Genomic DNA, 48,719 nt, shown 5'->3' with positions numbered 1-48,719 from the left:
ACCCGGGAGTCGTCTTCAGAATCCGTCTTGCCTTACAATGCAATAGCTAGCGAAAACCCATATGCGATTCCCCTGCCGCTTGCGGGGAGAGGTCGCGCCGAAGGCGCGGGTGAGGGGGACTCACCGCGAGTCGAACTATCACCGTCCTCGCAGAGACTCCCCCTCATCCCGACCTTCTCCCCGCAAGCGGGGAGAAGGGGAAGAGGTCAAGCCGCCGCCTTCCGCCGCGCGAGTTCGTGCTTGTACAGCTCGAACTCCTCGGCAATCGCCTTTGCGACCGACGGCCGCGCCTTCAGCCGCTCATAGTACGCCTTCACGTTCGGCCATTTGGCGAGGTCGATCGGCGGCGTCGCCATGGTCCAGTTGATGACCGTGACGAGATAGGCGTCGGCCACCGTGAAGTGGTCGAGCAGGAATTCGCGGCCTTTCAGGTAATTGTCGAGATAGTCGAGCCGCGACAGGTTCTTCTCCAGCGCGTAGGCCTTGGTTTCCTGCGGCGCCTTGCGGTCGAGCACGGGGACGAACAATCCCTTGTGCAGCTCGGTGCCGATGAAGCAGAGCCATTGGTGCAGGCGCGTGCGGTCGATGCCGGCCGAGGTGCCGAGACCGGATTGCGGAAAGCTATCAGCGACGTATTGCAGGATCGCGGCATTCTCCGTCAGCACCACGCCCTCGTCGGTGCGCAGCGTCGGGACCAGGCCGATCGGGTTGACGGCGCGGAAGTCGGAGCCGTCCTTCAGCACGGTCTTGCTCGGGGAATCGACCTCGAGATAGTTCGCATCCGCGCCCGCTTCGTAGAGCGCAACGCGGGTCGCCATCGAACAGGCGAGGGGCGAGAAGTAAAGATCCACTTGGGGCCTCCTTGGGCATTTCCTTGAGGGGAAGTGTCGTTCAACCTGGCCAAGTTGATTTTTGTACTGTCTTGCATAATATGGGGCCGGTCAAGGAATATTTTGCGAAATGGTACAAAAAAGCAAAGGTCCGCCAATCACCGACCCGGCCCCGCCAAAACGCCGTGGCCGGCCGCGCGCCTATGAGCCGGATGTTGCGCTCGGCAAGGCGCTCGACTTGTTCCGCACCCAGGGCTTTGCCGCGACGTCGCTGGACGATCTCTCCGAGGCGACCGGCATGAACCGGCCGAGCCTCTATGGCGCCTTCGGCGACAAGCGCGAGATCTACATCAAGAGCTACCAGCGCTACCGCGACGAGGCGCGCGCTTCGATGGGTGACATCTTTCGCCAGGAGCTGCCGCTGCGGCAGCGGCTTGAGCGCATCTTTGCCTCGGCGCTGAACATCTATCTCTCCGGCGAGACGGGGCCGCGCGGCTGCTTCACCGTGGTGACGGCGGCCTCCGAAGCCGTCGGCGATCCCGACATCCGCGCCATGGTGCTGGACGGCCTTTCCGAACTCGACAAGGCGTTTGCCCTCTGCTTCCGCCGCGCCAAGGAGAAGGGCGAGTTGCCCGAGAGCGCCGATCCTGCCGTGCTGGCGCAGCTCGCGTCAGCGACCGTGCACAGTATCGCGATACGATCGCGCGCCCGCGTGCCGCGCAAGGAGCTCGAGGCAATCGTGAACGGCGCGATTGATGTGATGATTGGGGCAGGCGCCAAAGCTTAGTCTGTCCTGGCGGGCAAGCGCAGTCACAATTTCCGCTGTCGGCCTTCGCCGGGACGACAGTGAGAGTGTCGTGCGCCTACGCCGCGCGGACGTTGGCGAGGAAACGATCCACCTCATCGCGCAGCCGCTGCGATTGCCTGCTGAGCTCGACGGCCGAGCCGAGCACTTCCTCCGCCGCCGCGCCCGTGGCCACGATGCCCTCGCTGACGCCGGCGATGTTTTGCGAGACCTCGCCGGTGCGGGCGGCGGCCTGCTGCACGTTCTGGGCAATCTCCTGCGTGGCCGTGCCCTGCTGGCCGACGGCGGCGGCGATCGCGGCGGAAATCTCGTCCACTTGCTGGATCGTCGTGCAGATCGACTGGATGCCCTCGACGGTACCGGTCGTTTCGCCCTGGACGGCTGTCACCTGCGCGCCGATCTCCTCGGTCGCCTTGGCGGTCTGCGTGGCGAGCGCCTTGACCTCGGAGGCGACGACGGCAAAGCCGCGGCCGGCTTCGCCGGCGCGCGCCGCCTCGATCGTCGCGTTCAGCGCGAGCAGATTGGTCTGGCTGGCGATGCCGTTGATGAAGGAGACGACGTCGCTGATCTTCTGCGCCGCGTCGGCAAGGCTCTGCACGCGCGCGTTGGACTGTCGTCCGTCGTTCGCGGCGCGGCCGACCACCTCCGTGGCATGCGCCAGGCGCCGGCTGATCTCGGTCATGGACGACGACAGCTCTTCCGCCGCGGTCGCCACCGTCTGGACATTCTCGGAGGCGAGCGCGGATGCGGACGACACCGCGCGGGTCTGCCGGTTGGATTGCTCGACGATATCTGACATCGATCGCGCGGTCTGCTCCATCTCGACCGCGGCCGCGGATACCGAGTTGACGACGTCGCGGATGCTGGACTCGAAATTGTCGGCGAGCGCGGCAAGGGCCCGACGCTTCTCCGCCTCCGACTGCGCCTTGGCGTCGGCCTGCTCGGCCTGAAGGCGATTGACGCTGATCGCGTTGTCGCGGAACACGGCGACCGCCTTGACCATCTCCCCCACTTCGTCCTTGGAGCTGCCGACGGGCATGGTCACGTCGAGCCTGCCGTCGGCGAGCTCGCGCATCACCGAAGTGATGGAGATGATCGGACGGGAGATGCTGCGGGCGATGAAATAGCCGACGATCGCGGCTAGCACGAGCCCGAGTCCGGCAATGCCGATCGCGAGCCACCGCGCGCGGTCGACGGAGGCCTCGTAGTCGGCATTGTCCATCACCAGCTCGACCGCGCCGAGCGGTTTTCCGGAAAAGTCCTTGATCGGCCCGAGCAGCGCCGCCACGGGCGTGCCGTCGAGCTTGTCCTGCCGCACCGTGAAGCTGCCGGTGGACGCGCGGCCGTAGTCGGCCGCATCGAAGAAGCTGCGGCCCTTCAACGTGCCGCCGAACAGCTTGAAGGCGGTGCCGTCGGAGAGATGGAAGGCGACGTCGACATGGCGATTGAGCTTGAAGTCGTCGAGGAAGGGCTGGCCGAAGGTCAGGCCGAATTCCACGGTGCCGAGATGCTTGCCGGCCTGGGCGATCGGTACCACGCCGCGAATGCCGAGCCCGGCCACGCCGCCCTCCAGGCCGACGACGACCTTGCGCTGCTCGTTGGCGAGGACGACGGTCTTGCGAAAGCCGGAGAGATCGTCGCCGAACTTGGCCGGTTGATGGACGCGCAGATAGGACGTCGCAGGCGGGACATGGAACTGGAACTGATCGACGCCATAGTCCGACTTGATGGCGGCGAACACCGGCCCGAACAGCCGCACCAGCGCCTCGCGATCCTGTTTGGCCATCGCCTCCTGCGTGGCGGGCATGGCGGCCACGACGGCGCTCATCGCGGCCGCGCGGTGGGATTCCTCTGAAATGCGAGACTGGAGCGCATCGTAGTGGCTGCGCAGCTCGCGCTGGTCGGCGCGGTCGATGATGCCGGAAATGATCCACATCGCCCCGAGCACGGCGAACAGGGCCGTGGCCGCCGCCGTGACCGCCAGGGCGACGGTGATGCGCATTCTGAGGCCGAGCGTTGCCCGCATGTCTGTCTCGTTCTGATCGGTTTGGTTGAGAACGATTATCAACTTCTCGCTAAGAGACAGTGAACAGGGGGCGTCCGAATGGGGCCGGGCCAATCTGGCATTCGCGAGAGCGGGTGCGTATAATTCGCATGCACTCGAAGGGTCCACGGATGACGTTCAGCTTCGCACGCTGGTTTGCTCTCGGATTGATGTTGCCGGCGCTCTGCCTGGGCGGGCGGACGGCCCATGCGCAGACAGCGCCGGTACCTTATCTGAGCTCGAGCGGGCTGATGGGGTGGGGTGACAGTCAGCCCTTCGATGCCAGCGATCCGCAGGCCGGGCTTCCGAAGGGCTGGTTCATGTCCAGCTCTCGTGGCAGTGCGGCGTGGAGCATGAACGGCTTCGATCAGGCCCGGGCATTCGGTAATTTCGGTACGCTGTCGTCCGAAGGCGTCAAGTTCGGCTACAATTTTGCCAATTCACCGGTCACGCTCTACACCGGCTTCGATACATTGAAATACAATTATGGCCCCGCTGGCCCGCCGTTGACGCCATTCGACTCCACCTCATCGACGCTACCGGGCGGCTATCGCGCCAGCGCGGGGATCGAGTTCCGTCCAACGTCGAATCTCAGCCTGTCGTTCGGCGCGAGCTTCACCCAGCAGCAATCGCCCGGACTGGTCGACAGCGACATCCATTCGACGTTACCGCCGGGCGCCTCGCCGCTGGCATTTGGCGCCCGCCGCTAACTCATCAGTCGTCCCGGATCTACGCGCGCTTGTCCGGAACGACAGTGGGCCTAATACCCCCGCGCGCGATCCACCACATTTTCGAGCGACCCGCCAGCCTCGAAGCGCGCGATCTGAGCGGCGACGTATTTCGATATCTCATCCGCATCTGTGTCCGCCGCATTGTGCGGCGTCAGCACCACCTTGGGGTGGCTCCAGAACCGGCTGTCCGCCGGCAGAGGCTCCTGCACGAAGACGTCGAGCGAGGCAGCGCCCAGCGTGCCGTCGTCGAGGCAGGCGAGGATATCGGCCTCGTTCTGCAGGCCGCCGCGGCCGGCATTGATCAGCACGGGCGCGCCGAGCGGACCCTTGCGGTTGAGTTTTGTGAAGACGTCGCGGTTGAGGATGCCGCGGGTCTCCGGCGTCAGCGGCAACAAGCAGACCAGGATGTCGCTTTGGCCGAGGAACGCATCGAGCCCGGCGTCACCGTGAAAACATTCGACGGCCTCGATCATGCGCGCGCTGCGACTCCAGCCCACGACGCGGAAGCCGAGCCGTTTCAGCACGCCCGCGGCGTCGATGCCGAGCGTGCCGAGGCCCATGATCCCGACCGTGACCGCGCTCGCCGGCCATTGATATGTCGGCTCCCAGATCTTCTCGCGCTGGGATTGCCGCAAGTAAAGCTCCTGCCGATGATGCATCAGCACGTGCAGCACGACATATTCGGTCATCCGCCCCGTCAGGTCGGGCACGGCGACGCGGACCAGCGGTACGGCCGGCAGCGTGCGATCGGCCATTAGCGCATCGACGCCGGCGCCGAGATTGAAGATCGCGCGCAGGTTCGGGAAGGCCGCCAGCGTGCCCGGAACCGGCTTCCACACCGCAGCATAGTGGACGCTTGCCGGATCGAGGCCGGCATTGGGCAGCAGCGTCACGAGGCGGTCGCCGCAGACTGCGTCGAACCGCGCTTTCCAGCGCTCGGGCGACCAGTTCTGCGCGTTGCTGTTGATCAGGAGGGCCAGCGCGCCTTTCGTCATTCCTTGTATCCCACTCTTCCGCAGCTCGTTGTCAGGGCGTCTCATTGACACGACTGGCGGGATATTTCCCGCAAAAAATTTCCGCAGCAATGTCGGGGCAGGGCATAGTGGGTCGTCTTCATGATGAGAACAGGATTTGTTGGCCATGCTCTATGCCATCCTTTGCTATCACGACGAGGATTTTGTCGGTTCCTGGAGCAAGGAACAGGACGAAGCCGTGATGAAGAAGCTCGCCGTGGTGCAGGACAAGCTCACCAGCCAGGGCCGACTCGGTCCCGTTGCGCGGCTGCTGCCGACCACGGCGGCAGCCACCTTGCGCAAGGAGGATCCGCCGCTGGTGATCGACGGTCCCTATGCGGAGACCAAGGAGCAACTGCTCGGCTTCTACATCGTGGACTGCAAGAATCTCGACGACGCCCTCGACGTCGCGCGCGAGCTCGGCTCGGCCAATCCCGGCGGTGCCTATGAGGTGCGCCCGGTCGGCGTGTTCAGGCCCGGAGGGAATCTGACGTGAGTGAGACCGACGCCGCCTGGATCGAGACCGCGCTCACCTCCGCGCGTCCCCAGGCGGTCGGCGCGCTCTTGCGCTATTTCCGCGATCTCGACACCGCGGAAGAAGCGTTCCAGAACGCGTCCTTGCGCGCGCTGAAAACCTGGCCGCAGAACGGGCCGCCGCGCGATCCCGCGGCCTGGCTGATCATGGTCGGCCGCAACGTCGCGATCGACGAGGTACGCCGCAGCCGCAAGCAGCAGCCGCTGCCCGAGGACGACCAGGCGATCTCCGACCTCGACGATGCCGAAGGCGCGCTCGCCGAGCGGCTCGACGGCTCGCACTACCGCGACGACATTTTGCGGCTGATGTTCATCTGCTGCCATCCGGAATTGCCGGCGACGCAGCAGATCGCGCTGGCGTTGCGCATCGTCTCGGGCCTCACGGTGAAGCAGATCGCGCGCGCCTTCCTGGTCTCGGAAGCGGCGATGGAGCAGCGCATCACGCGCGCGAAGGCGCGCATTGCGGACGCCGACGTGCCGTTCGAGGCGCCGGGCGCGATCGAGCGGTCCGAGCGGCTCGCCGGCGTCGCTGCGATGATCTACCTGATCTTCAACGAGGGTTATTCGGCGAGCGGCGACACCGCCGCGATCCGCAAGCCCCTGTGCGAGGAGGCGATCCGGTTGGCGCGGCTGCTCTTGCGGCTGTTCCAGAGCGAGCCGGAGATCATGGGCCTGACGGCGCTGCTGCTGTTGCAGCATGCGCGCAGCGAGGCGCGCTTTGCACCCGATGGATCGCTGATCCTGCTCGAAGACCAGGACCGCTCGCGCTGGAGCCGCAACATGATCGCCGAGGGGCTCGCGCTGATCGACAAGGCGATGCGCCACCGCCGCACCGGGCCCTACCAGATCCAGGCCGCGATCGCCGCCCTTCACGCGCGCGCGGCGACGCCGGAGGAAACCGACTGGGCGCAGATCGACCTGCTCTATGGCGCGCTAGAGTTGGCGCAGCCCTCGCCGGTGGTGACGCTCAATCGCGCAGTCGCGGCCTCGAAGGTACGCGGACCCGAGGCGGCGCTCGCGATGATCGAGCCGCTGGCGCCAAAGCTCGCCAACTACTTTCATTTCTACGGCGTTCGCGGCGCGTTCCTGATGCAGCTCGGCCGCAACGACGAAGCCCGGGTCGCCTTCGACCGCGCCATCGCGCTCGCCAACACCTCGGCCGAAGCGGCGCACATCCGCATGCACATCGACCGGCTGATCAGGGACAGCCAGCCCAAGGAAAAGGGCAAGGGCGAAAACAAGGGCAACAAGGGCGCCAAGGCGAGGTGACCGACGTCATTCCGGGGCGATGCGTAGCATCGAACTATGGTGCGCAATTGCGCACCTGAGAATCTCGAGATTCCGGGTTCGATGCTTCGCATCGCCCCGGAATGATTCCAGAAAAAAATTGTTCGCCTATGTCGATTCCGCACACCCTTCTTCGTCCTTAGGCCAGTTCCAAGGAGCCCATCATGTTGAAAGCCATCACCATCATTGCCATCGTGCTCGCGGTCGGCATCGTCGTCGTCCTCGCGCTCGCCGCGACCAAGCCCGATAGTTTTCGCGTCGAACGCTCGCTCGCCGTCAAGGCGCCCGCGGATGTGATCTATCCCATGATCGCCAATTTCCACTTCTGGACCGGCTGGTCGCCTTATGAGGGGCGCGATCCCGCCATGAAGCGCAGCTTTGGCGGCGCCGAGCAGGGCAAGGGCGCGACCTATGCCTGGGACGGGAACAACAATGTCGGCGCCGGCCGCATGGAGATCCTCGAGGCGAGCACACCGTCAAAGATCCGCATCAAGCTCGATTTCGAGCGGCCGTTCGAGGGTCACAACACCGCCGAGTTCACAATGGTGCCGCAGGGCGATGCAACACTGGTCACGTGGGCGATGTACGGTCCGGCCCCGTTCATGTCCAAGCTGATGCAGGTGTTCATGAACTTCGACAACATGATCGGCAAGGATTTCGAGGCCGGCCTCGTCAGCCTGAAAAAGCTCACCGAGAAGTAGCCGCGTCACGTCAAGGAGAGAAACATGCTCAATCCCTATGTGTTCTATCAGGACAAGTGTGAAGCAGCCTTCACCTATTATGCCCGCGTTCTCGGCGGCAAGATCGACCGGATGCTGCGCTCGTCGGAAGCGCCGCCGGACATGCCGGCAGCACCGGGCCGCGAGAACACGATCATGCATGCGCGGATGTCGTTTCCCGACGGCAGCGTCCTGATGGCCTCCGACGCGCCGCCCGAGCACGTTGAGAAGGTGCAGGGCTTTTCGATCTCGCTGACCATCACCGATCCTGCAGAAGCCGCGCGCAAGTTCAACGCGCTCGCCGACGGCGGCACCGTCACCATGCCCTTCAGCAAGACCTTCTGGGCCAAGGGCTTTGGCATGTGCGTCGATCAGTTCGGCATCCCCTGGATGGTGAACTGCCCGGCCGAAGGGATGTGAGAGTCTTACCTCCCCCCCAGGGGAGGGTAAGCAAGGGCGGTCTCACCTGCACCGCGGATACATCGCCGCGAGGTCCCGTCCTTTCAACAGCAGCAGCCGCGACGTCAAACCGCCGTGGCGGCTGATCCAGTCGCGCACCGGGCCGGGATAGGCGGCAAGCACGGCTTCGGACGCCTCCGGCTCGGCGTAGAAGCGGCCGCGCCGGTCGACCGAGCGCGCGGCGTGGAAGCCGAGCACCGCGCGCTTGGTGACGCAGATGCGCTCACCCGGCACGATGCTCAGGACCAGCGTGCAGGCGGAGAAGCAGGGCCCGTCGATCACCACCCGCTCGCCGGTCTCGCGCACCTTGTCGAACAGTTCGAGGAACGGCCGGACCTGGCCGCCCGGGCTTTGGATGATGCGGATTTCGGCATGGGCCGGGATGGACGCAAGCAGCGCGGCGACGAAGATTCCGGCTTTGACGGCGCGTTGCATGGTCCACTCCACACGTTCGATTTCCTAGGGTGGGCAAACCGAAGCGTGCCCACCGTTGGCGCCGCGAATCTCCGAGAGATGGTGGGCACGGCGCTTTGCGCCTTTGCCCACCCTACGAAACTCAGGCGCCTATCCGTTCCGGCGCTGCCCGCGCAGCGTGGGCAGACCGATGCCCGCCGCATCGAAGCCGCCATCGACGGCCAAAATTTGTCCGGTGATGTAGCTCGCGCGTTCCGAGCAGAAGAAAAGGATCGCTTCGGCGAGTTCCTCTTCCAGCCCGTAGCGGTTGAGCGGGATGGCGTCATGATAGTCGGCGCGGATTTCCGGCGTATGCACCTGCTTGGCCATCGCGGTATCGACCGGGCCCGGCGCGACCGCATTGACGCGGATGTTGAGCGCGGCGAGCTCGACCGCGAGCTGCTTTGTCAGGTGCGCGAGCCCCGCCTTGCTGGTGCCGTAGGCGGAGCGCAGCGTGGAGGCGCGCACCGCCGAGATCGAGGTGATGTTGACGATCGCGCCGCCGCCATGCTCGCGCATCAGGGGCACGGCCGCCTTGGTGCAGAGGAAGGGGCCGGTGAGATTGACCTCGAGCACGCGGCAGAAGTCCGCATCCGACGTCTCCATCAGCGGGGCGAACACCGCGATGCCTGCATTGTTCACCAGCGCGTCGAGCCGGCCGAAGCGCTGCTCGATCTGTTTTATCGCGGCCGCCACGGCAACCGCGTCCGAGACGTCGCAGGTCAGCGCCAGCGTCTCACCCGGCCGCGCGATCTCGGCTGTTGCGCGGCCGAGCAATTCGCCCTCGATGTCGAGCAGCGCCACGCACCAGCCCTCGGCCAGGAACTTTTTGGCGGTCGCAAGCCCGATGCCGCGTGCGGCTCCGGTGACGAGGGCGACTTTTTGCTGGGCTGACGGCATTTGCTATTCTGTCCTTGTATCCGCGCGGCCGCGAGGCGCGGCTCTCAGCGCGTTTTACTTCGCTTTTGTTCCGTCAAGAAAGGTTTTCCTCATGCCGCCCATCGATCCCGGCGCGGTCGCAATTGAAGAGTGGCGGCCGGGCGTCAAGACCCGCATGGTGACGTCGGCGCGCAATGGCGCGGCCGCGCTCTGCATCTTCGAGCAGTGGGTCGCCCCCGGTGCCGGTGCGCCGACCCACAGCCATCCGGTCGAGGAGGTGCTGACCGTGCGCGAGGGCACGGCACAGATATGGCTCGACGCGCAGCACATGACGGTGACGGCGGGCCAATCGCTGATCGTGCCCGCGCATCGCAAGCACGGCTTCCGCAATGTGGGGGCGGGTACGCTTTACGTCCACGCCGTGCTGGCTTCGCCGATCTTCGAGGCGACGCCCGACGGCGCGGCCGCGCCGACGCGGCGGTGGGAGGCCTGAACGGCACGCGCCGGCGCGCCAATTATGTCGTCCGGGATTGTCGGAGTGGCCGGGGCCCTTTCGTCTTCCAGCGGACACGTCGCGTTCCGTTGCCGGGACCAGGAACAAGACCAAGAGGACCAGGAGTTTCCATGTCGCTCACACTGCATTTCCATCCGTTGTCGTCCTTCTGCTGGAAGGCCCTGATCGGGCTCTACGAGAATGACGTCGCGTTCACGCCGAACCTGGTCAATCTCGGCGATCCCGCCGAACGCGCGGCGTTTCTCAAGCTGTGGCCGATCGGCAAGTTTCCGGTGCTGGTCGATGCTGCGCGCGGCGAGACGATGCCGGAATCCAGCATCATCATCGAATATATCGACCGCCATTATCCCGGCCGTACGCACCTCATCCCTGAAAATCCCGACATTGCTTTGCAGGCGCGGCTCTCCGACCGCTTGTTCGATCTCTATGTCCATCTCCCGATGCAGGAAATCGTCGGCGACCGTTTGCGCCCGCAGCACAGCAAGGACCCGTTCGGGGTCGCGGCGGCGCGGGCGCGGATCCGCTCGTCCTACGCGATGATCGAGCAGCAGATGGCGCGCGGGCCCTACGCCGTGGGCGAGGTTTTCACGCTCGCCGATTGCGCGGCATTCCCCGCGCTGTTCTATGCCGACAGGGTCGAGCCGTTCGGCTCCGAACACCGCAATATCGCGGCCTATGTCGAGCGGCTGAAGGCACGTTCCTCGATCGCGCGCGTTCTCAGGGAGGCCGAACCCTATTTCGACATGTTCCCGAAGGAGGCGTGACGCATGCCGGCCAGCAGGGTTGGTTTCCGGCCTCTACCTCGCAAATAATTTTCACCGGCGTGTCGGGAGCGCATCGGCTGGTTCGTCTTATGGATGAGCGCCGGTGATCTCGGCCTGAAAAACAAGAGCAAACGGAGCACGACAATGCGTTTCATGGTGATCGTAAAAGCGAACCAGGATACCGAAGCCGGCAAGATGCCGACGACGGACATGCTGGCCGCGATGGGCAAGTTCAACGAGGAGATGGCCAAGGCCGGTGTGATCGAGGCCGGGGAGGGACTGCATCCGACGGTGAAGGGTGCACGGGTCAAATATGCGAGCGGCGCGGCCGGCGTCATGCGCGGCCCGTTCAACCTGACGTCCGACCTCATTTCCGGCTTCTGGCTGATCAAGACCGCCTCGCTCGACGAGGCAATTTCCTGGATGAAGCGCGCCCCGTTCGCGCCGGGCTCCGAGGTCGAGATCCGCCAGGTGTTTTCGGCCGAGGATTTTGGCGAGGCCTTGACGCCCGAGCTGCTCGAGCAGGACGCGCGTACCCGCGCCCACGCGGCGAAGAAGTGACGGTGTAGCCGTCATTCCGGGGCGCGCGAAGCGCGAGCCCGGAATCCATCAGGCCGCTGAGACCGCTGATCAATGGATTCCGGGTCTGCGCCTTACGGCGCATCCCGGAATGACAAAGCAACGAGGACACCCATGCGCTTCATGATGCTGATGATCCCCCTCGGCTACGAGACCGCGCCGTCGGACGTGCAGCTCGATCCCGAGCGCGTCGCCGCGATGATGCGCTACAATGAGGAGCTCAAGGACGCCGGCGTGCTGATCACGCTGGACGGGTTGCATCCGCCGTCGATGGGCGCGCGCGTCTCTTTTGCGACTGGCGAACCGCTCGTCACCGACGGTCCGTTTGCCGAGGCCAAGGAAGTGCTCGGCGGCTACTGGATGATCGAGGTCGCCTCGCGTGCCGAGGCGATTGCCTGGGCCAAGAAGTGTCCGGCCTCGGCCAATGAAGTGATCGAGATCCGCCAGGTGCAGGAGATGACCGATTTTTCGCCGGAGGTGCAGCAGGCCGCCGCCGGCTTCGATGATCTGAAGAAGTAGGACGGCCGCGAATGAATTCGCGGCTGTCGTCAATCGATCAACAAGGAGAGAACCGATGAGCACCGACACCTATCTCGCCGTTTTCCTCGGCAGCAAGAACAGCCCGAAATGGGCCGCCTGGAATGCGATGTCCGACGCCGAGCGCAAGGCGAAAGAGCTGGAGGGCATGGCGGCCTGGAAGGGCTGGGTCGAGAAGCACCAAAGCGCGATCCAGGCGATGGGCGGCCCGCTTGGCAAGACCAAGAAGGTCGACGGGAAGGGCGTCGTCGACATCGCCAATGAGATGGGCGCATTCACTGTCGTTCGCGCCGCCTCTCATGAAGCCGCGGCCAAGATGTTCGAGAACCACCCGCACTTCGCGATCTTCCCCGGCGAGCGCGTCGAGATCATGCCGGTTCTGCCGATCCCCGGCGGCTAGTCTCTCACCTCCCCGTCATTCCGGGGCGCGCGGAGCGCGAGCCCGGAATCCATCGGGCCGCCGAGACGCTGGATGAATGGATTCGGGGCCTGCGCTTGCGGCGCATCCCGGAATGACACGGTCTTTCGTCCAGCTCTCCGCTAGTGACCTTCGCGTCCGGCTCATGTAAAAGCCTTTCACATGAGCTGGCGCAAGGAGCAACGCCGCGCCGAGCGCGGCTATCATCACGGCAACCTGAAGGAAGCGCTGTTGCAGGCGGCGCTTGGGCTGATCGCCGAGAAGGGCGCGGCCGGCTTCACCTTTGCCGATGCCGCCCGCATGGCCGGCGTCAGCCCGGCAGCGCCGTACCGGCATTTTCGCGACCGCGACGAGCTCTTGTCCTCGATCGCCCAGCGCGGTTTTGAGCAGTTCGAGCAGCGGCTGACCGCGGCCTGGGACGACGGCCGCCCCGATACCGTCACGGCGTTCGAGCGTGTCGGCAAGGCCTATCTCGCCTTTGCCCGCGAGGAGCCGGCATTCTATTCGGCAATGTTCGAATCCGGCCTTCCGGCCGACGCCAATCCCGCTTTGCTCGCTGCCAGCGAGCGCGCTTTCAGCATTATTCGCGCCGCCGCCGAACGGCTCGCAGCACTGGCGCCGCCCGGTATGCCGCGTCCGCCGGCGATGATGATGGCGCTGCACATCTGGTCGATGGCGCACGGCGTGGCCTCGCTGTTCTCCCGCGGCGATGCGGCGCGGCGCAAGTTGCCGATGACGCCGGACGAACTGCTCGAAGCCGAAGTGCTGATCTACCTGCGCGGCCTCGGCTTCCCGACCGACCGCCGGCCGCCGCCCAAAGGCGCCGAGCCGCCACCGGTCCCACCGGAGGCCTCCTCCGGTTCTTCCGTCCCGCCCGGCGGCACTCCCGGTGGTCCTTGGGGCAAGCCGAAATAAAATTGCGCAAATAATTTACCGGACCTGTCGGGCGGCTGGCTTGACAAAAACAAGAGATGGGCTAGCTATGTAAATGTTATTTACATTCACAACGGCTGAGATGCCGTGATGGAGACGGAAATGGCCTACACCGCAGATGTCAATCGATGGCGCGGCCCTTCGGACGAAACCTATCATCGCCCCCACATGCTCGACACGCCCTGGCATCCCGGCTGGATCGCCGTGACGGTGCTCGGCTTCATCATCTGGTGGCCGATCGGACTTGCCCTTCTCTTTTTCACACTCGGGAGCAGAAGAATGTCGTGCTGGAGTCACCGTGACAGCGATCGCTGGCAGAACAAGATGGAGCGGATGCAGTACAAGATGGACCGCATGCGCGACCGCATGGAGCGCCGCGGTTTTGGCTTTGGCTTTGGCCCGCCGACCTCCGGCAACCGCGCCTTCGACGAATACCGCACCGAGACGCTGCAGCGCCTCGAGGAAGAGCAGCGCGAGTTCAAGGAATTCTTGACCCGGCTCCGCCACGCCAAGGACAAGGAAGAGTTCGACCAGTTCATGGCGCAGCACAAGCAGCGCCCGACCCCGCCGAACGACCAGCCGCAGCAAGGCTGAGCCGAACCCTCAAAGCCTTCAGGCGCAATGCCCCCAAAGTCCTGATGGCCCCGAGCCGCCCGTCTGCGAGATCCGCAGGCGGGCGGTTTGGTTTTGGAAGGGCAGAACCTGAACGCCGCTTCCCGACACCAAGCTTCGTGCGCGCTGCTCTGACGCCGCGTCGCGCAATCGTGAACGAAGCCCATGATGGACGCCTGGACCCGATTCCTGCTCGGCGCGACCTTTGTTGCGGTGGTCGGCTATGTCGGCCTCGTCTATGGCGGCTGTGCGCTCGATCCGGACTGCCATTTTCGCAGCTGCGGCGGGGGACGGTCGTTGTGTGGCGTTGTCACAGAGCCGGCCCGGCCTCGCTAACTCGCCAGAACCCGAACGCCGCCAGGGCCGACAAAGCAGGGAAGGCGAGGCATTCCGCCGCGCCCCCTGCAGTGCCATGACCAACGCCCGACGCAAACAAATCAGAAACCGCCTCGCGCTGCTGGAGCGCGCGTCGATGCTGTTTGGCCGCTATGGCTTTGTGGTGCCGACGGTCATCGCCTATCTGCGTGGCTGGCCGACGCATGTCGAACTCTATCCGAACATGCAGATCGGCGAGTCCTGGAAAGTCTTTCTCAGCGGCTTCCTGTACTGGCTCGCCTATCTCGCACTCGAGCGTGCCGTCGCATTCGCGCAACGGAGTTTTGAGGCATGATCGTGCTGCAAGACTTTGCGCTGTACATGCTGCCGGTGCTCGTCGCGCTCGGCGGCTGGCTCTACGCGCTCGGCTTGACCGGGCGGGGGCCTTTGGCCTGAACTGGCGAGCCGGCGGCAGGCATCCTATATTCGTCCTCCCTGCTATGCTACGGTGACTGGAGGGCGCAATGGCGAGAGCTGCGATCGTATCGAGCGATGACCTCTGGCAGGAGATCCGCAGCGAGGCGCAACGCGCGGTCGCCGCCGATCCCGTATTCGGCGCGGCCCTGTCGAACTTCATTCTGATTCATGAGAACCTTGCGGCTGCGCTGTCCGACCTGATCGGACGCCGGCTCGGCGGCGATGCCGTCGCGCGGGCGCAATTTACAAAACTGTGCAGCAACGCCTTTCGCGACGAGCCGGAGCTGGTCGAGGCGGCGAGCCGTGACCTGCAAGCCATCGCGATCCGCGATCCGGCCCTCACCGGACTGTTGTCGCCGCTCCTGCACTTCAAGGGCTATGTTGCGCTCGAGGCCTGGCGCGTCTCGAACTGGCTCTGGCGTCACGATCACACTGATCTGGCGCTGCTCCTTCAAAATGAATCGTCCAACGTCTTGCAAGTCAGCATTCATCCCGCGGCCAGGATCGGATCATCGGTTTTCCTGGATCACGCGACGGGAATCGTGATCGGCGCAAATGTCGTGGTTGGCGACGACGTCACAATTCTCCAGAATGTCAGCATTGGCCGGCAGGGTGGGCTTCCGAACCGCAGTCCAAGGATCGGCCGCGGCGTTTTCATCGGCGCCGGAGCCACGATTCTCGGGGATATCCGGGTCGGTGATTTCGCGAAGATCGGCGCCAACTCGGTCGTGACGAGCGATGTCCCTGCCGGCTGCACCGCGGTCGGCCATCCCGCGCGATTGACCAATTGTCCCGAGCCGGCCCCCGCGGCCTGATCGCTGCGGCTGGCGCCGGCGTCACTTCGCGCGGGCCGATAGTTCGGTCGCGCGCGCGGCCATCTCCTCGGCTGCGCCTTCCGCAGCACCAGGACCGGCGTGGACGTGAACCTGCTTGGCGACGATCGGCTCGCCGCATTCCGAGCACACCATCACCGGATCGAACATTTTTCCGCAGCTCTTGTGCTCATGCAGCAGCGGGCGGCCGCGCTCGTCGACCATGTGGGTATCGCCCCAGTGCACGATCGCCATCACCACGGGATAGAGGTCGAGCCCCTTCTGCGTGAGGATGTATTCGTAGCGCGTCGGATTCTGCTGATAGGGCGCGCGCCGCAGCACGCCGAAGCGCACGAGCTTCTTCAGCCGGTCGGCCAGCACGTGCCGGGTGACGCCGAGCCGCGACTGAAACTCCTCGAAGCGGCGCACGCGCAGGAAGCAGTCGCGCAGGATCAGGAGGCTCCAGCGGTCGCCGATCACGGCAACCGTGCGCGCCACCGAGCAGCGTTCCTGTTCAAGCGAGTCCCAGCGCATCGTCAAGTCCTCGAAAGCGTCTGATTTTCCAACGTATTCCCTGTTCTTATATAAAATTCCAAAACGGAATTAAAGCCACGACATGCTTGCAAATTGTACTGAAATCACCGTATTTCACGATAAAGTTGACAGTTCTATTTTAGAACTATATGCCTTGCGGCAAGATCGCTGCCGGAATGCGGCCGCAAGGCGAGGGAGACGGTCATGTCGAATGTGCAAGCCGTGAAGGTGCAATTCCTCTTCGACTTCGGCAGTCCCAACGCCTATCTCTCCGACCGCGTCATCCCCGACATCGAGCGCCGTACCGGCGTGAAATTCGATTACGTGCCGGTGCTGCTCGGCGGCATCTTCAAGCTGACCGGCAACGCCTCGCCGGCGGAGACGCTGAAGGACATCAAGAACAAGCGCGACTACATGACTATCGAGACCGCGCGCTTCCTGCGCCGGCACGGCATCACCGGCTTCCGGTCAAATCCGTTCTTTCCGGTCAACACGCTGCAATTGATGCGCGGCGCGGTCGCGGCGCAGGCGCTCGGCCTGTTCGAGCCGTATTTCCGCGCCGTCTATCATCACATGTGGGAAGAGCCGAAGAAGATGGACGATCCGCAGGTGATGCGGTCTGCACTCACGGCCTCCGGCCTCGACTTCGACCTGATCGCAGCAAAATCGCAGGAGCCGGCGGTGAAGAGCCGCCTGATGGAGCTGACGCAGGACGCGGTGAATCGCGGCGCGTTCGGCTCGCCGACCTTCTTCGTCAATGACGAGATGTTTTTTGGCAAGGACCAGCTCCGGGACGTCGAGGACGAGATTGTTGTGCAACTCGGCGCGGCAAAGCCGCGCGTTGCGGCAGTGGGTGGGAGCGCACCATGAAGACGGCCATCGTGATCGGCGTCGGACCTGACCGCGGGCTCGGGGCGCAGCTTTGCAAGCGCTTTGCGGCCGACGGGTTGAAGGTGATCGTCGCGGGCCGCACGCTGTCGGCGCTCGAGGCGGTTGCCAATGACATTGAGAAGGCCGGCGGCAAGGCCGTGCCCGCGGTTGCGGACGCGACGCGCGAGGCTGATATCGTAGATCTCTTCAATGCCGCCGGCGACGATCTCGATCTCGCGATCTACAACGCCGGCAACAACACGCCCGGCAAGATCATCGACATGGAGGCCGACTATTTCGAGAAGGCGTGGCGCGTCGCCTGCTTCGGCGGCTTCCTGTTCGGCCGCGAGGCGGTCCGCCGCATGGTGCCGAAGAAGCGCGGCACGCTGCTGTTCACCGGCGCCAGTGCCTCGCTGCGCGGCCGCTCGAATTTCGGCGCCTTCAACTCCGCCAAGGCGGGCCTGCGCACGCTGGCGCAGGCGATGGCCAAGGAATACGCCGCCGACGGCATCCATGTCGGCCATGTCGTGGTCGACGGTGCGATTGCCGGCGACAAGATCATGACGCGCTTCCCCGATGCCGCGAACCGGCAGGAGACCCTGATCAGCATCGAGGGCATCGTCGACGGTTTTGCGTTCCTCTACCGCCAGCCCGAGCGCGCCTGGTCGTTCGAGCTCGACGTGCGGACGTCGAAGGAGAAGTGGTGACCCACGCTGTCATTGCCCGCGAAGGCGGGCAATCCAGTATTCCAGAGACAGCAGTGAGATGCGGAGAAGCCGCGGCGTACTGGATACCCCGCTTGCCGCCTACGCTAAAGCTTCGGCGCCCCAAGACCGCAAGCCCCGGCGAAGCCTTGGCGTCGCCGGGTCGCGGGGTATGACAGCAGTGGAGGCGATTGACTCAATACCCGCCAGCAAGCCCCGAGTTGCGGCGGGGATCGTTCGCACCATAGTAGCGATTGTTGCCGACCGGCTTGCCGGTGAGCGACGGCGCGCCGACGATGATGAGCGCCAAATGGTTGGCAGGTTGCGGCGGGCCGAACTTGTGGCCCATGCCTTCCAGAATCTTGCGCGTATCCGGCGACAGGGCATAGTTCTCGACGTTGGTCAGGTCCGGCAGCCATTGCTGGTGGATGCGCGGCATGTCGACGGCTTCCTGCGCGTTCATGTCGTAGTCGATGGCGTTGATCATGGTCTGGAGCACGGCGGTGATGATGCGGCTGCCGCCGGGCGTGCCCACGACCATGACGGGCTTGCCGTCCCTGGTGACGATGGTCGGGCTCATCGAGGACAGCGGACGCTTGCCGGGGGCAATCGCGTTGGCCTCGCCCTGCACCAGGCCATACAGGTTCGGTACCCCGACCTTGGCGGTGAAGTCGTCCATTTCGTCGTTGAGAAGGACGCCGGTCTTGGCGGCGGTCACCTTGGCGCCGAACCAGTCGTTCAGCGTGTACGTCACCGACACCGCGTTGCCGTCCTTGTCCGCAATCGAATAGTGCGTGGTGTTGCTGCCCTCATGCGGCTCGACGCCCGGCTTGATGTCCTTGGACACGGCGGCCTTGTTCGGGTCGATCACGGCGCGGATCTTGGCCGCGTAGTTCTTGTCGAGCAGTCGGTCGAGCGGGTTCTTCACGAAGTCGGGATCGCCGAGGTAGCTGTTGCGGTCCACGTAAGCGTGGCGCATGGCTTCGATCTGAACGTGCGTCGCCTGCGCGGAGTGATAGCCCAACTCCCTGAGCGGATAGCCCTCCAGGATATTCAGGATCTCGCAGATGATGACGCCGCCCGAACTCGGCGGCGGCGCGGAGACCACGTGGTAGCCGCGGTAATCGCATTCGGCAGGTGCGAGCTCACGCGTCTTGTAGCCGTCGAGGTCCTCCTGTGTGATCAGGCCTTTACCGGCCTGGCTCGATGCCACGATGGTGCCGCCGACCCAGCCCTTGTAGAAGCCGTCGGTGCCCTTGCTGCTGATCTCGCGCAGGGTCTTGGCGAGCTCGGATTGCACAAGTTTCTCGCCCACGTTGAAGGGCTGGCCGTTGTTGAGGAAGATCGCGGCGGACGCCGGATCGGCCTTGAAATCGTCGGTCGCCGTGCGCAGCAGATCGATGTCGCCCTGGTCGAGCGCAAATCCCTGCTCGGCGAGCTGGATCGCCGGAGCGAGCAAGTCGGCGCGCTTCATGGTGCCGTATTTTTCGCGCGCATATTCCATGCCGGAGACCGATCCCGGCACACCCACGGCGAGATGCCCCTTGGTCGAGATACCCTTGATGACGTTGCCGTCCTTGTCGAGATACATGTTGGCGGTGGCGCCCTTGGGAGCCGTCTCGCGGAAATCGAGGAACGTCTTGCGACCGTCGGCGAGCTGGATCGTCATGAAACCGCCGCCGCCCAGATTGCCGGCCGCCGGATAGACGACCGCCAGCGCATAACCGACGGCCACTGCGGCATCGACGGCATTGCCGCCGCGCTTGAGCACGTCAACGCCGACCTGTGTTGCCAGATGCTGCGCGGAAACCACCATGCCGTTTTCTGCGGCGATCGGTGCAACGGACGCCGCGCGCGCCGGGGCGAACGTGGTGATGCTGATTGACACGATCGCGGCGGTTATCCACCGCACGCCTGTTCCTGGATTCTGCAAGGGGAGCTCCCTGGGAGGGCCGGTGATTCCGGCGCATGTTGTTAGCGACGAGCGCACCCTATCAGGGCATGCTCGCTCGCCATAGGATCATCGCGACATCCAGCCCGGCACGAAACTCAAATCGGATCTGGAACCGCTGACCGTCGTGCAAAGCCCGCAGCCCGAACGCGCTGGGTCGTTCGAGCCCGACGTGCGGACCTCGAAGCAAGGCGCAGCGCCTGACGGATCAGGCGGCAGCCTTGTTCTTGATGGCGCCAATGATCGCCGTGAGGATGGCCCCGCCGGCGCCGCCGGCGACAACCTGCGAGACGATGCCGCCGACGCTTAGATTGCCCGATTGTGCCGCGGCGAGGACGGAGGGAAGCAGCAACGTCGCGATCTGACCGAGCACGCCGCCGCCGACCAAACCGGATATGATGTTTCCAGCCATTCCGAGGTCGAATGTCGGCGACGATTTGCCTGCCCCAATTCCACCAAGCGCGCCCGCAACGAGGTTGATCAGAATCTGTTCCATGAGGTTCTCCCGTACGAAGTCGTCGGGCAGTTCGCCAGCCACTACCATCAGTTGTTTGACGAGCGGCCCACCAGAGACTGTCAGGCGGTTTGCAGGCAAAGACAATAGGTGCTGTACCGCCGACCGCGCGGGGGAAACTCCGGCGCGTGGCACAAACTGCACAACGATGTCTTCAACGCGCCCTATGATCTCAAAGCAACGCGCTGAGGAACGCCGCCGTTTCATCGGAGATGCCGACGATCTTGTTCGTCGCCTGACGATAGAATTTGAAATTGAGCTCGGTCTCGGGTCGGCCGTCCTTCCAGTCGGCAAATGCCTTGAGCTCGTGCCGCCCCAGCGATCGCTTCGCGAGCGCGGTGCGTCGGACGATGATGCTCACGCGCGGTGTCTGCCTGATGATGCCGCGCTTCCTGGCGACCACCTCGGCGGACGTGACGATCCCGCGTGCGATGAGACCTTTCCGCCCTCGTTCTCACTCGCGAATACGAAGATCGTATCGCCCGCGGCGATATGCTTGCCGCCATACATCGTTTTTTGTGCCGGGAATGCGAATGTTCTCGCCCGCTCATCGCGAACCTCGGCCTTGATGGCGAACGCCATGCGTCTGCCTCCATGCGATTGAGGAGTTGCAGTGTCGCCATGAAGCGAACTGCGCTCCCTCCACACTCGTTTCCACACCGTGGCCGGGCATAGGCCGTCCGAAGGACGGCGTCGCTTCCGCTCGCCTATGTCCCGGCCATCCACGACCTTTCCCGCTGCACGAAGAACGTGGATGCCCGGGCCTTCGCCGCGCCGAAGGGGGCTTCGGCCCCGCAGGCGGGACAAGCCCGGGCATGACGGGGAGGGCTGGGGGTACCCCCTCTCTAACACTGGCCAGCAAGGGGCGAGGGAACCCGGCGCAAGCCCGGGCAGGCGGCTCCGCCCCACCAAAACTCCGCCAACCCCCTGCACCGCCTCCCTTTCCGGCAGCCAAATTCAGCCCCAGTAACCCCGCATTAACTATCGCTGGCGTCTGGTAGATGCGTAAAAGTCGCGCCCAGAGCCCTTAGTTTTGACATCTTGGCGGGGAAAGCAGACGGCCGGCTTCGGACGGGCCGCTGCAAACCGAAAAGACAAGGCTTTGAGCGGGCTTGCGAGCCGCGCCGTGGGTGCGTGGCCTTGGGAAACCGGCAGCCCATTTTGCTCCCGGGAAGACGTGGATCGATCGCCTTGAGAGGATACTGCCTATGAATCCGGCCGACGTCGCTCAGTCAGCCCTTCCGATCGCGGCTTCCGCCGACGTGTCGCTGATTGCGCTGTTCTGGCAGGCTCACTGGATCGTGAAGGCGGTCATGCTGGGACTCCTGGCCTGCTCGGTCTGGGTCTGGGCGATCGCGATCGACAAGATCTTCCTCTATGCCCGCACCCGCCGTTCGATGGATCGCTTCGAGCAGGCGTTCTGGTCCGGCGAGTCGATCGAAGAACTCTATCGCACGCTCTCGGCCAAGCCGACGCATTCGATGGCCGCCTGCTTCGTGGCGGCGATGCGCGAGTGGAAGCGGTCTTTCGAAAGCCACGCCCGCTCGGTCGCGGGCCTGCAGATGCGCATCGAAAAGGTCATGAACGTCTCGATCTCCCGCGAGATCGAGCGGCTGGAGCGCCGCCTGCTGGTGCTCGCCACCGTCGGCTCGGCGGGGCCCTTTGTCGGCCTGTTCGGCACCGTCTGGGGCATCATGTCGAGCTTCCAGTCGATCGCGGCCTCGAAAAATACCTCTCTGGCGGTGGTCGCGCCCGGTATTGCCGAAGCGCTGTTTGCCACCGCAATCGGCCTTATCGCCGCCATTCCTGCCACTATTTTCTACAATAAGTTCACGTCCGAGGTGAACCGGCAGGCCCAGCGGCTCGAGGGCTTTGCGGATGAATTTTCGGCCATCCTGTCCCGCCAGATCGACGAGCGGGCGTAACGGACGGTATAGTATGGGCTTGAGCGTGGGCTTCAGATCATGGCGATGAACGTAGCCAGTTCGTCCGGTGGCGGCGGCCGCCGCAGCCGGCGCAAGCCGGTCATGGCCGAAATCAACGTCACGCCGATGGTCGACGTGATGCTGGTGCTGCTGATCATCTTCATGGTGTCGGCGCCGCTGCTCACGGTCGGCGTGCCGCTCGATTTGCCGCAGAGCCAGGCCAAGAGCCTGGAGACCAACGACCAGAAGCCGCTGCAGCTCTCGGTCGATTCCAAGGGCAAGGTCTTCATCAACGACACCGAGGTCGCGATCAACGAGCTGATCCCGAAGCTGAAGGCGATCACGGACGCCCGCGGCGGCCTCGAAGAGCGCATCTACATGCGCGCCGACAAGAAGGCCGATTACGGGACGGTGGCGCAGGTGATGGGCCGGCTGTCCGGCGCCGGCTTCAAGAAGCTGGCGCTCGTCACCGAAGTGGAGCAGGGGACCTAGACTGGTGAAGGTGAACGTCGACAAGACACTCGTTGCGTCGATTGCCCTCCATGTCCTCGTGCTTGGGTGGGGGATGGTCACCTTTTCGTCGCGCTCGATGGAAGCCCCGCCGATGGAATCGCTTCCCGTCGACATCATCTCCGCCGACCAATTGTCCAAGATCACGCAGGGCATCAAGACCGGCGAGAAGGACAAGCCCAAGCCGATGGTCGAGAAGGTCGCCGAGGCCAAACCCGTCGAAGACAATATCGGCAAGGTGACCGAGAAGAAGGAAATCGTCACTTCATCCGCGCCAGAGCCGCCGCCGAAGCCGGTGGAGAAGCCGGTCGAGAAGAAGCCCGATCCGCCGAAGCCGGTCGTCGAGAACAAGCCGAAGGAAGAGCAGAAGCAGGCTGAAAAGAAGCCTGATCCGGCCAAGGAAGATCCGATCGCCGAAGCGATCAAGAAGCAGGAAGCCAAGAAGCCGACGCCGAAGCAGGAGGCGAAGCCCGTTCAGCAGGCCCAGCCGCAGCCGCCGAAGCCGAAGCAGGAACGCACCTTCGACCAGACCAAGATCGCAGCGCTGCTCGACAAGCGCGATCCTACACGTCAGGCGATCACCGGCACGACGCTGAACGCATCAGCTTCGCTCGGTACCGCGCGCGGCACGGCCGCGACGCTGTCGCAGTCCGAGCTCGATGCGATGCGGGCGCGGCTTGCGAGCCTGTGGAACGTGCAGCCCGGCATCGAGCATCCCGAGGAGCTGTTCGTGACGGTGCGCATCCATCTTGGGCCGGACAAGCGATTGACCCAGCCGCCGCAGGTGGTCTCGACCGGCTCCTCGCCGCGCTATCAGGCTGCGGCGGAAGCTGCGGTTCGCGCCGTGCTGCAGGGACAGCCCTACAACATGCTGCGCCCGGAAACCTTCGAACAATGGAAGTTCATGGATATCGACTTCGATCCAAAATCCATGTTCCGCAGTTGATATTTTGAAAAACGAGCCTTCGATGTCCGTGAAATCATTTCCGCTTCCGCCTTTGCCGCTCGACCGTCGCCAGCTTCTGCTCGGCTGCGCAGGGACGGCCGCCGGCCTCCTGCTGCCATCGATGGCGAGAGCGCAGACCAAGCTCGTCATTCCCGAAGGCAATGTCGCGGCACTGCCGATCGCGATCACCAATTTCGTGCCCGGCTCGCCGTCCGACGGCGAGGTCGGCGTCGGCGTCACCCAGGTCATCACCAACAATCTGAAGCGCTCGGGACTTTTCAACCCGATCGATCAGGCCGCCTTCATCGAGCGCATCAGCAACATCGACGTCGCGCCGCAATTCCAGAACTGGAAGACCATCAACGCGCAGGCGCTGGTCACCGGCCGCATGACGCGGCAGCCGGACGGCCGCCTCAAGGCCGAATTCCGCCTCTGGGACGTCGCCTCGGGCCAGCAGCTCACCGGCCAGCAATACTTCACCTCGCCGGAATATTGGCGGCGCATCGCCCACATCATCTCCGACCAGATCTACGAGCGCCTGACCGGCGACAAGGGCTATTTCGACAGCCGCGTGGTGTTCGTCGACGAGACCGGCGCCAAGGAGCGCCGCGTCAAGCGGCTCGCGATCATGGACCAGGACGGCGCCAATGTGCGCTATCTGACCCGCGGCTCCGACCTCGTGCTGACGCCGCGCTTCTCGCCGAATTCCCAGGAAATCACCTACATGGAATTCGGCCAGGGCGATCCAAAGGTCTATCTCTACAATATCGAGACCGGGCAGCGTGAGATCGTCGGCAACTTCCCCGGCATGACCTTTGCGCCGCGGTTCTCGCCGGATGGCCAGCGCGTCATCATGAGCCTTCAGCAGGGCGGCAACTCCAACCTGTTCGTGATGGATCTGCGCTCGCGCTCGACCACGCGTCTGACGGACACGCCGGCGATCGACACCTCGCCGTCCTATTCGCCCGACGGCACGCGGATCTGCTTCGAGTCCGATCGCGGCGGCAGGCCGCAGATCTACGTCATGTCGGCGAGCGGCGGAGCGGCGCAGCGCATCTCCTTCTCCAAGGACGACACCAACGGCAGCTATTCGACGCCGGTGTGGTCGCCGCGCGGCGACTACATCGCCTTCACCAAACAGGGCGGCGGACAGTTTGCGATCGGCATCATGAAGCCGGATGGCTCGGGCGAGCGCATCCTCACCTCGGGCTTCCACAATGAAGGCCCGACCTTCGCGCCGAACGGCCGCGTGGTGATGTTCTTCCGCGATCCCGGCGGCGCCGGCGGGCCGTCGCTCTACTCCGTCGACATTTCAGGACGTAACGAGCAGAAGGTGCCAACGCCGGGCTACGCGTCCGACCCGGCCTGGTCGCCGCTGCTGTCGTCAACCTCCGGCTGACGACGCGGTTGTATCGACCCCTCCGACCGCGCGATGTTTTCGAAAAACCGCGCCGATTTTTCGGCGATGTTCCTCGGCGGCAAGCATTCCTTCACCTTGCCGCCGGCAAAGCTTGCCCAGTTGCTTGATATTTCAGCAGAAATCGGTTCGCAAAACCTGCAAAAACACCCGCCTTTAACGATGTTCCCTCAGAAAGACTTCATACCGGCTGGGTAAAAGTACGCGCCAAACAGGACGCGTACAACCAAGATGCAACTCGCCAGTCAGAGCGGAGAGTCCGATCAACAAAAAGTCTCGCCGTCGATTTACGCGGCGCTGATCGACTCGCTTTTCCAGAATCCTGCGCCGCTTTTCGCGGGCGCGGTGATGGTTGCGCTCGCTGCCGGCATGACTGCGTTCAAGACGGATTTGGCCGCGCTGTGGTTCTGTGTTGCCCTGCTGAGCACGATCGGCATCTATCGCGGCTTCGACACGCACTGGTACATGAAGCGCAAGTCCGTGCTGACCGCGACGGAAGCCTCCAACTGGGAGATGCGCTACCAGATCGCGGCGCTGCTCTATGCGCTGTCGCTCGGCGTCTGGTGCACGGTCGCGCTGCTCACCACCGACGATGCCGTGGTGCACATGATCTGCCTCACCGTCACCACCGGCTACGTGTCGGCGGGCGTGGGTCGGACCTACGGCCGGCCCTGGATCTATCATCTCCAGGTCGCGCTCGCCTGCGGCCCGACCGCGATCGCACTCGCGATGAACGGCACGATCTACTACATCGGCCTGTCGATGGTCTGCACCGTGTTCTTCCTGGCGCTGCGCAAGATCTCGACCAACCTGCAGCGCATCTTCGTGCAGGCGCTGGTGGCTCGCGAGCGCGAAGCGGCGCTGGCCGGCCAGTTCGACACCGCGCTGAACAACATGCCGCACGGCCTCTGCATGTTCCGCGCCGACGGCCGCCTCGCCGTCATGAACCACCGCTTCAGCGAATTGATGGAGCTGTCGGAGAATTTCACCACTCGCGGCGCCAGTGCCGCCGATATCATTTCCGCCTGCGTCGCCGCCGGATCGCTGTCCGCGGGAAGCGGCAATTTGCTGCTGAGCGAGATCGAGCACGCGCAGATGAAGGAGATCGTCACCACCGATCCCAATTTGGCGCGCGGGCGCACGCTGTCATGGACGTTCCAGCCGATGGCCGACGGCGGCACCGTGCTGCTGCTCGAGGACATCACCGAGCGTACCAACGCGGAAGCCCGGATCAGCCATCTCGCCCGCTACGACGAGCTCACCGCGCTGCCCAACCGCGTCAATTTCCGCGACGAGATCGGACGTCTGCTCGCGATTTCGCACAGCGCGGAGCGCATGTCGGCGCTCCTGTTCGTCGACCTCGACCAGTTCAAGCAGGTCAACGACACGCTCGGCCATCCCTGTGGCGACCAGCTGCTCTGCGCGGTCGCCAACCGGCTGCGCGAAATGCTCCGTCCCGAGGATTTCGTCGCGCGCTTCGGTGGCGACGAGTTCGTGGTGTTCCAGCAGAACATCAATTCGCCCGAGGATGCCGCAGCGCTCGCGCGCCGCATCGTCGAGCGGCTCAGCGAGCGCTACCGGATCGACAACCATTTGGTCGAGATCGGCGCCAGCGTCGGCATTGCGCTGACCTCGCCGGAAGGGGTCAGCGCCGACACGCTGCTGAAGAACGCCGACATGGCGCTCTACCGCGCCAAGGCCGACGGCCGCGGCACCTTCTGCTTCTTCCGCGACGAGATGGCCGCGACCGTCGAGGCCCGCCGCATTCTCGAACTCGACCTGCGCAAGGCGCTGGCGAACGAGGAGTTCGAGCTGTTCTACCAGCCGCTGGTCAACCTCAAGTCCGGCAAGATCACCACCTGCGAGGCGCTGCTGCGCTGGAATCATCCGGTGCGCGGCACGGTCTCGCCGGTCGACATCATCCCGGTCGCCGAGGATATGGGCCTGATCGTCGATCTCGGCCGCTGGATCCTGCGCCGCGCCTGCATGGAATGCATGAAGTGGCCGGAAGGCGTCAGCGTCGCCGTCAACTTCTCGCCGCAGCAATTCCACCAGCGCGACGTTCTGAGCGAGATCCGGTATGCGCTGGATGTGTCGGGCCTGCCGGCGCACCGGCTCGAGATCGAGATCACGGAATCCTCGTTGCTACGCAACACCCAGCTCACGCACGACATCCTGTCGCAGCTCCATGCGCTGGGCGTGAGCATTTCTCTGGATGATTTCGGCACCGGCTATTCGAGCCTCAGCTATCTGCACAATTTCCCGATGCAGAAGGTCAAGATCGACCGCTCCTTCCTCGAGGGCATCGACACCGACCGGCCGCTGACGCTGCTGCGCGGCGTGGCGCGGCTGTCGGCCGATCTCGGCATGTCGGTCGTGGTCGAGGGCATCGAGACCAACGAGCAGCTCGAGCTGATCAGCGCCGATGGCACGGTCAGCGAAGCGCAGGGCTATCTGTTCAGCCGCCCGGTCCCGGCGGTGCGGATGCGCCAGCTCCTCAACGCCTCCCATGGTCGCCGGCCGGAAGATCAGCTCCAGGTCGTCGCCTCCCGGGCCTAAGTATTTCCCAATCGTTCTATTGGTGCGGACCGTCGCGGTACCGTCTGGAGCGTCGTCCGTACAGTTACGGGGTTAACCCTAACAATTTGAATGCTTTGCATCTTCGTTAAGGAGCTGTTAATGAATTGTCGCACGCGCGAAAGTTGTTTTGAAGTTGTTGGAGTCCCCCCGCATGAAGTCCGCTGCCGAGCCCAAACCGGTCATTCATGGCCGGACGTGGGACCCGATGGAACACGTGGACTACCGCCTCGCGGAAACTCCGGAAGAAAAAGAAGAGATTTACCGGCTCCGCTATCGCGCTTACCTGCGTGAAGGCGCGGTCAAGGCCTCGCTCGACGGGCGCGTGGCCGATCAGTTCGAGGACGCGCCCAACGCCTGGACCTTTGGCGTCTACCTGCATGGTGAACTCTACAGCTCGATCCGCATCAGCGTGCTGACCTCGGAATGGCGGCTGTCGCCGTCGGTCGAGCTGTTCGGCGACGTGCTGCACCCCATGCTCGACAAGGGCATGGTGTTCATCGATTCCACCCGCTTCGTCGCCGATCCGAACAAGGCGCGGCATTTCCCTGAACTGCCTTACGTGACGGTGCGGCTGGGTTCGACGGCCGGCGTTCACTTCAATGCCGACTACGGGCTCGCGATCGTGCGCGCCGAGCACCAGCCGTTCTACCGGCGGGTGTTCCTGCAGGAGACCTGGTGCGAGCCGCGGCTCTATCCCGGCCTCGTCAAGCCGGTCGGGTTGATGGCCACGCATCTGCCGTCGGTGCGCGAGAAGGTGCTGGCCCGCTATCCGTTCCTGCGCTCCTCGGCCTTCGAGCGGCGGATGCTGTTCGATCGCGCGAGCCAGCGCCAGGCCGCCGCACCGAAGCCGGTGCTGGTCTCCGCCGGCGCGCAGTCCTGATCCCGCGACGAGAGCCGCTTCGCGCGAACCGGTTCGCGCCGAGAGAACGCCGATTGCTGCATTGGCATTCCACGAACGCCGGTGCTCGCCTGCAAGCGGTCGTGGGACGTTTCCCGTTAATCGATCCCAAACCGCAAGATCGGTCGAGCGCGTGATGGCCATGAGCGACTAGCTGGTGCCGCCACGGAGGATCGATGAAGGCGGCGCTTCAGAACTACCATGCCCGGATGCAGCGGGTGCTGGACTACATAGACCAGCATCTCGACGGTGATCTTGACTTGGAAACGGTGAGCCGCGTCGCGGCCTTCTCCAAATTCCATTTCCACCGGCAGTTTACGGCGACCTTCGGGTTGTCCGTGCATCGTTATGTCCAGCTTGCACGTTTGAAGCGTGCTTCGCACCGGCTGGCCTACAGGGACGACGAAAGCGTTACGGACATCGCGATGGACGCCGGTTACGACGCACCGGATGCCTTCGCCCGCGCCTTTCGGCAACGCTTTGGGCAATCGCCTTCGTCGTTTCGGAAATCTCCCGATTGGGAGCCGTGGCTTGCGGCCTTCGGGCCTCTCGACAATGCGAGGAGCAAGCGCATGCACAAGACCTTTACCCCGGACGACGTGACGATCCGCGATGTGGCACCGACGCCGGTGGCGATCATGGAGCATCGGGGCGACCCGGCGACGATCGGCGACACCATCCAGCGGTTCATTGCCTGGCGCAAGGCCGCTGGCCTGCACCCCAGGACAAGTCCGACCTTCAACGTCTGGCGTTCCGAGCGGCGGCCCGCATCCCCGGCCGACTACAGCCTGGACCTGTGCGTCGGGACCGACCGGCCGATTGCGGCGAACGGCGAACAGATCAAGGCTGGCGTGATTCCCGGCGGACGTTGCGCGGTGCTGCGCGTTGTCGGCAATACCGACAATCTGGAGCCCGCGGTGCTCTACCTCTATCACGATTGGCTGCCGGCAAGCGGCGAGGAGGCGCGAGACTTCCCGATCTACTGCCAACGGCTCAGCTTTTTCCCGGCAGTGCCGGAGCATGAAGCTGTCGCGGAACTGTTTCTGCCGCTGAAATAGCGCCGTTGAAATAAGGTCTGGGATGGCGGCTTGTCCGTTTCGATCGCCAGCAGCGGACAGGCCGCTATCCACCACCCATCGCCGTACCCGGCTTCCCCGCACTGACCACTGGAGCCCCGCTCCGATTCCATCGGAACGGAAAGCCTCCAGTCCCGAAAGCTGCGCAAAGGGCCCAAAATTCCAGCAAAACCGGCGTTTCGGCCGGGCAAGGCGACTTGCCTTCACCGTCGCGCCACATTTACAACCCATTAACCATCGTGGGTGCTTTTCGCCGATCGGGGGCATTTGACCGGCTGTGGCAACGTCCCATCAAGGTTGACGGAACGTTCGCTTAACCAACCCCCTGTAGACCGGAAAGCAGTGGACTAACGTGAGCGTGGAGGCTCCGGAATGAAACATCCTATGCGTATCCTCCAGGGATTGAAGCTGGTTGCAGTGCTTGCCGTCGCGCTGTCGATGGGCGCTTGCGCCAACAAGAACCTTGCCTCGGATGCCATGGCCAACGCGGCGACGCCGGGCAGCCAGCAGGATTTCGTGGTGAACGTGGGCGACCGCGTGTTCTTCGAAAGCGACCAGACCGATCTGACCCCGCAGGCGATCGTCACCCTGGAGAAGCAGGCGCAGTGGCTCCAGACCTATCCGCGCTACAGCTTCACCATCGAAGGTCATGCGGACGAACGCGGCACCCGCGAATACAACATCGCGCTCGGCGCCCGCCGCGCCCAGTCGGTGCGCTCGTTCCTCGCCTCGCGCGGCATCGACCCGAACCGCATGCGCACGATCTCCTACGGCAAGGAACGTCCTGTCGCCGTGTGTAACGACATCTCGTGCTGGTCGCAGAACCGTCGTGCTGTGACCGTGCTGAACGCGAGCTCCTGAAGTTTAGTCAGGCACCGTTCAGCTTCAGACATGGAATATGCCGGCGCCCGCTTCGGGCGCCGGTTTCGTTTCACCGGTTCGGCATAAAACCCCTTGGTGGCAGTCACAGTTTTGGCGTACTCCCCCGCAATGTGTCGCGTGTTCCGTCGCACGCAAAATCGCTTCCGTCGTCAGGGCAAGATGTCATCCAAATTCAAGGCCATTACCGGCACCGTGGCGATCGCCGCGCTGCTCGCTCTCGGTTCGCCCGCATCCGCCCAGCAGTCGGAGGATGTGGATGCCGAGATGCGGATCGAGCGGCTGGAAAACCAGCTCCGCCAGCTCACCGGCCAGAACGAGGAACTGCAATACCGCAATCGCCAGCTCGAGGAGCGGATCCGGCAGCTCGAGGGCGGGGCGCAGCCCGCGCCGGGCCAGGCGCCCGCGCAGCCCAACGTCGCCGCCATGCCGCCCGCACAGCAGGCGCCCGTCCAGGCTGCGCCGGTCTATCGCCAGCAGCAGCCAGCCCAGCAGCAGCCCTACGAGCCGCAGGTCGCCGCGCCCGCTCCGATCGTCCAGGAGCAGCCGACGCCGGGCGCGCCCGGCACCCGCCGGCGTGGCGACGCCTTCGATCCGGGCCAGAACCCGAATGCTCCGGGCGCGCCGCGCGCGCTCGGCGGCGGCCAGATGCCGATGCCGTCGCAAGGGGGGGCTCCTGTCGGGGCGCCCGGCGGACGCGGGGCCGGCGAGCCGCTTGACCTTGCCAACACGGGTGCCCGCACGCCGCAATCGCCGCCTCAGGCGGCGCAGCCCGGCTATCCGGCGCCGGCTGGCGGCGGGCTCGCGACCCAGCCGCCCACGCAATCGCCGCGCGACGAGTTCGACCTCGGCATCGGCTACATGCAGCGCAAGGACTACGCGCTTGCCGAGCAGACCATGAAGAGCTTTGCGCAGAAATATCCGAGCGACCCGCTGCTCGGCGACGCCCAATACTGGGTCGGCGAGAGCTTCTTCCAGCGCCAGCAATATCGCGACGCGGCCGAATCCTTCCTCGCCGTCACCACGAAATACGAGAAGTCGGCCAAGGCCCCGGACGCCCTGCTGCGGCTCGGCCAGTCGCTGGCCGCGCTGAAGGAGAAGGAAGCCGCCTGCGCCGCCTTCGGCGAGGTCGGCCGCAAATATCCGCGCGCCTCCGCCGGTGTCAAAGCCGCCGTCGATCGCGAGCAGAAGCGGGTGAAGTGCTAGCCGCCTGATGCCGTTTAGTTGAATCACCCGTCCGCTGGCTCCGTTCACCTCTCCCAAGGGAGGGGTGAATTCTCGATGCCGCGCTAACTCCACCCAAACTCTTCGTGCTCTAGCACCCCGAGCGCTGACAATGCGGATGGCCGTGCGCTAGATTGACCGGCCATCCCTTGCTTGCTCTTTCTCGGGCAGCGTCATGTCAGACGACGACAATTCTCCGATTTCGGCCGCCGCCGCCAAAGCGCTCTTTGCTGAGCTGAGAAACGCGCCTGCGCTCGTGCTTGCGGTCTCCGGCGGGCCCGATTCCGTTGCGTTGATGTGGCTCGCTGCGCGCTGGCGGCGCAGTCTTGCGCGCGGCCCGGAGCTCGTCGTCGTCACCGTCGATCACGGCCTGCGCAAGGACGCCGCACGCGAGGCGCGCGAGGTCAAGCGGCTTGCGCGCTCGCTCGACCTGACGCACCGGACGATGCGCTGGACCGGCGCCAAGCCGAAGACCGGCCTGCCGGCCGCCGCGCGCGAAGCGCGCTACCGTCTGCTCGTGAAGGCCGCGCGCGCGGCCGGCGCGACCCATGTGCTCACCGCCCACACCCGCGACGACCAGGCCGAGACGCTGTTGATGCGGCTGCTCCGCGGCAGCGGCATTGCCGGCCTGTCCGCGATGGCGCGCATCACGCAGCGCGACGGTATCGCGCTTGCGCGTCCGCTCCTCGAGGTTCCGAAATCGCAGCTCATCGCGACGCTTGCGCGCGCAAAGATCGGTTTTGCCGACGATCCGACCAACCGCGATCCGGCCTACACGCGCCCGCGGCTGCGGGCTCTGTTGCCGACTCTGGCGGCCGAAGGCGGCAACGTGCGCAACTTGGCCCGGCTCGCCGCGCGGCTCGCCCGCGCCAATGCCGCCGTGGACGTACTGGCCGACGGCGCCGAGCGCTTCCTCGCGCTGAGAGATCGCGACCGCTTGTCGCATGATGCGCCCACGCGAAGCTTTGAGGCACAGGCCTTCGCCATGCTGCCCGAAGAGGTGCGCTTGCGGCTCCTGTTGCGGGCAATCGATGCGGTCGGACACGAGGGGCCGGCGGAGCTCGGCAAGGTCGAGGCCCTGCTGGCGGCCCTCGACCGTGCCATTGCGGAGGAGACGGGCCGGCGCGCGAGTGGAACCGGTCGTGCCAGGTTCAAACAGACGCTTGCGGGCGCCCTCGTCAGCCTTTCCCGGGGGCGCATCCTGATCGCGCCGGCACCGGCCCGGCGGCATCGGAGCGGACCATGACACCGGCCCACTCCGGCCCGCCCCTCAGGACACCTTAACCAGCGCGGAAAAACCAACCCAGGCCGGCCATTATTTGAGCGGGAATCGGGCTAAGATGGGATAAATAGTCCCATCTAGTTCCCTTGGCAGTGACCGGGGTGGCACCTAAATTGTATGCAGCTAACAGAGAGGATTCCTTGGGGATTTTCTCGCACCTGCCCCAGGAATAGGGCCGCGATCCGCGCGACCACGAAGGAAGATCTATGAACGCCAATCTGCGCAATTTCGCCCTCTGGGTCATCATCGTCTTGCTGCTATTGGCGTTGTTTACGCTCTTCCAGAATCCGGGTCAGCGCGCTTCCTCCCAGGACATCGCCTTCTCGCAGCTTCTGAGCGAGGTTGACCGCGGCAATGTGCGCGACGTTGTGATCCAGGGGCCGGACATCCACGGCACCTTCACCAACGGCTCGAGCTTCCAGACCTACGCGCCCAACGACCCGACGCTGGTCAAGCGCCTCTATGACAGCAAGGTGCAGATCACGGCCAAGCCGCCGGGCGACAACGTGCCGTGGTTCGTGTCGCTGCTCGTCTCCTGGCTGCCCTTCATCGCGCTGATCGGCGTCTGGATCTTCCTGTCGCGCCAGATGCAGGGCGGCGCCGGCAAGGCGATGGGCTTCGGCAAGTCGCGCGCCAAAATGCTGACCGAGGCGCATGGCCGCGTCACCTTCGAGGATGTCGCCGGCGTCGACGAAGCCAAGCAGGATTTGCAGGAGATCGTCGAATTCCTGCGTGACCCCGGCAAGTTCCAGCGGCTCGGCGGACGCATTCCGCGCGGCGTGCTGCTGGTCGGCCCTCCCGGCACCGGCAAGACGCTGATCGCGCGTGCGGTCGCGGGCGAAGCCAACGTGCCGTTCTTCACCATCTCGGGTTCGGACTTCGTCGAAATGTTCGTCGGCGTCGGCGCGAGCCGTGTCCGTGACATGTTCGAGCAGGCGAAGAAGAACGCGCCCTGCATCATCTTCATCGACGAAATCGACGCCGTCGGTCGTCACCGCGGCGCCGGCCTCGGCGGCGGCAATGACGAGCGCGAGCAGACCTTGAACCAGTTGCTGGTCGAGATGGACGGCTTCGAGGCCAATGAGGGCGTGATCCTGATCGCGGCGACCAACCGTCCCGACGTGCTCGATCCCGCGCTGATGCGCCCGGGCCGCTTCGACCGCCAGGTGATGGTCGCGAACCCCGACATCGTCGGCCGCGAGCAGATCCTGAAGGTGCATGTCCGCAAGGTGCCGCTGGCGCCGGATATCAACCTCAAGACCATCGCGCGCGGCACGCCCGGCTTCTCCGGTGCCGACCTGATGAACCTCGTCAACGAGGCCGCGCTGATGGCGGCCCGCCGTAACAAGCGCATGGTGACCCAGGCCGAGTTCGAGGACGCTAAGGACAAGGTCATGATGGGCGCCGAGCGCAAGTCGCTGGTGCTGACCGAGGAGGAGAAGATGCTGACCGCCTATCACGAGGCGGGCCACGCCATCGTCGGCCTCAACGTGCCGAGCCACGACCCGATCCACAAGGCGACGATCATCCCGCGCGGCCGTGCGCTGGGGCTGGTGCAGTCGCTGCCGGAGACCGATCGGCATTCCTACACGCGCGAATGGTGCGTCAGCAAACTCGCCATGATCTTCGGCGGACGCGAGGCTGAAATCCTCAAATTCGGTCCGGACAAGGTGACCAATGGCGCGACCTCCGACATCCAGAGCGCGACGCGGATTGCGCGTGCCATGGTGATGGAGTGGGGCATGTCCGAGAAGCTCGGCCGCGTCCGCTACCAGAGCAACGAGCAGGAGGTGTTCCTCGGGCATTCGGTTGCCCAGAGCACCAATATCTCCGACGAGACCGCGAAGCTGATCGACCAGGAAGTCCGCAAGCTGATCGAGGACGGCGAGAACGAGGCGCGCCGCATTCTCACCGACAAGCGCAAGGACTGGGAAGCGATCGCCGAGGCACTGCTGGAGTTCGAGACGCTGACCGGCGAGGAGATCAACGATCTCATCGCCGGCAAGAAGCCGAACCGCGAGTCGGTGCTGGAGCCCTCCGGGCCGCGCACCTCGGCGGTGCCGCCCTCAGGCCGCCCGCGCCCGCGTCCCGATCCGGATCCCGGCCTGGAGCCGCAGCCGCAGGCGTAAGGCCTGTCGGCTTGCAATAATTGACCATGGGAGCGGGCGCATCATGCGCCCGTTCTTTTGTGGGCTGACAAGCTCTGAGAGGCCGCAATGCACGTCGTCGAATGCGATGTTCCCTCTGGCAGCGCGCTTGACCGAGATGCTGTCAGCCGCGCGTATTTCCACGATTCTTACCGCGCAGGACTGACCCGTCCCTCCGCCGGAATCGTCCATATCTTCTTCGCGCTGTTCGGCCACACGCCGCTCTGGATGAAGGCGATGCTGGTCGTCCGCAATGCGATCGCGAAGCTCTTCGGCTTGGAGGTGCCAAGCGTCGGCGAAATCATGAGGCCCGCCGCCAGGAGCGAATACCGCGTGGGCGACAAGATCGGACCGTGGCCGATCTATTTCATTTCCGAGAAAGAGATCGTGGCAGGGCGGAACAACAAGCACCTCGATTTCAGACTGTCGGTGCTGAAGGTGAAAGAGGGCGATGTGACGAGTGTCGTCGTCACCACGGTCTGTACCGTGCACAACGTCTTCGGGAAGATCTATCTGTTCTTCATCGTTCCCTTCCATCGCACCGGTGTTCGGACTTTGATTTCGAACGCGATTGCGGCGCAGCGTCTGTAACCGGACGGGTGGTCATGGCTGGATATTCCGGCAGGTCGACCGTGCAGAAGCTCGGCATCGAGCCGGGCTTTCGCATCTTTGTGGATGGCCCTTCGGTTGCCTATGGAGATGTCGTCGGCGAACTGCCCGATGGTGTGCGCATCGCAAAGGCGGCGAAAGCGCCGCTCGACATGGTGCATCTGTTCGCGTCCGAGGCGAAGGGCCTCGCTGCAAAGCTGCGCGGCTACCGCAAGGCGATCGCGCCCGATGGCATGATCTGGCTGTCGTGGCCGAAGAAGGCCTCCGGCGTCGCAACTGATGTGACCGAGACGGTGATCCGCGAGACCGCGCTGGCCAATGGCCTCGTCGACGTCAAGGTCTGCGCCATCGACGGAGTCTGGTCCGGATTGAAACTTGTGATCCCCGTGAAGGATCGGGCGAAGGCAACGAGATAGAAGGAGCGCGGCGAAGCGGCGAGCCGGCTAGATTCCTCGACCGTTCTGTTGACCGATCACGCAGCGCCATGCCGCCAGGCGCTCGGCGGGGTGCTGATTCATCCACTCGGCGAGTTGCGGCGCGCCCATGAGGCAGGACTGCATCGAGACCTCAGCGAAGTCCGAGGTGGTGACGATCTGCTCGTGACAATTTGCCGGCGAGGCGAGACTGCAGAGGACCGCGATGATCTTGATCACGACAGGTGGCTCCTGTCGCTGCGAGCGGCGTTGGCGCCACTGAACCCGTGACTGCTCGCGACGTTGTCCTGGTGAGCGCTGACCGGATCGGCAGGCGGAAAGATGCTGTCATAGATCGCGCGCGCCTCACGTATAAGGCGCACGCGCTCGCGCTCGGATCTCGATACAATTTGAACAACTTCGCCCATGTTGGCTCCAAACCTTCGTCAGCATGCCATCATAAGATGATGCATATCATTTAACTTGATGTGGGGTGCCGCCTTCGACTTCGAAGCTGCGCCGAGGGTCACGACCCAATAAAATGATCGTGACCGCGCTGCCGGCATCGTAGCCGGCACTTGCCCTTCTGCTGTCACCGACAAGGGCGCACTCGGAGGAAATGCCCACAGATCGCAAGTGTTTCTCCTCATAAGGCGTGCATATTTTTGGAACGATCTCGAGTTCGGTGCACGCGCCATCACCGACCGCCGCGTCGGCAGTTCTTGTGGGCGCCCTGACTTTGTCGTGGGATGAGGTCGGCATCCCGTACCGATGATGCCGCCGACGTGACTGATCGTGAACCCGCCGGTTGTTGGGATGGCGCGGCGTGAGCCTTACGTGAGCAGGCGCGGCCATCGATTGGAGAAAAGCAATGCGTGCAATCTTTGCGTTGGGCCTCTTGATCACCCTGTTTGGCTCTGCGAACGCGGCTTCGGTGCATCACGCGCACCGGTCGCACGCGAATGTTCGTCCCAATCAGGGCACGATCGCCTCAGACCCTGCTTCGGGTTTTGCCTACGCGCCGTCAGGGCCGATGATGCAGTACCGGCCAGCGCCGTATGATGGTGCCAATGAACCGTATCCGGGGGCTTCCCAGGGTTACGCGCCCGGCGAGCGACAGCGGTTTCTCGACAGCGTAAGACGAGGTGGTTAGACCACCTGATACTCAACGTGGGAACGATCACGAGGAGTGGGGTTAGCTCGTAGTACCGGCGCGTTTTGACTTGGCTGCGTTGAGCGCTTTACGCCACTGCGAAGCCCGTGTTCACGGCCTGGATGGCGTGGAAGCCGGGGCGAGCTTCTCCCAGGGTCGCTTGCCGTCCGCATCCCTATCCCACGGCCGCGTTGTTGGAGCCTTCTTGTCCTCTGCAGCCGCTTTCGCTCGATCGGCCTGGACCTGCTCGCGGTCCGTCAATTGCGGCTGAGCAGCGAGCTGAGCCGTCCGCACCGGCAAAGGGAAAGCGGTGAGCAGCGCGACAATTGCGATCCTGTTCATACGGGTTGCTAACATGTCGAGCCCGAATCTCCGATGCTTCGCTACTCCCTTCTGAGGAAGAGCCTGACTGCAGGACACATGGTCCTGCACGGGATCAGCGAATTGCCTGGCGAGCGAGACGACTCAAGCTCGATGGGGCGCCTCGCCTACTTCTTCTTTGCCGGCCCGAAATCCGGCTGCCAGGCGGTGTCCTTGCGGCTCGGCGCCGCTGCGATCACCTTGGCCTTTTCCTTCTTCGGTTTCTTGGCTTCGCGATTGCTGCGTTGCTGTCCCTTGGCCATGACGTCCGTCTCCCGTGGGGGTTCGAGTTCGTCCAGTTCGTCCGATTGCAGCACGCGCCCGCGCGGCGTGCAGATGCGCACGTCCATGTAGCCCTCGCGCAGAAGTTTTCGTGCGAGGCGCAGGGCAACGGTCGCGCTGCCACGGCCGAGATTGGCGCTGCCATGTTCGTTGATTCCCGTGACCAGATAGGGCACGCGCGTGGTCCTAGTCATTGAGGACGGCCGCGGCGCACACCAGAAGCAGAAGAACCAGTGGAACGATCACCGGCGGGACGATCCACTCCGAGGCTCGAAAACGCGACATCACACGCTCCTGCAGCTCAGTCGGCGGGAGCGCACGTGACCCTCAGTCACCGGTCGATGCCGTTGGGAAGTGCGGTGATGCGGGGACCCTACGCCTGCGGCACCCCAATAGCGAGCACTAAGAATATCGCTTGTCCGTGAGGGCTGCGCTGCGGCGTCGGTGCATATCGCGTGGCGGCGAAAATCCTGGCAATTGCCGCGCGATGGGCGCATGGTCGTCGCTACCGGTCGGTTGCGGCCCCTCTTGCAAAAGGCAGGCGTGCATGACCATCAACTCGCGGCGAGAAACCATCACGTTGCGGCGTCCGTTTGCCAATGCGCAGGCCGCGGATGCGCGTGGCGCCAATGACTGAGCAGCCGGTTGATCTCGACAAGCATCGCGGCATGGCGGCGCAGAAGGCGACGGACCTGCGCCGCGCGCTCGCCGAAGTCGAGAGCAATGTCAGGCAGCTCCGCGAGCGTGAGGCCGATCTCGAAAACCGCCTGATGACGGTCCCCGCCGCGTCATGGCCCGAGGCGGCAACGAAGGCGCGCTATCTGCTCAACCTCTACGCCGCGAGCCTGCCCGCGGAAGACGCGCCATCGCGCCCTGGTGTCAGCGCTGTTCGACGATTTCGCGCGGCTCAATGGCGAGAGCTGAGGCGATCACGGTGGCACGGTCAGCGAACTGAAAAGCGATTATGCCAGGAAGCCGTCACGTGGAGGAGTAGGTCATGACGCTCACCAGCGGCCACTATATCGGCCACGAAGACGACCGGATGATCGTCCTGTTCTCGATGCGCGATGCCGGCGAGGAAATTCCTTGCGCAATCTCGACCTCCGCGATGGATTATCTCGAGCGCGGCCCGCAGGTCCGTCCCGAGCATCGCGAAGCCCAGTTCATCCGCCTGCGCGACCGCATCGAAGCGCGCGCGGCCAGCAAGTATCGAGCGACGAAACTTGAAGGAGACCCCCGCGGGATCATGCTGCGAGGCAGCGATTTCAGGGCGTAGGGACTCTGCGATGCTAGGTGCGTTCCCTGCTGGCGATCTCCGGCAAAGGCTGCTTGCGCTCCGGAAGTTTCTTCTTCGGGGGCGCTGGAAGCAAGCCTTCCCTGATCGCCTGCTTCCGAGCGAGCTTGCGGGCCCGGCGAATGGCCTCGGCTTTTTCGCGTGTCTTTCTCTCCGAAGGCTTCTCATACGAGCGTCGCTGTTTCATTTCCCGGAAGACGCCTTCGCGTTGCATCTTCTTCTTCAGAACACGCAGCGCCTGGTCGACATTGTTGTCGCGGACAAGTACCTGCAATTGAAACTCCTCGATGGGCTGCGAACCGGAACAGGCCTGCACGCAGCCATGGCGCAGGGGGGCGTTGCGATTGTGAGAATGAGAGTAGCGGCGTTTGTCTTCGCCAGCTTGCAACAAGCGAAACTGTTCATCATGGTGACACAGTTCGGCAGAGCCACCGGACCACTCCCGCACGGCTGTGTCAATCGATAAAGCCCTCCCTCACGCGTCGACAGGCCCCGTTCAACGTTGCTCTTGATCGGGCATCAGAGCTGCCCAACTGAAACAAATCGGCCTCCTCCCTTGTAAAAAGGCAGAATGCGTGTATATTCACCGCATTCGATTAGCCGCTGTGCCTTGTTGAACGCGCCCGCGGGCTCCTTTTCCAAAGACATCGACGAAGTTGAACGTTGCCGCGTGATTGTCATGCGGAACGCGCTTGTGCGCTTTGGAGAAGAAAATGACGACAGGTACTGTTAAGTGGTTCAACGGCCAGAAGGGCTTCGGGTTCATTCAGCCGAACGACGGCGGCAACGATGTGTTCGTGCACATCAGTGCAGTCGAACGAGCCGGTCTTTCGGGTCTCGCCGAGGGCCAAAAGGTCAACTTCGAGGTCAAGACCGACAAGATGCGGGGCAAGGTCAGCGCTGAGAACCTCTCGCTGGCTTGAGCTCCTTGTGCCGTTTCACGGATGTACTGAAACGGTCATGCTGCCCGCTCGATCCCCGGATTGAGCGGGTTTTGCCCTTTGCAAAACGGGGTGAAGGATGAGCGCCAAGAAATCGGCAGAACCGTCACCCGAAGTCATCGAGCGTCTGAATCGCCGACGATTGGCCGCTGAAGACGGAGCGCGCGCATTGGCGGATGTCGAAAGGCAGGCCATTGAGGTTCGGAAGAACATGGCGCGACTTCGAGAGCTCCGCGAGACCAGGGAAGCCGCCGATGCAACTCGTCGAGCGTCGTTGCCGGCGCCCTCGCCAAGGAAGCGCACGAGGACGTTGCCGCGATAGTCGGTTTTGACGCCCGTCGATGAATTTGCCGAGGACGAGTCATATGCCGGAGGGTGCGGATCGTGCCTAGAGCCAAGTCAGACGGCGGCGGAACGATCACTTTTGCTCTTGCGCTCGGCGCAGCGCGACAAATGTGCAGACTTACGACAACGTTTCAGACCGACAAGCAAGCCTTCAGCTATCTTCACAAGTACCGGAAAGAGTTCGAGCACATGGCGCGAGCGCGCCTCGCTGCAGGAGAGCTTGAACACGGGATCGTCGTGCTCTCGATGCTCTAGGTCGCTGCCGGCGTGCGAGCAAGACGCCGCGCTATTTGGCAGCGTCTTTCGAGTTGGCTTCACGTGCCAGGCGCTCCGCCTTTAAGCGCTCGCGATTTTCGTGAATGGATTGCTGCGCCTTCGCGTAATCGGTCATTGGTTTTTCACGCTTGATCGCCTTGAAGGCATTATTGGCTTCCCGCAGGTGGCGGGCATTCGTTTCGTTCTTGATCATTTTACCTCCGGTCACCAGGCTAGTTTGAGGAGACTGACAAGCAGTCCTGACAGGCATATCGCGAGCGCCATATCGACGAGCAGGAGTAGCCCAGCATGAGCGCTCGGGTTCGATCTCACCTTGTCAATTCCTCACCTGCTGCTGCGGCAGAATTGCTCGCCCTGTCGACAACAATCGACCGACTCTTCAACGGCACTAATGCGAGGCATGACCGTCAACTCCCCCGCGGTGCATCTGTTCCATGTTGTCGGGTCCGCGCTTTGACGGAAGCCGACGCTCGTGAGCACAGGTGCTGGCGGAAGGGTCGCCAGCGCAGCGGCGCGGATTTCCGCGGCAGTTTCCTGCTGGCGCCGATTTGTCCCGACGCGCCAGCGGTTTGGCGGAATTCACCCCCAAAACCGTCTGCTACCGTGCATGGGGTTGTTTTCGCACTTTGGCGGGTACGAGGCGCGAAGCGTCGTCGCTTCAGTGCGACGTCGCCTCCGCGGCCTGCGCGCCGTCGCGGACGTGGATCACCGCGATGTCGTCCGCATAGATCCGCTTCCAGCCACTGATGTGGTCGAGCACCTGGGCGGCCGGCGCGTCCGCAACCAGCAGAGTGGCGTCGATCCGGTGCTCCTCGAGCAGGCGCGTCAGATTGTCGAGCTTCTTGGCTTCCACCGCCTTGAAGAAGTCCATCACGAAGGTCTCGCCATAGAGCTCGGCGCGGCCGTCGACGAACACCGGAATGTCGCGCGAGATCAGATAGCCGCCGAACTGGTAGGCGTTGAAGATGCGCTGCGCCTTGCGCTGCTGGAGGAGGTCGACGGCGGCGACCGGCGTCTGGTTCATCGTGAAGGTGAAGCGGTGATGGCCCATATAGATCGCGGTCGAGGTCCAGGCCGCGGCCACGATCATCAGCGCGCCAAGCGCTGTGACGTAGCGCGCCGGCCAGGTCTCGCCTTGTTCTTCCGGCTCGGCGAGCGGCGCCAATCCGCCGAGCGGCTTTGCCAGCACCAGCGGCACCAGGAACGCGAACGCCTCGATGCTCCTGACATGGGTGAGCGCCATCCAGGTAAGCAGCAGGATGAGCAGGATGCGCGGCGGCGAGAGCACGAGGCCGCGGTAAAAGCCGATCGCGATCAGGCCGAGGAGGGCGCCTTCGAACGCGGAGAACGTTGCGAAGTTCGCCGGCATCCATTCGGAGATCACCGACAAGAGTTCGCCGAGATTGAGGATGTTGGTCGCGCCGAGCAGCGTCCGCCAGCCATAGGGCGTGATGCAGGCCGCGACCAGCGCGGCGACGCCGAAGACGAACCAGCGCAGGAACAGCGGGATACGTTTGCTGGGCTCGACGGTCCAGACCGCCTCCAGCGCCATCGGGCCGATCAGCGCTAGCCCAAGCACGAAGCCGCCATGCAAATTCGCCCACAGCGACATCAGCGGCAGCCAGAGCCATGACGGCGCGCGCCTGCGATCGGCCGCAATCATCAAGAGGCCGACCCAGGCCACCATCACAGGCAGCGCCAGGATGTGCGGCCGCGCCAGGAGATGATGCAGCGACAGGAACAGCGCCAGCATCGCAAACAGCACCGAGCGCGGAATCTCCAGATGCGCGTCGAGCAGATAGACGAAGATCGCGGCCGACAGCGCGATCGCGAACGTGGTGAGGATCACCGGCCCCGCCCAGCCCCATTGTGCGAAGGAGAGTGCGTAGAGAACCTGCGACAGCCACGAGGTCGAGATCCACGGCTGCCCGTAGCGCGTGAACGAATAGAAGTCGGTATAGGGCAGGGCGCCGTGATCGAGGATCCATTGCCCGATCTTGATCTGCCAGAACGAGTCGGAGTCCTGCAGCAGCGTGTCGCCGACATAGAGGAAGAACAGATAGGCGCCTGCGCCGACGCACAGCGGCACCAGCGCGCGCGCGCGGCTCTGCGTGGCGATGCTGTTGGTGAAGGAAAGGGACATGCCGCCTCGTCGTCGTCTTTTCTGGTCCGCAGCCGTTTGGCCGGCATTGGACCATGGCGGTCAATAACTTCCAGTAAACCGGAGCCATCGATCCCGGATGTTTCCGGACCATTTAACCGATTGTTTTAGATTTCAGTTTACCATCGGCGAATACACGCAAACCGGTTTGTGTTTCCGCGATCGAATTAACTGCGGTGCAATTCTTTGGCTTTACGGTCGTTTTCATGGTCAGGCGGCGCTGGGAAGCCAAGAGACCAGACTAGTTGTAGCCTTGTGTACTTTTGGAGCTATCTATGAAGAACCTCGTCGCGCGCTTCGTGAAGGATGAATCGGGCGCCACCGCTATTGAATACGGCCTGATCGCCGCCGGCATCGCGCTGGCCATCATCACCGTCGTCAATAACCTCGGCACCACGCTGAACGCCAAGTTCGGCTCGATCTCGTCCAGCCTCAAGTAAGCTGGATCGATCTGGAATCAAAAGAGCCCCGTCTCGGACGGGGCTCTTTTCGTTTGTGCCGACGTGATCGGCCTCGATTGCGCGCGACGCGCAATCAGCCTGTTACGACTTCATGCCGAGGCTGGGCTGCAGGACCGGCGAGATCTGCGTGGCGGCCTGTGAACGGGAAAACCATTCCAGATAGCGGTTCACGGCCCAGATCGAGGCGGCCGCCACCGCAATGCCGCCGAAGACGTCGACCATGTAGTGGGCGCCGATCACAGGCGTTGCCGCGATCATCAGCAGATTGAGCGCGGCCGCGATGCCGCCGACCCAGCGCACCGGCCACAGCGCCCACATATAGAGCACGGCCGATGCGGCGTGGAAGCTCGGAAACGAGACGACGCCGGAGAGCTTGAGAAGCTCGAGCTCGTGCAGGCTTCCGTCGCGCAGCGCGAGGATGTCGCGCAACTGTCCGGCATAGATCGAGGTGTTGACGTTGGGGAAATGCGCCGCCGGCAGGTGCAGCCCGTAAAAGGTGCCGATCGCCGGCACGAAGGCCGAGATCGCAATCGTGACCGCAAGCGCAAGGCTCATCGCCAGCATGAACGTTTGCAGCCGCACGAAGCGCCCGGTCAGCGACAGCACGATGGGAATGAGAAGCAGCGGCCACTTGATCAGGCCGTAGCCGCGCGACAGCACGAGGGCGAGCCAGGGATGATCGTTGACGAAGCGCGCGATCGCTTCAGGGTCCATGCCGAGCGCGCGATCGATGGCGAGCAGCGCGTGGTCCTGCAACGGCCATTCACTCGCGCATGCGACATAGCTCAGCGGCCCGACGATCGCACAGACGAGAATGACCTGCCCGATCGTGCCGAGCGAGAAGATCAGCTTCGGGTCGGCGAGTTCATCCCTGATGAGCCAGTGACGATACGCGATCGCGACAAGGGACATTGCGATCGCCGTCGTTACGCCAAAGGCGATCGGCTCCAGCGTGAAGTCGGTGAGGAGAATGGCAAGCGCGAGCAGGCCGCCCATGACGATGATGGGAAGCCAGTTCACATGGAAAAGCTGCCAGGCAGTTTTGGCGTCCGTATCGACCATGCCGCACCAAGGATGGGTGCCTTACAGTTGCGGGACTCCGTTTAAGACGGCGGTAAGAATTGTGGTCATTTGTTAACGAATGAAATGGCTCCATTTTTAGCCATCCCGTCCTCACGACGCCCCCAAGGCCTGTCGAAGAGCCCTGTCGAATTTGCGCCTTGTCATCGGGCGTGAATAGTTGTTCAGTTCTTGCGGGCGATTTGCACCAAGAAGTAGTGCAAGAAACTAATCAAAGAGCGTTCGGCCAAAGCGGTGGCCCGGCGCGGGGACGGGAAGCGCGCCATGGTCTACCGGCGGACGCATCAAGTGGTTAAGCGCCTTGCTGCCCGGCGCAGCGCCATTTTGGCGGCGGCGCGCGAGGCGGCGGCCGAAGGCGGCATGGTGGCGGTGCAGATCGCGCCGGTTGCGGTCCGGGCCAATGTCGCGGCCGGAACGGTCTATCGCTATTTCCCCTCCAAGGCCGACCTGATCTCGGAACTGATCGGCGAAGTCTCCCGCGACGAGCTCGCCGCGATCCGCAGGGCGGCCGATGCCGCCCCGGGCCCGTCCTCGGCGCTCGCGGCCGCCGTCACCACCGTGGCGGTCCACACCCTGTCCCAGCGCAAGCTTGCCTGGGGCATCTTGGCCGAGCCCGTCGATGTCGATGTCAGTGCCTCGCGCCTGGCCAGCCGGCGCGAGATTGCCGGTGAGATCGCCTCCCGCATCGATGCCGCCGTGCGCGCCGGGCACCTGCCGGCGCAGGACACCGCGCTCGCCGCGACCGCGCTGCTCGGCGCGCTCCATGAAGCCCTGGTCGGGCCGCTTGCACCTGACAATCTCGAGGATCCGGCAAAACTCCGGGACGCCGTGCAGACCGTGACGCTGCTCGCGCTGCGCGCCGTCGGCGTCATGGACGCCCGCGCCCGCGGCCTGGTGGTCCAGCAGACGGTATTGCCGGCCGCGAAGGCGCTGGTTGGGGCTTGAGCAGTCATTAGATCCGGGTTCGGCTGCGCGCGCCGCGCGGACACCCCGGAACGACGGGATTAGATGTTCGCGTCGCCCTCGGGACCGACGGAAGCGATGCGCACCATGTTGGTGGTGCCGGGAATGCCGAGCGGCACACCGGCGACGATGATCACGCGCTGGCCGGCACGCACAAAGCCGTCGCGGAACGCGATCGAGCCGGCGCGGCTCACCATGTCGTCCTGGTCGCGCGCGTCTTCCGCCACCACGCAGTGCACGCCCCAGACCACCGCAAGCCTGCGCCCCGTGGTCATGTTCGGCGTGATCGCCACGATCGGCGGTTTTGGCCGCTCGCGCGCCACCCGCACCGCGGTCGAGCCCGAGCTGGTCCAGCAGATCAAGGCCGGCAGATCCAGCGTCTCCGCCATCTGCCGCGCGGCATCCGCGATGGCATCGCCTGCCGTGCTTTCCGGGGTTGGGCGCTGCGCCATGATCACGTTCCGATAGGTCGGATCGCGTTCGACCTCCTCGCCGATACGGTTCATGGTCGAGACCGCCTCGACCGGGAATTTGCCGGCCGCCGATTCCGCCGACAGCATGATGGCGTCGGCGCCTTCGTAGACGGCGGTCGCGACGTCGGAGACTTCGGCGCGCGTCGGCACCGGTGACTGGATCATCGATTCCAGCATCTGCGTCGCGATCACCACCGGCTTGCCGGCGCGGCGCGCCATCCGCGTCATCTGCTTCTGCAGGCTCGGCACGCGCTCCAGCGGCAGCTCGACGCCGAGATCGCCGCGCGCCACCATCAGCGCATCGGAGGCCTCGATGATGTCGGCGAGGCGATCGATCGCCTGCGGCTTCTCGATCTTGGCCATCACGGCGGCGCGACCGCGGATCATCTTCTTGGCCTCGATCACGTCGTCGGCGCGCTGCACGAAGGACAGCGCGACCCAGTCGACGCCGGTGACCAGTGCGGCCTCGAGATCGGCGCGGTCCTTCGGTGTCATCGCCGAGACCGGCAGGTCGGTGTCGGGCAGGCTGACGCCCTTGCGGTCGGACATCTTGCCGCCGACCACGACCCGCGTCACCGCGTGCTCCTTCGAGGTTTCTTCCGCGATCAGCCGGACCTTGCCGTCGTCGAGCAGCAGCGCATGGCCCGGCCGCAGCGCGGCCAGGATCTCCGGATGCGGAAGCTGGACGCGCGTGGCATCGCCCGGCGCCTTGTCGGAATCCAGCGTGAAGGTATGGCCGTTCTGGAGCTGCACCGCGCCTTCGGCAAACGAGCCGAGCCTCAGCTTGGGTCCCTGCAGATCGACCAGAATGCCGATGGGACGGCCGTAGCTGGATTCGACATTGCGGATGGTCGCCACCAGCTCCCGCATCTTGTCATGCGGGGTGTGGCTCATATTGATGCGGAAGATATCCGCGCCGGCCTCGAACAGGCGGCGGATCATCGCGAGGTCCGAGGAGGCGGGTCCGAGCGTCGCGAGAATTTTGATACGGCGTAGGCGCCTCATGGCTTGCTTCCGGGCTGGGCTGGCGGGAGGCCAGGCGAGCCCGGGGGCGTACCACCCGGCGCAGCATTGGGCAAACCCGGCACGCCGCCGCCAGGGCCCACCGGGCCCGGCAGCCCTGGCACGCGCTGCTGTGCCGGCTGCTCATTGGCGTCGGTGAGCTGCACCGTCCAGGCGCGCTGCTCGCCGGTGTCGACCTCGAAATAGCCGGTCCGGTCATAGCCGCGCGCCAGGCAGTCCTCGGTCCCGCGGATCGTGAACTCCTTGTCGCGCGAGCACATGAAGGCCTGGCCTGACCATTCGCCGCCGCGGTCGTAGTCGATCGCGTAGATGTAATAGAAGCGGGCGACCAGCGTGCCGCGCAGCAGCGTTTCGCAGGTCCGCGAGGAGATGTTCCACCAGCCCTCGGTGGTCCAGCCCTCTGCGTCCTTGTAGCCGAGCGCGATGCCGACCCGGCTGGAGGTGTTGTTGCAGAGGCGGAAGTCGGCCGAGGCCGGACTCGTCGACAACCACAGCAGCACGAGTGCCAGCACCGGGATGAGGCCGGCGAGCAGGGTGGACGGACGTCGGGCGAGGGCGGGAGATTCGGCAATCATTGTCGCGGAGAGGTATATCAGATCATTGACGGTGTCGCGTAGCCGCTGGAACTTGCCTGGAGGGGCCTGTTTGCGCTGCGATATGGCAAAATCTGTGACAAGGCCCACCTAATCCCGTAGGGGGTAGGTCCGGATACCGAGATCACCGGTCAAGGATTTCAGCCAGGGATTTCAGCTATGGCGATCGACGACAAAACCAGAACAGAGCTCGAAGCCGCCGCTTTCCGGCGCCTGGTCGAGCATTTGCGCAGCCGGACCGACGTCCAGAACATCGAGCTGATGAATCTCGCCGGCTTCTGCCGCAATTGCCTCTCCAACTGGCTGAAGGACGCCGCCGACGCCAAGGGTGTCGCGCTGAGCAAGGACGAGAGCCGCGAGGCGGTCTACGGCATGCCCTACGAGACCTGGAAACAGAAGTACCAGGGCACGGCCACGCCCGAGCAGATCGAAGCCATGAAGAAGGTCCATCCCGGGCACTGATCGGGTGCCATTGGCTGTCCGGCGCGAGAGCTGAGTCGTCCGCCCGGACAAGCGGTTTTCGGACCTCGCCGCAGGAAGGTGTGGGCGCGCTGTGGACGAGCGCGATGCTGCCTTGACGGAACGGCCGCCAAACCTAAGGGTCAAACCAGCACGCGCGGTGCAACGATGCCGGCGTCATTCTCAATTGCCAGTTCCATTAGGAGTTCGAGATGGCCATGGCCACCGCCGTGAACGAAGAAGCGCCCGCAACGAAATTTGCCAAGGATCAGCTCAAGTCCATCATCGAGCGCATCGAGCGGCTGGAGGAAGAGAAGAAGGCGATCTCCGACGACATCAAGGACGTCTATGCCGAAAGCAAGGGCAACGGTTTCGACGTCAAGGCGCTGCGCACCATCGTGCGCCTGCGCAAACAGGATCCGAACGAACGCGCCGAGGCCGAGACGATCCTCGAGACCTATATGCAGGCGCTGGGGATGCTCTGAAGCGGCGCCTCAGGCATCACTGCCGTAGCCCCGATGCAGCGCAGCGAAATCCGGGGGTTAGGGCACGCGGTAGGAGGCGTCCCGGATTGCGCTTCGTTGCATCCGGGCTTCTGTAACGGGCCTTGGTTAGTCAATCCCTTTTTGCGTCATCCTCTCGCCGGGTACTTGCTTCTGTA

59 protein-coding genes and 1 pseudogene are annotated in these 48,719 nt (G+C 64.2%); 41 read left to right on the top strand and 19 right to left on the bottom strand.

Annotated elements, in window-relative coordinates; translation table 11 throughout:
• Positions 1-206: 206 nt before the first annotated feature.
• Positions 207-851, bottom strand: coding sequence for a glutathione binding-like protein (locus JQ632_RS29640; protein ID WP_212406181.1), 645 nt, complete (start codon positions 849-851; stop codon positions 207-209).
• 109 nt (positions 852-960) lie between these two features.
• Here JQ632_RS29640 and JQ632_RS29635 point away from each other — a divergent pair, with 109 nt between their 5' ends.
• Complete coding sequence (locus JQ632_RS29635; RefSeq protein ID WP_212406180.1) at positions 961-1,617, top strand: TetR/AcrR family transcriptional regulator; 657 nt, start codon at positions 961-963, stop codon at positions 1,615-1,617.
• 76 nt (positions 1,618-1,693) lie between these two features.
• On the opposite strand, the gene JQ632_RS29630 is transcribed toward JQ632_RS29635, so the two are convergent.
• The gene (locus tag JQ632_RS29630) at positions 1,694-3,661 is read right to left on the bottom strand and encodes a methyl-accepting chemotaxis protein (RefSeq protein WP_212406179.1); all 1,968 of its coding nucleotides are present in this window, start codon (positions 3,659-3,661) and stop codon (positions 1,694-1,696) included.
• Between the two features lie 149 nt (positions 3,662-3,810).
• On the opposite strand from JQ632_RS29630, the gene JQ632_RS29625 reads away from it, so the two are divergent.
• Complete coding sequence (locus JQ632_RS29625) at positions 3,811-4,389, top strand: hypothetical protein (RefSeq protein ID WP_249152621.1); 579 nt, start codon at positions 3,811-3,813, stop codon at positions 4,387-4,389.
• A 50-nt stretch (positions 4,390-4,439) separates the two neighbouring features.
• Here the strand turns inward: JQ632_RS29625 and JQ632_RS29620 are convergent, their stop codons facing one another.
• Positions 4,440-5,405, bottom strand: a complete 966-nt coding sequence (locus JQ632_RS29620; protein ID WP_212406178.1) for a glyoxylate/hydroxypyruvate reductase A — start codon at positions 5,403-5,405, stop codon at positions 4,440-4,442.
• 145 nt (positions 5,406-5,550) lie between these two features.
• On the opposite strand from JQ632_RS29620, the gene JQ632_RS29615 reads away from it, so the two are divergent.
• The 4 genes from JQ632_RS29615 (at position 5,551) to JQ632_RS29600 (ending at position 8,383) form a co-directional block, all read left to right on the top strand.
• Complete coding sequence (locus tag JQ632_RS29615) at positions 5,551-5,919, top strand: YciI family protein (RefSeq protein WP_212406177.1); 369 nt, start codon at positions 5,551-5,553, stop codon at positions 5,917-5,919.
• A complete protein-coding gene (locus tag JQ632_RS29610; RefSeq protein WP_212406176.1) occupies positions 5,916-7,226 on the top strand; it encodes an RNA polymerase sigma factor in 1,311 nt (436 codons plus the stop codon). The genes JQ632_RS29615 and JQ632_RS29610 overlap by 4 nt, the downstream gene beginning before the upstream one ends.
• A 182-nt stretch (positions 7,227-7,408) precedes the next feature.
• On the top strand, positions 7,409-7,945 hold the full coding sequence (locus tag JQ632_RS29605; RefSeq protein ID WP_212406175.1) for an SRPBCC family protein: 537 nt from the start codon (positions 7,409-7,411) through the stop codon (positions 7,943-7,945).
• 24 nt (positions 7,946-7,969) lie between these two features.
• Complete coding sequence (locus JQ632_RS29600) at positions 7,970-8,383, top strand: VOC family protein (protein ID WP_212406174.1); 414 nt, start codon at positions 7,970-7,972, stop codon at positions 8,381-8,383.
• 42 nt (positions 8,384-8,425) lie between these two features.
• On the opposite strand, the gene JQ632_RS29595 is transcribed toward JQ632_RS29600, so the two are convergent.
• Together JQ632_RS29595 and JQ632_RS29590 are read right to left on the bottom strand one after the other, a co-directional pair.
• Positions 8,426-8,857 carry a hypothetical protein gene (locus tag JQ632_RS29595; RefSeq protein WP_212406173.1) on the bottom strand — a complete coding sequence of 144 codons (432 nt, stop codon included), beginning with the start codon at positions 8,855-8,857 and terminating at the stop codon, positions 8,426-8,428.
• A 129-nt stretch (positions 8,858-8,986) separates the two neighbouring features.
• The gene (locus JQ632_RS29590; RefSeq protein WP_212406172.1) at positions 8,987-9,775 is read right to left on the bottom strand and encodes an SDR family NAD(P)-dependent oxidoreductase; all 789 of its coding nucleotides are present in this window, start codon (positions 9,773-9,775) and stop codon (positions 8,987-8,989) included.
• Positions 9,776-9,866: 91 nt separating this feature from the next.
• Between JQ632_RS29590 and JQ632_RS29585 the strand changes: the two genes are divergently transcribed.
• The 10 genes from JQ632_RS29585 (at position 9,867) to JQ632_RS29540 (ending at position 15,718) form a co-directional block, all read left to right on the top strand.
• Entirely contained in the window at positions 9,867-10,247 is a 381-nt protein-coding gene (locus JQ632_RS29585; protein ID WP_249152620.1) for a cupin domain-containing protein, read from the top strand.
• Between the two features lie 131 nt (positions 10,248-10,378).
• Positions 10,379-11,032 (top strand): glutathione S-transferase family protein, encoded by a 654-nt coding sequence (locus JQ632_RS29580; RefSeq protein WP_212406171.1) that lies wholly within the window; start codon positions 10,379-10,381, stop codon positions 11,030-11,032.
• 144 nt (positions 11,033-11,176) lie between these two features.
• Positions 11,177-11,593 (top strand): YciI family protein, encoded by a 417-nt coding sequence (locus JQ632_RS29575; RefSeq protein WP_212406170.1) that lies wholly within the window; start codon positions 11,177-11,179, stop codon positions 11,591-11,593.
• Between the two features lie 132 nt (positions 11,594-11,725).
• Positions 11,726-12,130, top strand: a complete 405-nt coding sequence (locus JQ632_RS29570; RefSeq protein ID WP_212406169.1) for a YciI family protein — start codon at positions 11,726-11,728, stop codon at positions 12,128-12,130.
• A gap of 55 nt (positions 12,131-12,185) precedes the next feature.
• Positions 12,186-12,548, top strand: coding sequence for a hypothetical protein (locus JQ632_RS29565; RefSeq protein ID WP_212406168.1), 363 nt, complete (start codon positions 12,186-12,188; stop codon positions 12,546-12,548).
• A 180-nt stretch (positions 12,549-12,728) separates the two neighbouring features.
• Positions 12,729-13,481, top strand: a complete 753-nt coding sequence (locus JQ632_RS29560) for a TetR/AcrR family transcriptional regulator (RefSeq protein ID WP_212406167.1) — start codon at positions 12,729-12,731, stop codon at positions 13,479-13,481.
• A 120-nt stretch (positions 13,482-13,601) separates the two neighbouring features.
• Positions 13,602-14,093 carry a DUF2852 domain-containing protein gene (locus tag JQ632_RS29555; protein ID WP_212406166.1) on the top strand — a complete coding sequence of 164 codons (492 nt, stop codon included), beginning with the start codon at positions 13,602-13,604 and terminating at the stop codon, positions 14,091-14,093.
• Between the two features lie 183 nt (positions 14,094-14,276).
• Positions 14,277-14,447 (top strand): hypothetical protein, encoded by a 171-nt coding sequence (locus JQ632_RS29550; RefSeq protein ID WP_212406187.1) that lies wholly within the window; start codon positions 14,277-14,279, stop codon positions 14,445-14,447.
• A 76-nt stretch (positions 14,448-14,523) separates the two neighbouring features.
• The gene (locus JQ632_RS29545) at positions 14,524-14,781 is read left to right on the top strand and encodes a hypothetical protein (protein ID WP_212406165.1); all 258 of its coding nucleotides are present in this window, start codon (positions 14,524-14,526) and stop codon (positions 14,779-14,781) included.
• Positions 14,782-14,950: 169 nt separating this feature from the next.
• On the top strand, positions 14,951-15,718 hold the full coding sequence (locus JQ632_RS29540; RefSeq protein ID WP_212406164.1) for a serine acetyltransferase: 768 nt from the start codon (positions 14,951-14,953) through the stop codon (positions 15,716-15,718).
• A gap of 21 nt (positions 15,719-15,739) precedes the next feature.
• Here JQ632_RS29540 and JQ632_RS29535 read toward each other — a convergent pair whose 3' ends face one another.
• The gene (locus JQ632_RS29535) at positions 15,740-16,249 is read right to left on the bottom strand and encodes a helix-turn-helix domain-containing protein (RefSeq protein ID WP_212406163.1); all 510 of its coding nucleotides are present in this window, start codon (positions 16,247-16,249) and stop codon (positions 15,740-15,742) included.
• 204 nt (positions 16,250-16,453) lie between these two features.
• Here JQ632_RS29535 and JQ632_RS29530 point away from each other — a divergent pair, with 204 nt between their 5' ends.
• Together JQ632_RS29530 and JQ632_RS29525 are read left to right on the top strand one after the other, a co-directional pair.
• A complete protein-coding gene (locus JQ632_RS29530; protein WP_212406162.1) occupies positions 16,454-17,119 on the top strand; it encodes a 2-hydroxychromene-2-carboxylate isomerase in 666 nt (221 codons plus the stop codon).
• Positions 17,116-17,826 carry an SDR family NAD(P)-dependent oxidoreductase gene (locus JQ632_RS29525; RefSeq protein WP_212406161.1) on the top strand — a complete coding sequence of 237 codons (711 nt, stop codon included), beginning with the start codon at positions 17,116-17,118 and terminating at the stop codon, positions 17,824-17,826. The genes JQ632_RS29530 and JQ632_RS29525 overlap by 4 nt, the downstream gene beginning before the upstream one ends.
• Before the next feature lie 193 nt (positions 17,827-18,019).
• On the opposite strand, the gene ggt is transcribed toward JQ632_RS29525, so the two are convergent.
• The 4 genes from ggt to JQ632_RS39715 form a co-directional block, all read right to left on the bottom strand.
• Positions 18,020-19,735: a gamma-glutamyltransferase gene (gene ggt / locus JQ632_RS29520; RefSeq protein ID WP_312015677.1), complete on the bottom strand. Its 1,716-nt coding sequence runs from the start codon at positions 19,733-19,735 to the stop codon at positions 18,020-18,022.
• Between the two features lie 247 nt (positions 19,736-19,982).
• Positions 19,983-20,495 carry a hypothetical protein gene (locus tag JQ632_RS39725; RefSeq protein WP_249152619.1) on the bottom strand — a complete coding sequence of 171 codons (513 nt, stop codon included), beginning with the start codon at positions 20,493-20,495 and terminating at the stop codon, positions 19,983-19,985.
• Complete coding sequence (locus JQ632_RS39720; RefSeq protein WP_249152618.1) at positions 20,461-20,649, bottom strand: hypothetical protein; 189 nt, start codon at positions 20,647-20,649, stop codon at positions 20,461-20,463. The genes JQ632_RS39725 and JQ632_RS39720 overlap by 35 nt, the downstream gene beginning before the upstream one ends.
• Entirely contained in the window at positions 20,646-20,870 is a 225-nt protein-coding gene (locus JQ632_RS39715) for a hypothetical protein (protein ID WP_249152617.1), read from the bottom strand. Before JQ632_RS39715 ends, JQ632_RS39720 begins: the two co-directional genes overlap by 4 nt.
• A 626-nt stretch (positions 20,871-21,496) precedes the next feature.
• Between JQ632_RS39715 and tolQ the strand changes: the two genes are divergently transcribed.
• From tolQ to JQ632_RS29440, 14 genes are all read left to right on the top strand, one after another.
• Positions 21,497-22,213: a protein TolQ gene (gene tolQ, locus JQ632_RS29505; RefSeq protein ID WP_212406159.1), complete on the top strand. Its 717-nt coding sequence runs from the start codon at positions 21,497-21,499 to the stop codon at positions 22,211-22,213.
• Positions 22,214-22,252: 39 nt separating this feature from the next.
• Positions 22,253-22,705, top strand: a complete 453-nt coding sequence (gene tolR / locus JQ632_RS29500) for a protein TolR (RefSeq protein WP_212406158.1) — start codon at positions 22,253-22,255, stop codon at positions 22,703-22,705.
• A gap of 10 nt (positions 22,706-22,715) precedes the next feature.
• Positions 22,716-23,669, top strand: a complete 954-nt coding sequence (locus JQ632_RS29495; protein WP_212406183.1) for a cell envelope integrity protein TolA — start codon at positions 22,716-22,718, stop codon at positions 23,667-23,669.
• A gap of 22 nt (positions 23,670-23,691) precedes the next feature.
• Entirely contained in the window at positions 23,692-25,068 is a 1,377-nt protein-coding gene (tolB, locus tag JQ632_RS29490) for a Tol-Pal system beta propeller repeat protein TolB (protein WP_212406157.1), read from the top strand.
• Between the two features lie 33 nt (positions 25,069-25,101).
• The gene (locus JQ632_RS29485) at positions 25,102-25,284 is read left to right on the top strand and encodes a hypothetical protein (protein WP_212406156.1); all 183 of its coding nucleotides are present in this window, start codon (positions 25,102-25,104) and stop codon (positions 25,282-25,284) included.
• A gap of 33 nt (positions 25,285-25,317) precedes the next feature.
• Entirely contained in the window at positions 25,318-27,645 is a 2,328-nt protein-coding gene (locus JQ632_RS29480) for a bifunctional diguanylate cyclase/phosphodiesterase (RefSeq protein WP_212406155.1), read from the top strand.
• Positions 27,646-27,817: 172 nt separating this feature from the next.
• Positions 27,818-28,546 (top strand): N-acyl amino acid synthase FeeM domain-containing protein, encoded by a 729-nt coding sequence (locus JQ632_RS29475; RefSeq protein ID WP_212406154.1) that lies wholly within the window; start codon positions 27,818-27,820, stop codon positions 28,544-28,546.
• 194 nt (positions 28,547-28,740) lie between these two features.
• Entirely contained in the window at positions 28,741-29,622 is an 882-nt protein-coding gene (locus tag JQ632_RS29470; protein ID WP_212406153.1) for a GyrI-like domain-containing protein, read from the top strand.
• A gap of 390 nt (positions 29,623-30,012) precedes the next feature.
• Positions 30,013-30,501 carry a peptidoglycan-associated lipoprotein Pal gene (pal, locus tag JQ632_RS29465; RefSeq protein ID WP_212406152.1) on the top strand — a complete coding sequence of 163 codons (489 nt, stop codon included), beginning with the start codon at positions 30,013-30,015 and terminating at the stop codon, positions 30,499-30,501.
• 180 nt (positions 30,502-30,681) lie between these two features.
• Entirely contained in the window at positions 30,682-31,725 is a 1,044-nt protein-coding gene (ybgF, locus tag JQ632_RS29460) for a tol-pal system protein YbgF (protein ID WP_212406151.1), read from the top strand.
• A gap of 193 nt (positions 31,726-31,918) precedes the next feature.
• On the top strand, positions 31,919-32,989 hold the full coding sequence (tilS, locus tag JQ632_RS29455) for a tRNA lysidine(34) synthetase TilS (protein WP_212406150.1): 1,071 nt from the start codon (positions 31,919-31,921) through the stop codon (positions 32,987-32,989).
• A gap of 242 nt (positions 32,990-33,231) precedes the next feature.
• Complete coding sequence (ftsH, locus tag JQ632_RS29450) at positions 33,232-35,154, top strand: ATP-dependent zinc metalloprotease FtsH (RefSeq protein ID WP_212406149.1); 1,923 nt, start codon at positions 33,232-33,234, stop codon at positions 35,152-35,154.
• A gap of 87 nt (positions 35,155-35,241) precedes the next feature.
• Positions 35,242-35,763 carry a DUF2867 domain-containing protein gene (locus JQ632_RS29445; protein WP_212406148.1) on the top strand — a complete coding sequence of 174 codons (522 nt, stop codon included), beginning with the start codon at positions 35,242-35,244 and terminating at the stop codon, positions 35,761-35,763.
• A 14-nt stretch (positions 35,764-35,777) separates the two neighbouring features.
• The gene (locus JQ632_RS29440; protein WP_212406147.1) at positions 35,778-36,197 is read left to right on the top strand and encodes a DUF3052 family protein; all 420 of its coding nucleotides are present in this window, start codon (positions 35,778-35,780) and stop codon (positions 36,195-36,197) included.
• Positions 36,198-36,224: 27 nt separating this feature from the next.
• Here JQ632_RS29440 and JQ632_RS29435 read toward each other — a convergent pair whose 3' ends face one another.
• From JQ632_RS29435 to JQ632_RS39710, 3 genes are all read right to left on the bottom strand, one after another.
• Complete coding sequence (locus JQ632_RS29435) at positions 36,225-36,434, bottom strand: hypothetical protein (RefSeq protein ID WP_212406146.1); 210 nt, start codon at positions 36,432-36,434, stop codon at positions 36,225-36,227.
• Complete coding sequence (locus JQ632_RS29430) at positions 36,431-36,622, bottom strand: hypothetical protein (protein WP_212406145.1); 192 nt, start codon at positions 36,620-36,622, stop codon at positions 36,431-36,433. The genes JQ632_RS29435 and JQ632_RS29430 overlap by 4 nt, the downstream gene beginning before the upstream one ends.
• A 1,213-nt stretch (positions 36,623-37,835) precedes the next feature.
• Positions 37,836-38,183, bottom strand: coding sequence for a hypothetical protein (locus JQ632_RS39710; protein WP_249152616.1), 348 nt, complete (start codon positions 38,181-38,183; stop codon positions 37,836-37,838).
• A 435-nt stretch (positions 38,184-38,618) separates the two neighbouring features.
• Here JQ632_RS39710 and JQ632_RS29420 point away from each other — a divergent pair.
• A pseudogene (locus JQ632_RS29420) lies at positions 38,619-38,913 on the top strand (hypothetical protein).
• A gap of 73 nt (positions 38,914-38,986) precedes the next feature.
• Positions 38,987-39,265 carry a DUF1488 domain-containing protein gene (locus JQ632_RS29415; RefSeq protein WP_212406144.1) on the top strand — a complete coding sequence of 93 codons (279 nt, stop codon included), beginning with the start codon at positions 38,987-38,989 and terminating at the stop codon, positions 39,263-39,265.
• 13 nt (positions 39,266-39,278) lie between these two features.
• Here the strand turns inward: JQ632_RS29415 and rpsU are convergent, their stop codons facing one another.
• Positions 39,279-39,557 (bottom strand): 30S ribosomal protein S21, encoded by a 279-nt coding sequence (gene rpsU, locus JQ632_RS29410; protein ID WP_212406182.1) that lies wholly within the window; start codon positions 39,555-39,557, stop codon positions 39,279-39,281.
• Between the two features lie 439 nt (positions 39,558-39,996).
• Here rpsU and JQ632_RS29405 point away from each other — a divergent pair, with 439 nt between their 5' ends.
• From JQ632_RS29405 to JQ632_RS39700, 3 genes are all read left to right on the top strand, one after another.
• Positions 39,997-40,206, top strand: a complete 210-nt coding sequence (locus tag JQ632_RS29405; RefSeq protein ID WP_212406143.1) for a cold-shock protein — start codon at positions 39,997-39,999, stop codon at positions 40,204-40,206.
• A gap of 97 nt (positions 40,207-40,303) precedes the next feature.
• Entirely contained in the window at positions 40,304-40,546 is a 243-nt protein-coding gene (locus JQ632_RS39705) for a transcriptional regulator (RefSeq protein ID WP_249152615.1), read from the top strand.
• Between the two features lie 53 nt (positions 40,547-40,599).
• Positions 40,600-40,824 carry a hypothetical protein gene (locus tag JQ632_RS39700; RefSeq protein ID WP_312015676.1) on the top strand — a complete coding sequence of 75 codons (225 nt, stop codon included), beginning with the start codon at positions 40,600-40,602 and terminating at the stop codon, positions 40,822-40,824.
• A gap of 31 nt (positions 40,825-40,855) precedes the next feature.
• Here JQ632_RS39700 and JQ632_RS29395 read toward each other — a convergent pair whose 3' ends face one another.
• Both JQ632_RS29395 and JQ632_RS29390 read right to left on the bottom strand, forming a co-directional pair.
• Positions 40,856-41,038 (bottom strand): hypothetical protein, encoded by a 183-nt coding sequence (locus JQ632_RS29395; protein WP_212406141.1) that lies wholly within the window; start codon positions 41,036-41,038, stop codon positions 40,856-40,858.
• Between the two features lie 465 nt (positions 41,039-41,503).
• The gene (locus JQ632_RS29390; RefSeq protein WP_212406140.1) at positions 41,504-42,988 is read right to left on the bottom strand and encodes a hypothetical protein; all 1,485 of its coding nucleotides are present in this window, start codon (positions 42,986-42,988) and stop codon (positions 41,504-41,506) included.
• A gap of 293 nt (positions 42,989-43,281) precedes the next feature.
• Between JQ632_RS29390 and JQ632_RS29385 the strand changes: the two genes are divergently transcribed.
• Positions 43,282-43,446 (top strand): Flp family type IVb pilin, encoded by a 165-nt coding sequence (locus JQ632_RS29385; RefSeq protein ID WP_212406139.1) that lies wholly within the window; start codon positions 43,282-43,284, stop codon positions 43,444-43,446.
• A gap of 102 nt (positions 43,447-43,548) precedes the next feature.
• Here JQ632_RS29385 and JQ632_RS29380 read toward each other — a convergent pair whose 3' ends face one another.
• Entirely contained in the window at positions 43,549-44,529 is a 981-nt protein-coding gene (locus tag JQ632_RS29380; RefSeq protein WP_212406138.1) for a phosphatase PAP2 family protein, read from the bottom strand.
• Positions 44,530-44,811: 282 nt separating this feature from the next.
• On the opposite strand from JQ632_RS29380, the gene JQ632_RS29375 reads away from it, so the two are divergent.
• Positions 44,812-45,492, top strand: a complete 681-nt coding sequence (locus tag JQ632_RS29375) for a TetR/AcrR family transcriptional regulator (RefSeq protein ID WP_212406137.1) — start codon at positions 44,812-44,814, stop codon at positions 45,490-45,492.
• 59 nt (positions 45,493-45,551) lie between these two features.
• On the opposite strand, the gene pyk is transcribed toward JQ632_RS29375, so the two are convergent.
• Both pyk and JQ632_RS29365 read right to left on the bottom strand, forming a co-directional pair.
• Positions 45,552-46,988 (bottom strand): pyruvate kinase, encoded by a 1,437-nt coding sequence (pyk, locus tag JQ632_RS29370; RefSeq protein WP_212406136.1) that lies wholly within the window; start codon positions 46,986-46,988, stop codon positions 45,552-45,554.
• Positions 46,985-47,581, bottom strand: coding sequence for a DUF1036 domain-containing protein (locus tag JQ632_RS29365; protein WP_212406135.1), 597 nt, complete (start codon positions 47,579-47,581; stop codon positions 46,985-46,987). Before JQ632_RS29365 ends, pyk begins: the two co-directional genes overlap by 4 nt.
• A gap of 177 nt (positions 47,582-47,758) precedes the next feature.
• On the opposite strand from JQ632_RS29365, the gene JQ632_RS29360 reads away from it, so the two are divergent.
• Positions 47,759-48,061, top strand: a complete 303-nt coding sequence (locus JQ632_RS29360; RefSeq protein WP_212406134.1) for a DUF1244 domain-containing protein — start codon at positions 47,759-47,761, stop codon at positions 48,059-48,061.
• Positions 48,062-48,270: 209 nt separating this feature from the next.
• Entirely contained in the window at positions 48,271-48,543 is a 273-nt protein-coding gene (locus tag JQ632_RS29355) for a DUF2312 domain-containing protein (protein ID WP_140982040.1), read from the top strand.
• Positions 48,544-48,719 lie beyond the last annotated feature (176 nt).

Origin of the sequence: Bradyrhizobium liaoningense (assembly GCF_018130955.1) — a bacterium.
Classification (GTDB): Bacteria; Pseudomonadota; Alphaproteobacteria; order Rhizobiales; family Xanthobacteraceae; genus Bradyrhizobium; species Bradyrhizobium liaoningense_C.
Note: the sequence above shows the minus strand (reverse complement) of the source record. Positions and strands in the feature narration are given on the sequence as shown.

Coding starts and splice junctions, on each gene's coding strand:
- pyk (WP_212406136.1), bottom strand. CDS start 46,988: ATGAGGCGCCTACGCCGTATCAAAATTCTCGCGACGCTCGGACCCGCC.
- tolQ (WP_212406159.1), top strand. CDS start 21,497: ATGAATCCGGCCGACGTCGCTCAGTCAGCCCTTCCGATCGCGGCTTCC.
- tolB (WP_212406157.1), top strand. CDS start 23,692: ATGTCCGTGAAATCATTTCCGCTTCCGCCTTTGCCGCTCGACCGTCGC.
- JQ632_RS29560 (WP_212406167.1), top strand. CDS start 12,729: ATGAGCTGGCGCAAGGAGCAACGCCGCGCCGAGCGCGGCTATCATCAC.
- JQ632_RS29430 (WP_212406145.1), bottom strand. CDS start 36,622: ATGGGCGAAGTTGTTCAAATTGTATCGAGATCCGAGCGCGAGCGCGTG.
- JQ632_RS29485 (WP_212406156.1), top strand. CDS start 25,102: ATGTTTTCGAAAAACCGCGCCGATTTTTCGGCGATGTTCCTCGGCGGC.
- JQ632_RS29415 (WP_212406144.1), top strand. CDS start 38,987: ATGACGCTCACCAGCGGCCACTATATCGGCCACGAAGACGACCGGATG.
- JQ632_RS39715 (WP_249152617.1), bottom strand. CDS start 20,870: ATGGCGTTCGCCATCAAGGCCGAGGTTCGCGATGAGCGGGCGAGAACA.
- JQ632_RS29620 (WP_212406178.1), bottom strand. CDS start 5,405: ATGACGAAAGGCGCGCTGGCCCTCCTGATCAACAGCAACGCGCAGAAC.
- JQ632_RS29595 (WP_212406173.1), bottom strand. CDS start 8,857: ATGCAACGCGCCGTCAAAGCCGGAATCTTCGTCGCCGCGCTGCTTGCG.
- JQ632_RS29625 (WP_249152621.1), top strand. CDS start 3,811: ATGACGTTCAGCTTCGCACGCTGGTTTGCTCTCGGATTGATGTTGCCG.
- JQ632_RS29365 (WP_212406135.1), bottom strand. CDS start 47,581: ATGATTGCCGAATCTCCCGCCCTCGCCCGACGTCCGTCCACCCTGCTC.
- ftsH (WP_212406149.1), top strand. CDS start 33,232: ATGAACGCCAATCTGCGCAATTTCGCCCTCTGGGTCATCATCGTCTTG.
- JQ632_RS29630 (WP_212406179.1), bottom strand. CDS start 3,661: ATGCGGGCAACGCTCGGCCTCAGAATGCGCATCACCGTCGCCCTGGCG.
- JQ632_RS29580 (WP_212406171.1), top strand. CDS start 10,379: ATGTCGCTCACACTGCATTTCCATCCGTTGTCGTCCTTCTGCTGGAAG.
- JQ632_RS29395 (WP_212406141.1), bottom strand. CDS start 41,038: ATGATCAAGAACGAAACGAATGCCCGCCACCTGCGGGAAGCCAATAAT.
- JQ632_RS29355 (WP_140982040.1), top strand. CDS start 48,271: ATGGCCATGGCCACCGCCGTGAACGAAGAAGCGCCCGCAACGAAATTT.
- JQ632_RS29390 (WP_212406140.1), bottom strand. CDS start 42,988: ATGTCCCTTTCCTTCACCAACAGCATCGCCACGCAGAGCCGCGCGCGC.
- JQ632_RS29540 (WP_212406164.1), top strand. CDS start 14,951: ATGGCGAGAGCTGCGATCGTATCGAGCGATGACCTCTGGCAGGAGATC.
- JQ632_RS39725 (WP_249152619.1), bottom strand. CDS start 20,495: ATGAAACGGCGGCGTTCCTCAGCGCGTTGCTTTGAGATCATAGGGCGC.
- JQ632_RS29445 (WP_212406148.1), top strand. CDS start 35,242: ATGCACGTCGTCGAATGCGATGTTCCCTCTGGCAGCGCGCTTGACCGA.
- tolR (WP_212406158.1), top strand. CDS start 22,253: ATGGCGATGAACGTAGCCAGTTCGTCCGGTGGCGGCGGCCGCCGCAGC.
- JQ632_RS29565 (WP_212406168.1), top strand. CDS start 12,186: ATGAGCACCGACACCTATCTCGCCGTTTTCCTCGGCAGCAAGAACAGC.
- ybgF (WP_212406151.1), top strand. CDS start 30,682: ATGTCATCCAAATTCAAGGCCATTACCGGCACCGTGGCGATCGCCGCG.
- JQ632_RS29545 (WP_212406165.1), top strand. CDS start 14,524: ATGACCAACGCCCGACGCAAACAAATCAGAAACCGCCTCGCGCTGCTG.
- JQ632_RS29575 (WP_212406170.1), top strand. CDS start 11,177: ATGCGTTTCATGGTGATCGTAAAAGCGAACCAGGATACCGAAGCCGGC.
- JQ632_RS29615 (WP_212406177.1), top strand. CDS start 5,551: ATGCTCTATGCCATCCTTTGCTATCACGACGAGGATTTTGTCGGTTCC.
- JQ632_RS29360 (WP_212406134.1), top strand. CDS start 47,759: ATGGCGATCGACGACAAAACCAGAACAGAGCTCGAAGCCGCCGCTTTC.
- JQ632_RS29570 (WP_212406169.1), top strand. CDS start 11,726: ATGCGCTTCATGATGCTGATGATCCCCCTCGGCTACGAGACCGCGCCG.
- pal (WP_212406152.1), top strand. CDS start 30,013: ATGAAACATCCTATGCGTATCCTCCAGGGATTGAAGCTGGTTGCAGTG.
- JQ632_RS29550 (WP_212406187.1), top strand. CDS start 14,277: ATGATGGACGCCTGGACCCGATTCCTGCTCGGCGCGACCTTTGTTGCG.
- JQ632_RS29600 (WP_212406174.1), top strand. CDS start 7,970: ATGCTCAATCCCTATGTGTTCTATCAGGACAAGTGTGAAGCAGCCTTC.
- JQ632_RS29585 (WP_249152620.1), top strand. CDS start 9,867: ATGCCGCCCATCGATCCCGGCGCGGTCGCAATTGAAGAGTGGCGGCCG.
- JQ632_RS29555 (WP_212406166.1), top strand. CDS start 13,602: ATGGCCTACACCGCAGATGTCAATCGATGGCGCGGCCCTTCGGACGAA.
- JQ632_RS39710 (WP_249152616.1), bottom strand. CDS start 38,183: ATGACTAGGACCACGCGCGTGCCCTATCTGGTCACGGGAATCAACGAA.
- JQ632_RS29375 (WP_212406137.1), top strand. CDS start 44,812: ATGGTCTACCGGCGGACGCATCAAGTGGTTAAGCGCCTTGCTGCCCGG.
- JQ632_RS29525 (WP_212406161.1), top strand. CDS start 17,116: ATGAAGACGGCCATCGTGATCGGCGTCGGACCTGACCGCGGGCTCGGG.
- JQ632_RS29605 (WP_212406175.1), top strand. CDS start 7,409: ATGTTGAAAGCCATCACCATCATTGCCATCGTGCTCGCGGTCGGCATC.
- JQ632_RS29475 (WP_212406154.1), top strand. CDS start 27,818: ATGAAGTCCGCTGCCGAGCCCAAACCGGTCATTCATGGCCGGACGTGG.
- JQ632_RS29385 (WP_212406139.1), top strand. CDS start 43,282: ATGAAGAACCTCGTCGCGCGCTTCGTGAAGGATGAATCGGGCGCCACC.
- JQ632_RS29590 (WP_212406172.1), bottom strand. CDS start 9,775: ATGCCGTCAGCCCAGCAAAAAGTCGCCCTCGTCACCGGAGCCGCACGC.
- JQ632_RS29535 (WP_212406163.1), bottom strand. CDS start 16,249: ATGCGCTGGGACTCGCTTGAACAGGAACGCTGCTCGGTGGCGCGCACG.
- JQ632_RS29405 (WP_212406143.1), top strand. CDS start 39,997: ATGACGACAGGTACTGTTAAGTGGTTCAACGGCCAGAAGGGCTTCGGG.
- JQ632_RS29480 (WP_212406155.1), top strand. CDS start 25,318: ATGCAACTCGCCAGTCAGAGCGGAGAGTCCGATCAACAAAAAGTCTCG.
- JQ632_RS39705 (WP_249152615.1), top strand. CDS start 40,304: ATGAGCGCCAAGAAATCGGCAGAACCGTCACCCGAAGTCATCGAGCGT.
- JQ632_RS29470 (WP_212406153.1), top strand. CDS start 28,741: ATGAAGGCGGCGCTTCAGAACTACCATGCCCGGATGCAGCGGGTGCTG.
- JQ632_RS29380 (WP_212406138.1), bottom strand. CDS start 44,529: ATGGTCGATACGGACGCCAAAACTGCCTGGCAGCTTTTCCATGTGAAC.
- JQ632_RS29530 (WP_212406162.1), top strand. CDS start 16,454: ATGTCGAATGTGCAAGCCGTGAAGGTGCAATTCCTCTTCGACTTCGGC.
- tilS (WP_212406150.1), top strand. CDS start 31,919: ATGTCAGACGACGACAATTCTCCGATTTCGGCCGCCGCCGCCAAAGCG.
- JQ632_RS29635 (WP_212406180.1), top strand. CDS start 961: ATGGTACAAAAAAGCAAAGGTCCGCCAATCACCGACCCGGCCCCGCCA.
- JQ632_RS29440 (WP_212406147.1), top strand. CDS start 35,778: ATGGCTGGATATTCCGGCAGGTCGACCGTGCAGAAGCTCGGCATCGAG.